Origin of the sequence: Pseudomonas soli (assembly GCF_900110655.1) — a bacterium.
GTDB lineage: Bacteria > Pseudomonadota > Gammaproteobacteria > Pseudomonadales > Pseudomonadaceae > Aquipseudomonas > Aquipseudomonas soli.
Map to the genome: position 1 here is coordinate 224444 of NZ_FOEQ01000004.1, position 57671 is coordinate 282114.

Here is a 57671-nt window from a genome sequence, read left to right on the forward strand (position 1 = left end):
GAATCGACAGGGCAGACAAGCATGCCAGACAGGCCAGAGGGTGGCTTGAACGATCTTGCTTTGTTGTCGCCTTTGCTGGCCGCGTCAATAGGGCAAGCCCGCTCGCTCAGGCTTGAGCAGCGGGCTTGCCCTTTACTTCAACGCAACTCGACCTGGGCGCACAGCCCACCTTCGGCGCGGTTGCGCAAGGTCAGGCTGCCGCCCATGGCCTGGGTCAGCTGCTGGGCGATGGCCAGCCCCAGCCCGGTGCCGCCGGTACTGCGGTTGCGCGAGCTTTCGACCCGGTAGAACGGCTTGAGCACGTCGTCGAGCTCCGCCTCGGGGATCCCGGGGCCATCGTCGAGCACGCGGATCAGCGTCACGCCGTTCTCGCAGCCGACTTCCAGCTTCGCGGCACCGGAGAACTTCAGCGCATTGTCCACCAGGTTCACCAGTACCCGGCGCAAGGCGTGGGGGCGGGTTTCCAGGGTGGCCTGGGCGCTGCCGCTGCGATTCACCTGCGCGCCGCTGTCCTGGTAGTCGAACACCAGGCTGTCGAGGAAGGCGTCGAGGTTGACCCGGCACGGCGCCTCGGTGCCGCTGTCCATGCTGCGGGCATAGGCCACGCCCTCGCGCACCAGGTGCTCCATGGCGTCGAGGTCGTGCCACAGCTTGTCCTTCTCCAGCCCGTCGTCCATCTGCTCGACGCGCAGCTTCATGCGCGTGATCGGCGTCTGCAGGTCGTGGGAGATGGCAGCCAGCAATTGCATGCGTTCCTTGAGGTAGGCAGCGATACGCGCCTGCAGCGCATTGAAGGCCACGGCGGCGTAGCGCACCTCGCGTGGGCCGCTTTCGTCGAGCAGCGGGCCGGGGCTGTTCGGGTCAAGGTTGTCCACGGCCTGGACCAGCCGGGTCAGCGGGCCGATGGCCAGGCGCACGGCGAGCCAGGTGCAGGCCAGCAGCACCGCCAGCTGGATCAGCAGCACTACTGGCAGCCAGGTGGCCACCGGCACCGGGGCCGGGGTGACGTCGATGGTCAACGGCGCGCCGTCGGCCAGGCGCAGGTGGGCCTGGAAATGCGCATTGGGGCCGGGGATTTCCTGGAAGGTCAGGCGGTAGCGGTCGCCGATGGCCTTGACGATGGAGTCGGCGGCCATCGGCGGGTTCTCGCTGGGCATGGCTTCGCCGGACAGCCCCTCGTCCAGCTGGTAGCGGTAGGTGCGCCGTTCCAGGCGTGGCAGCCAGGCCGGGCGCTCTGCGGCGGGCAGTCGGTCGAGGATGGCGACAGAGGTCGAGACGTCCAGCTCCAGGTTGCTGAGCATCATCGAGCGGCTGCTGACATAGCGCTCATACGCCTGCAGGCTGAACGACAGGCCGTAGGCCAGCACCAATCCTGTGAAGAAGATCAGCGCCAGGCGCGAGGCCAGGGTCCGCGGCCACTTCACGCCGGCGACTCCAGCAATTGCACCGGCAGCGAGAATACATAGCCTTCGCTGCGCACGGTCTTGATGCAGGTGGGTTCGCGGGCGTCGTCGCCCAGGCGCTGGCGCAGGCGGCTGACCAGCAGATCGATGGAGCGGTCGAAGATGTCCGCCTCGCGGCCCTGGGTGAGGTTGAGCAGTTGTTCACGGCTGAGCACCCGCTGCGGGTGGTCGAGGAATACCCGCAGCAGGCGGTACTCGGCGCCGGACAGCGCCACCAGGGTGCCCTCGCTGTCGAGGAGGTGGCGCGCGGTGGTGTCCAGGCGCCAGGGGCCGAAGGCGATCAGGCGCCCGCTTTCGCTGATGGTCAGGTTGGGCGGCAGCATGCGCGTGCGGCGCAGCACGGCGTTGATCCGCGCCAGCAGCTCGCGGGCCGAGAACGGCTTGGTCAGGTAGTCGTCGGCGCCCATTTCCAGGCCAATGATGCGGTCGGTCTCGTCGTTGCGCGCGGTCAGCATCAGCACCGGCGTGTTGCGGTGCTTGCCGGCGCGCAGTTCGCGGCACAGCAGCAGGCCGTCGTCGCCGGGCATCATGATGTCGAGGACGATCAGGTCGACCGCGTTGTTTTCCAGGAAGGCGCGCATCTGTCGGCCATCGGCGACGATGCTCGTGCGCAGGCCGTTCTTCTTCAGGTAGTTGCCGACCAGTTCGCGGATTTCGCGGTCGTCGTCGACGACCAGGATGTGATCGACATGCTCCATCGGGGTGTCCTTGTAGGTGAGGGTTGGGCGCAGTGTACCGAGCGAATCCGGGCTTGCCTGCCACGCTTTGTATTGCAGTGTATCTGGCACTGCCGTGGATACAGGAGGAAGCACGTCACAGCCTGGGTGGACACAAGCGGGATACCTGGCGGGAGTGAAATGGCTCTACCGGGGAGCGACGTCTCCCCAATGCCAAGACCTCGCATCAGGAGAACCACCATGACTATCAAGACCCTCGCCAGCGCCGCCTTGTTCGCCGTCCTCGGCCTCGGCGCCATCACCGCCCAGGCCAGCAGCACCTCGCTCAACGAGGCCAGCGTGATGCAGTACCGCTACGGCGACAAGCTGGATGTGAAGAAGGTGCTGTCGGTGAAGGATGACCGCAGCAACACCTGCGGCGTGGTCAACACCCGCATGGACTACCTCGACTCCCAGGGCAAGCCGCAGAGCGTCGAGTACCGTTCCTACGCCACCAGTGGCTGTCATGACAACTGAGGCACGCGGCAAGCGCCGCCTGCTCAAGGCCGGCGGCGTGGCCCTGGCCCTGCTCGGGTTGGGCCTGGCCGGCCACCTGCTGGCCCGCGACAGCTATGGCCCCATGCCTTCGCTGGCCGGCGCCGAGCAGTGGCTCAACTCGCCGCCGCTGGCCGGCCCGGCCCTCAAGGGCAAGGTAGTGCTGGTGGACTTCTGGACCTACGGCTGCATCAACTGCCGGCGCAGCCTGCCGCATGTCAACGACTGGGCGCGGCGCTATGGCGAGCAGGGGTTGGTGGTGGTCGGGGTGCATACGCCGGAGTACGACTACGAGCATGACATCGGCAGTGTCCGGGCGCAGGTGCAGCAGTTGGGCATTGCCTATCCGGTGGCGGTCGATAACGGCTACCGGATCTGGAACGCCTGGGGCAACCAGTTCTGGCCTGCGCACTACTTCGTCGACCGCAAGGGGCAGGTGCGCCATGTGCACTTTGGCGAAGGCGATTATGCGGGGCAGGAGCGGGTGATCCAGGCATTGCTCGATGAGCAGGGCTGATCCGTTGACAGTTCCGGCCCTATCGCGGGGCAACCCCAGGCGACATCATTCGCCGAGCCGCTGCTCCCGCGACGGCGGATAACCGAAGTACGCCGCATAGCACTTGCTGAAATGCGATACCGAAACGAAGCCGCAGGCCACCGCGACCTCCATCACCGACAGGTCCGAATACTGCAACAGCCGCCGACTCTTGGTGATGCGCAGCTCCATGTAGTAGCGCCTGGGCGAGGTGCCCAGCTGGGCCTGGAACAAGCGGTCGATCTGTCGGCGCGAGCGCCCGGAGTAGGCGGCCAGCTGGTCGAGGCTGAGGGTTTCTTCGAGGTTGTTTTCCATCAGCTCGACGATGGTGCGCAGGTGCAGGCTCATGGACTTCTTCGCTCCGGGCCCGACCTGGCGATAGCGTGCGCCGGAGAACGACAGGATCTCTTCCACGCCTTCGGCCAGGGCATCGCCGTACAGGCGCCGTACCAGGCCGAGCATCAGCTCCATGGCGCCATTGGGGCTGGCGGCGCTGAGGCGGTCACGGTCCAGGGTGAAGCTGGCCGGGGTGATGCGCGTCTGCGGGCTGATCTCGGCCAGGCTGGCGCGCTGCTCGGGGTGCACGCTGCAGCCGTAGTCGTCGAGCACCCCGGCGCGGCCGAGGAACCAGGCGCCGTTCCATAGCCCGCCGAGGGTCATGCCGTGGCTGGCGCAGCCGTCCAGCAGGCGGTCGAGGTCAGGGTATTTCAATGGCGTGCGCAGGCCGCCGCACACCACCAGCAGGTCGAGGTCGTGCAGGCTGCGGGGATCGAGTGGGCTGGCGATCAGTTCCAGGCCCAGGTCGCTGAGCACGCGATCGCCGCCCAGTGACAGCGGGGTGGAGGTGAAACTGTCGGCGCGCAGCAGGTTGGCGGTGACCAGCACGTCCATCGCCACGGTGAAGCTGGCCATGGAGAAGTGCTCGAGCAGGACGAAGTCGACGCGATAGGGGCGCTGGTTGCCGGCGTCGCCGGACTTGAGCCGCAGCATGTTGCTGGTGCTGGTCTTCTTGCTGAATTGGCGTGGCGTGGGCACTGCGGACTCCGCTTCCTGGCTGGCGGGGTCGAGTGTGCGGTGGGGCGGGGGGAAAGACAACAGGCCGTTGGATGCCGCTGAAAACACAGCGCCCCCTCGAGAGGGGGCGCCGGTTGTTGCCGTGCGGGGTCTAGAAGTCGCCGCGCAGGGTGAACATGTAGCTACGCGGAGTACCGTAGGTGGTGCCACGGGTCCAGTAGCCCATCGAGTCGAAGTACTTGCGGTCGAACAGGTTCTCGACGTCCACGCCCACGGTCCAGTGCTCGTCGAGCTTGTAGGCGGCACGCGCGTCGAAGATAGCCCGGCCGCTGTTGTACGCCTCGTTGTAGGCATCGACGTAGGAGTTCTGCGCCGAAACGCCACCACCGACGCTCAGGCGGTTCCACTCGCCCGGGAAGGTGTAGTTGGTGTTCACGCGCACCATGTGTTTCGGGGTCTGCGCCGAGATCGGGCCACCTTCGGAGGAGCTGGTGGTGTTGTAGGTGTAGCCAGCCGCCACTTGCAGGCCCGGCAGCAGTTCGCCAGTGGCCTCGGCTTCGAAGCCCTTGCTGCGGTTGATGCCGCCGCCGTTGACCCAGCAGCGGCCGGCCGGATCGCTCGGGCAATTGCCACGGTTGGCTGCATCTTGCTGGGCGACGTCTTCCTGCTCGATGTAGAACACGGCGAAGGACACGTTCAAGCGTTTGTCGAACAGCTCACCCTTGATCCCGGTCTCGTAGTTCGAACCGACCGACGGGTCGAGCACGCTGCCGCTGACGGTGCGGTAGTTGGACTGCGGCAGGAAGATGTCGGCGTAGCTGGCGTACCAGGACCACTGGTCGTTCAGGTCGTAGATCGCACCGACGAAGGGTGTGAATTCCTCGTCCTGCCGGCTGGTGGTCACCTTCGGGCCGTTCCAGGCTTCGTTCTTGTACCAGCTCAGGCGACCACCGAGGACGAAGCTCAGGTCTTCGGTGGCGTGCAGGCGGGCGCTCAGGTAGGTGCCGTAGCGGGTGTCGATGGTGTCATCCATGGACTTCCAGCCATTGCGCTGCAATTCGGGGATATTGCTATGGTCGGGATCAAAGACATTGAGCGGGATAGGGCTGGGCAGCGCTATGGTGTTGTCCTTGTCGTTCATCTTGCGCTTGGACCAGTTGGCACCGAGCGTCAGCTGGTGGGTCAGGCCAAAGGCCTCGAACGTGCCGTCCAGGTGGCCGTCGACGGCATTGGAGGTCACATCGAACTTGTGGTAGCTGACGGTGTTGACCGTCGGTCCACCTGGGGCGTTGTACTCCAGCGTCTCGCGCGCGCCCCACTCGATGGCGCTACGGTTGTAGCCGCCTTCGGAGTGAGACAGCGCCAGCTTGCCGGTCCAGTTGTCGTTGAATCGGTGGGTGAGGTCGGCGAACACCTCGTCCATGTTGGTCTGCAGATTGGTCCAGTCCTGCCCGAGGTAGGTCGAGCGCTTCAGGTGCGGGTTGCTGCCGTCGGGGTTGTTGGGGATACCCAGCACGCTGTAGCCGTCGATGCGCGAGGTCTGGCGGCGCAGGCCGACAGCGACCGTGGTGGCATCGTTGAGGTCGGCCTCGACGATGCCGTACAGCAGCGGCCGCTTGGACTTGGTGACGTCGGTGAAGTAGCCACGGTCTTCATAGGAGGCAACCATGCGTCCGCGCAGGGTGCCCTGGGGGTTGAGGCGGCCGCTGGCATCCAGGTCCAGGCGGTAGTTGTCCCAGGAGCCGGCGCGGGTGATGACGGAGAAACGCGGGTCGGCGGTCGGGCGCTTGCGCACCAGGTTCACCGCGCCGCCCGGATTGCCCGCGCCCACCAGCAGGCCGGAGGCGCCGCGCAGCACTTCGACGCGGTCGAAGATCGCCATGTCCGGGGTCATCCAGCCGGTGTAGGCGTAGGCCTGGCCTGGCACGCCGTCGACCATGTAGCTTTCGTCGGTGAGGTCGAAGCCACGGGAACTGAAGTGGTGGTTGCCATAGCCGCGGTTGGCGCGGGTGATACCGGTGGTCTGGGCCATCACCTGGTCCAGCGAGACCAGGTTCTTGTCGTCCATCAGCTTGCGGGTGACCACGGTGACCGACTGTGGGGTCTCACGCAGCGATTGCGCGGTCTTGCCGATGGTCACCGCGCCAGTGGTGTAGGAGTTGCTGCCCTCGGTGGTGGCACCCAGCACCTGGCCATTGATGGTGGTGGCGTCCAGGGTCATGGCCGAACCGGATTCAGCCGCGCCGCTGATGATCAGGGTGTTGTCCTGCACGCTGTAGCGAATCCCGCTGTTCTTCAGCAGCTCCCCAGCTGCCTGGGTTGGCGAGAAACGACCCTTGACCGGGCTGCTGCGCAGGCCCTGTACGGTCTCGGGGCTGAACAGCACCTGCAGGTTGCCCTGGCGACCCAGCTCTTGCAGCGCGCTGCTCAGCGATTGCGCCGGGATGTCGTAATCCTGCTCCTGGGCCTGCACTTGCGCTGCCAGCGGCAGGGCCAGGGCGAGTCCGAGGGTGGCCATGGCCGGCGAGGAACGCAGCATCCGGCGCAGCATCAGCGCCTTGCTCAAAGGGGTCAGTGTGTTGGCTGGTATTGGCATTTTTATGCTCTGGCTCAAGGTACGCAAAGTAAATGAAAATTATTCCGTTGCGAGTAGGACGCATGCGCATGCCAAAACCGGAAAAATATTTACGGTTGGCAGAGGCCTGACCTGCGACTTCCCTGTGGGCAGGGTTGATTCAGCGTGCGGCAATAGGGGAACGAGCGATGCGGCGGGGAATTTACAAAGTGCGGGCGGTGGCGAGGATCCACCGCCCGTGAGGCGGAGTCAGGCGGGCAGGGCGGGTTCCTGGTTGCGCTCGACGACGATCTGGCCGCCGTGCATGCGTACCAGTTGGTCGGCAACCGGGAAGTAGCGGTCGTCGTGGGAGATGACGATGATGGTCTTGCCCTGCTGTTTCAGCTCCGGCAGCAGCTCGGTGTAGAACACGCGGCGGAAGGCCGGGTCCTGGTCGGCGGCCCATTCGTCGAACACCAGCACCGGGCGCTGGTCGAGCCAGGCATTGATCAGCGCCAGGCGCTTGCGCTGGCCGGTGGACAGGTCGGTGGTGGTGAAGCTGCCGTCGCGGATGCTCACCTTGTGGGCGATATCAAGGCGTTCCAGATACTTGCCGGCCTCGGGCGGCAGTTCGGCCTGGCCGGGCAGCGGCTCGTCGAACAGGTAGTAGTCGGCGAAGATGGTAGTGAACAGCTGGCGGTAGTCGTCCAGGCGCTGCGGGGTGACCGTTTCGCCATTGAGCCGAACTTCGCCCTGTTGCGGGCTGTACAGGCCCAGCAGCAGCTTGATCAGGGTGGTCTTGCCGCAGCCGTTCTCGCCGACGATGAAGACGATGTCGCCCTGGCGGATGCTCAGGTTCACCGGCCCCAGGTGGAACGGCTGGCTGCCCTCGACCTGCGGGTAGTCATAGCGCAGCTGGCGCAGCTCGATGGACTCGACGCTGGACACGGCGGGTGCGCGGTCGCTCACCAGCAGGTGCGGCTCGGGCGACGAGAAGCGCGCCGACAGCTCGGCGATGCGGCGCAGGGCGATCTGCGCGCGGCTGATGCTCGGCAGGTTGGTGATCAACTGCTCCAGCGGCCCCTTCATGTACAGCATCACCAGCACGAAACCACCAAGCACGGTGCGCTCGGTGCTCGGCCAAAGCGCCTGGAAGGCGATGGCCACGCCGATGACGGCGAAGAACAGCATCGAACCGAAGGTTTCGGCGCTGACGAAGATGTTCGCCGCGCGGATGTTGGCCTTGCAGATGCGCTCGGTGGCGCCGTGGATCAGCTGGTCATGCATGTACTGGCGGCGCTTGCGCTGGATACGCAGTTCCTTGGCGCCGCCGGAGAGGGCCTGGTAGTGCTTCTGCAGCTCGTCCTCGCCGTTGCGCGCGGTGAGGATGTTCTTCATGCCGAAGCGGTGGGCGAGGAACTGCGCGCCAGTGCCGATCACCACGGTCAGGGCGGTGATCAGCAGGATCTGCCAGGACAGCAGCGCCAGGTAGGCGAGGCAGCCCAAGGTGACGGTAAAGGCAATGACCATGGGTGCCACGGACAGGGCGAAGGCGCTGATGGTGCTGACATCGTTGAGCAGCACCGGGATCAGGCGGTGGGCACGGTAGCGCTCCAGTTGCGCGATCGGCGCCACCAGCACCTTGGCGGACAATTCGCGGCGCAGCCGCGCCACCACCTTCTGGCCCACGTAGTTGGTCAGAAGGTTCGAGCCGGTGGAGCAGGCCAGGGTCAGCACGCACAGGCCGCCGAACAGCAGGGCGGTATGGGTGTCCGGCCCGCCGGCGGCATTCATCGCGCTGTTGATGGTGGCCAGCAGGGCGGTGACGCTCAGGCCGCTGACCACGCCAAGGGCCGCCGAAAGCGCGACCAGCATCCAGAACGGCTTGAGTATGCGCAGGGTTTCCTGGGCGAGGCTGGGTGTCTTGAGCGTCATGGGGGCATCTCGTGAGTATTCGTTGGCGCCGGGCAGGAGCAGGTCCTGATCTTGGTAGACGAGAGGGTTTTGCGCGGATTTAGTCGCCCGGCGCCGAGAGCGCCGGGGCGGGGCAGGGCTTACAGCTCGCGGGCGACGCGGAAGCCGATCCAGTCGCCGCGCAGGGTGGAGCTGCGCTCGTTGCGGTTGCCCGAGCGCGAGAAGATCGGCGCCTCGGTGTAGTCGTTGCCGCGGATCACCCGGCGATCCTCGCATTCGCTGCTGTTGGTCTGCGGGCTGCCGTCGGTGGGGGCGCTGGCGTAGCTGTCGACGTAGCAGTCGCGGGTCCATTCGTAGACATTGCCGTGGCCGTCGTAGACGCCAAAGGCATTGGGCGGGAAGCTGCCGACCGGCGAGGTGAAGGAGAAGCCGTCGGTAGGGCCGTAGGTATTGGCGTGCTTGGAGATCTGGTACTTCTGCTCGTCGTTGTCATCGAGCGGGAAGGGGAACGGCCCGGTGCTGCCGCCACGCACGGCGTACTCGCGCTGGGATTCGCTGAGGACCTTGTAGACCTTGCCGGTCTTCTTCGACAGCCAACTGGCATAGGCCTCGGCTTCGTGGAAGTTCAGGCACACGGCGGGCTGGCGGTCGCCTTGCTGGTAGCGCGGCACGCCGGCGATGCACTCGCGGCCCGGACGGGTATCGCCGTTGGGCACCTTGTAGCCGGTGGCCTTGAGGTAGGCCTTCCACTCCCCGTTGGTGATCTGATATTGGCTCACGGCAAAGGCTTTTTTGAACGTGACCTGGTGCAACGGGCCTTCGTCGTCCTGGCGGCCCTTTTCGTCATCCGGGGTGCCCATCATGAAGCTGCCGGCGGGCAGCACCACCATTTCCGGGCAGGTCTTGGCGCAGTCGCGGAACACGCTGCCAGGTTTGTGCGCGGGCGCCGCGGCCAGGGCCGGCAGGCTGCAGGCGACCAGCAGGGCGGCCAGGGTGAGGCGGTTCAGGGGTGCGGTCATGGGGAAGCCTTGTTCAGGGTTGCTGGGCAGACAGCGGGAGTTCGTGCTGTTGGACGAACTGAACGAGGCGATGTTTAAGGGGGATTTGTATCCAGGTGTGGTAGGGCTGCGCCTGTGAGCGCGCAGCCCGTACGCAATCAACTCAGTTCAAGCCAGATCGGTGCATGATCCGAAGGCTTTTCCATCCCGCGCAGCTCATAGTCGACCCCGGCGGCCCTGACCCGCGGCAGCAGCCCATGGGAGGCCATGATCAGGTCGATGCGCAGGCCGCGCTTGGGCTCGTCCTCGAAACCGCGGCTGCGGTAGTCGAACCAGCTGAAACGGTCGGCCACGTCAGGGTACAGGTGGCGGAAGCTGTCGACCAGGCCCCAGCCCTTGAGACGCTCCATCCACTCGCGCTCTTCGGGCAGGAAGCTGCACTTGCCGGTCTTCAGCCAGCGCTTGGCGTTGTCCGGGCCAATGCCGATATCACAGTCCTGGGGCGAGATGTTCAGGTCACCCATCACCACCACAGGCTGGTCGTTCTTGAACTGCCCTTCGAGCAGGGCCTGCAGGTCGCTGTAGAAGCGCTGCTTGGCCGGGAACTTGGTGGGGTGGTCGCGGCTTTCGCCTTGGGGGAAGTAGCCGTTCATGATGGTGATCGGCGTACCGTCGGCATCGGCGAAGGTGCCCCAGATGAAGCGGCGCTGGGCGTCCTCCTCGTCACTGGCGAAGCCCTTGGACAGCGACAGCGGTTTTTCCCGCGAGAGCAGGGCGACGCCATAGTGGCCCTTCTGGCCGTGGTAGTGCACGTGGTAGCCGAGTGCCTCGACGTCGGCCAACGGGAACTGATCGTCGCTGACCTTGGTTTCCTGCAGGCCGATCACGTCCGGCTGGTGTTTGTCGATCAGCGCCGCCAGCTGGTGCGGGCGGGCGCGCAGGCCGTTGATGTTGAACGAGACGATCTTCATGGAAAGACGATCCTGGTAAAAGCCACGGATGCTAGCCGACATCGCCGGCCACGGCCAGCATGGCGCCGCGCGGCGGGCGCTGCTAACGTGCTGGAGGAGGTGAACCCAGCGCCGGAATCTGGTTCCAAGGCCCTGTACGCCCATTCCAGGAGGACTGCCCGCAATGCCCGACGACATCGCCGCCCCGGCCCGGATCTGCCTGCTAGACGCCGGCTACGCCCGCGAGGCGCGTTCGCTGCTCTACCATGCCTACCGCCACGAACCGACCTTCGCCTGGCTGTTCGAGGCCCAGCGCCCCGGGTACGAGCGCCGCCTGCGGGTGATGGTGCGCGAGTGGGTGCGCCAGCACTTTTACCTGCAATTGCCGGCGATCGGCCTGTTGCTGGAGGATCGCCTGATCGGCCTGGCGCTGATCGTGCCGCCGTTGCGCCGGCTGGGCGTGGCCGACAGCTGGGCCTGGCGCCTGCGCATGATCCTCGGCACCGGCCTGCGCTGCACCCGCCGCTACCTGGATTACCAGGCCGCGCTGGCCGGGTGCCTGCCGGGGCACAAGGTGCATGTGCTGCCGCTGTTGGGCGTGCACCCGCAGTTCCAGGGCCAGCACTACGGCGAGCAACTGCTGCAGGCCGTGCATGACTGGTGCGCGGAAGACGCCGGTACCGACGGCGTGGTGCTGGACACCGGCAATGCGCATTACCTGGCGTTCTACCAGCGCCAGGGTTATGAAGAGATCGGCGAGATCGCCGTGGGGCCAATCCGTGAGCGGGTGTTCTTCCACCCCAACCCGCGCTCGTCGAGGGTAGCGAACCTGTGACAGGCGTTTTCTGAAAGCCCCTTGGCCGTTGCGCTCTGGTAGCATGCCGCGCATGACGTATTCAGGAAGACTTGGCTGGGGCCTGCTGTTGCTGGCCGCCAGCTCCATGGCATGGGCGCAGAGCGAATTGCTGGTACGGGTCAAACCCGCCAACAAGGCGCTCAAGTCCAATATCGAAGGGTATATCGGCAGCCTGGGTGACCGCGACGAAGAGGCCTTGCAGCGCTTCAGCCGGGGCGCCGAGGAGCAGGCGCGCAAAGCGGCCCAGGCCCTGGGCTATTACCAGGCGCGGGTCGAGACCGAGGTCAAGGCGCCGGCCGAAAAAGACAAACCACCACAACTGATCATCCAGGTCGAGCCCGGCGAGCCGATTCGGCTGCGCAATGTGACCGTGCGCATCGAAGGGCCGGCCAGCGAACTCAGGGTGTTCCGCATTCCCGACAGCAAGGCGTTGCGCCCAGGCGAGCAGCTCAACCATGGCACCTACGAGGATGCCAAGCGGCTGATCCAGAACCAGGCCTCGCGCTACGGCTTCTTCGCCGGGCGCTTCGAGCGCCAGCGCCTGGCGGTCGATCCGCAGGCCGGTGTGGCCGATATCGAGCTGGTCTACCAGAGCGGCCCGCGCTACCGCCTTGGCGCGGTGAGCTTTGGCGGCGATGCGCCGTTGGACAACGACCTGCTGCAGCGCATGGTGGGGTTCAAGCCCGGTACCCCGTACGACTCGGAACTGATCGCCGAGCTCAACAACGACCTGCAGTCCAGTGGCTACTTCGACAGCGTTCGGGTGGACGCAGCGCCCACCGCCGCAGTGGGCGAGGATATCCCCGTGGACGTCCACCTCGACACCCGCAAGCCACGCACCCTCGGCCTGGGCCTGGGTTTCTCCACCGACGTCGGGCCACGCGGCAAGGCCAACTGGACCCGCCACTGGGTCAACCCGCAAGGGCACAGCTACGGTTGGGAAACCGAGCTGTCGGCGCCCCGGCAGAACGTTGGCTTGTGGTACGACATCCCGCTGGATCCGCCGCTCACCGACAAGCTGCGCTTCGCCGGCGGCTACCAGAACGAAGAGATTTCCGGCACCGACACCCTTAGCAAGCTGCTGACGGTCGGCCCGGAGTGGCACAGCAAGCTGCCCAGCGGCTGGCAGCGGGTGATTTCGCTCAAGTACCAGCGCGAGGAATATCGCCTGGGCGACGACTCGGGGCTGAGCAACCTGCTGATGCCGGGCGTCAGCTTTTCCTACCTGCGCAGCGACAACCGCATCGACCCGCACAATGGCTACCGCCTGCAGTTCGACCTGCAGGCGGCCAAGGAAGGCCTGGGCTCGGACACCAACCTGATCCACGGCAACGTGCTGCTCAAGGGCTTGACCACCCTGGGCCAGAACCATCGTTTCCTTGGCCGCGTGCAGTTCGGCGGCAGTGCCACCAATGGCTACCAGCAGAACATCCCGCCGTCACTGCGCTTCTTCGCCGGTGGCGACCAAAGCGTGCGCGGCTACGACTACCAGTCGCTGTCGCCGAAGAACAACCAGGGCGACCGCATCGGTGGGCGCTACCTGGTGGCCGGCAGCGCCGAGTACCAGTACTCGATTGCCGAGAAATGGCGCCTGGCGACCTTCATCGACCAGGGCAATTCGTTCAACTCGCTGGAACTGCCCAGCCTCAAGACCGGCGTCGGCATCGGCGTGCGCTGGGTGTCGCCGGTGGGGCCGCTGCGCCTGGACCTGGCCCGCGCCCTGGATGACGACGGTGGTTTTCGTTTGCACTTCTCCATGGGGCCTGAGCTGTGACGCGTGTAGTCAAACCCATCCTGCTGGCATTGCTGGGCCTGCTGTTGCTGATCGTCCTGGCGTTGGGCCTGGTGCTGGGCACCCAGGGCGGCAGTCGTTGGGTGCTGAGCCTGGTGCCGGGGCTGCAAGTCAGCGATTTCTCCGGACGCCTCGGCGGCAGCTGGCAGGCCAGCCAACTGCGCTGGACGGCGGGCGAAGACCGTGTCGAGGTGCAGGCCCCGCAACTGGACTGGTCGCCAACCTGCCTGCTGCGCGCCACCTTGTGCGTCGAGCGTCTGCAGGCCGAGCGTATCGACATGGCCTTCGCCCCGGGCGAGGACAAGCCCGATGGCGGCCCGCTGCAACTGCCGGCGCTGAATCTGCCGTTGGCCATCGAGCTGGGCGAGGTCAAGCTGGGCCAACTGCGCCTGGATGGCAGCGACCTGCTGGGCGACCTCAGCCTGGCCGCGCACTGGACCGCGAGCGGGCTGCGCGTGGATAGCCTGCAACTGCGCCGCGACGACCTGCGCCTGGACGTGCAGGGCGACCTGGTACCCCAGGGCGACTGGCCGCTGCAGCTGCAAGGCACGCTGCAACTGCCGGCGGTCGATGGCAAACCCTGGCAACTGGCCTTGAGCGCCAAGGGCGAGTTGCAGAAATCCCTTGCCATCGATGCCACCAGCAGTGGCTACCTGGACGCACGCCTGAGCGGTGAGCTGCAGGCCCTGGCTGAGCACCTGCCGGCCCACCTGAGCATTCGCGCGGACAGTTTCAAGCCCGCAGCCGAGCTGCCCGACACCCTGCAACTCGACCAGCTGCGGCTCGATGCCCAGGGTGATTTGCTCAAGGGTTATCAGCTGTCCGGCTCGGCCACGCTGCCCGCCGAGCAAGGGCCGATCGGCCTGGTGCTGGCCGGCAAGGTCGATGCCAAGGGCGCCCGGCTCGACGCTCTGGACCTGAACGCCAGCGACCAGCAGCGCCTCAAGCTGCAGGCCAGCGCCGACTGGCAGCAGGGCCTGAGCGCCGATGCCAGCCTCGACTGGCTGGACTTCCCCTGGTTGCGCTTGTACCCGCTGGAGACGGCGCCCCAGGTCACGCTCAAGCGCTTGAACGCCCAGGTGCAGTACCGCGACGGCAGCTACAAGGGGGTGTTCAACGGCGACCTGGATGGCCCGGCCGGCGCCTTCAGCCTGGCCAGCCCGTTCGACGGCGACCTGGGCCAGGTACGCCTGCCGCAGCTGGTGCTCAATGCCGGGCAGGGCAAGGCCGCCGGCAGTGTCGCCCTGCGTTTTGCCGACACCCTGGCCTGGGATGTCGACCTGCAACTGTCGGCCCTGGACCCGGCCTACTGGCTGGCGAAGCTGCCCGGCACCCTGGCCGGCCCGCTGCGCAGCCAGGGCGAATTGAAGCACGAGCAACTGACGCTCAAGGCTCAGTTGGACCTCAAAGGGCGCCTGCGCGGCCAGCCGGCGCTGGTCAAGGTCGACGCCGAAGGCGCGGGCGAGCGTTGGACCCTGGGCAGCCTGGCGGTGCAGCTGGGCGACAACCGCATCAATGGCAGCGCCAGCGTACAGCAACGCCTTGCCGGACGTGTCGACCTCGACCTGCCGCGCCTGGGCCAGCTCTGGCCGCAACTGCAAGGGCAGGCCAAGGGGCGCCTGGACCTGGCCGGCACCCTGGCCGCGCCGCAAGGCACCCTGACTCTGCAGGGGCAACAGCTGGGCCAGGCGGACAACCGCGTGCAGCGGCTGGACCTGGATGCCCGGCTGGACAATGCCCAGCGCGGCCAGGTGACGCTCAAGGCCGGCGGTATCCGGGTGGGTGATACCTCCCTGGGCAGCCTTGATGTGCAAGGCAAGGGCGATCTTCGCCAGCAGGCCGCCACCCTGGCCCTCGACGGCCCGCAACTCAAGCTTGACCTGGCGCTGGATGGCGCCCTGGCCAAGGGCGACTGGCGCGGTCGCCTGGCGAGCGGGCGCATCCAGGCCGGAGGCCAGGACTGGCAGTTGCAGGCGCCGGCGCGCCTGCAGCGTCTGGCCAGCGGCCAGCTCGATTTCGGCGCCCATTGCTGGCGCTCCGGCCAGGCCAGCCTGTGCGGCGAGGACCAGCGCTTGGCGCCGGAGCCGCGCCTGCGCTACCACCTCAAGCAGTTCCCGCTGGACAGTCTGGCGCAGTGGTTGCCCAAGGACTTTGCCTGGCAGGGCCTGCTCAACGCCGACATCAACCTCGACATCCCGGCCAGCGGGCCCAAGGGCAGCATCCGCGTCGATGCCGGCGGCGGCACCTTGCGGGTACGCGACAAGGACCGCTGGGTCGACTTCCCCTATCAGGTGCTGCGCCTGGACAGCACCCTGGCGCCACGCCGGGTCGACACCCGCCTGGACTTCCGTGGCGAGCGCCTGGGTGAGCTGAATGTCAACACCCGCCTTGATCCGCTGGGCCGCAACAAGCCGTTGTCCGGTGATTTCCGCCTGGCCGGGCTTGAGCTGTCGGTCATTCGGCCGTTCCTGCCGATGGTCGAGCGCCTGACTGGCCAGCTCAACGGCAGCGGGCGTCTGTCCGGCAGCCTGATTGCGCCCCAGGTCAATGGCAGCCTGGCCTTGAGCGGTGGCGAGGTCAGCGGCGCGGAGTTGCCGGTGAGCCTGGAGGGCCTGTCGCTGCAGGCGCTGATCGCCGGTGAGCAGGTGCAATTGAACGGCAACTGGCGCAGTGGCGCGGCAGGGCGTGGGCAACTGACCGGACACCTGACCTGGGGGCAGGCGCTGGGCATGGACCTGCGCCTGCAAGGCCAGCAGCTGCCGGTCAGCGTCGAGCCCTACGCGGCGCTGGAAATGGCGCCCGACCTGAGCATTCGCCTGCTGGACGACAAACTGGCGGTGACCGGCAAGGTGCAGGTGCCCAAGGGCAAGATCACCGTGCGCGAGCTGCCGCCGTCGACGGTCAAGGTCTCGGACGACACGGTGATCGTTGGCCACCAGACCGAACAGGGCAAGCCGCCGGTGGCGGTGGCGGTGGCGATGGACATCGATGTCGATGTCGGCAGCGAAAAACTGTCGTTCAAGGGCTTCGGCCTGACCGCCAACCTGCTGGGGCACGTGCATATCGGCGACAACCTCGACACCCGGGGCGAGCTCAGCCTGGCCGATGGGCGTTACCGCGCTTACGGGCAGAAGCTGACCATTCGCCGCGCGCGGCTGCTTTTCGCCGGTCCCATCGACCAGCCGTACCTGGATATCGAGGCGATCCGAAAGGTCGACGACGTGATCGCCGGTATTCGCCTGAGTGGCAGCGCCGAGCAGCCGACCACCAAGGTGTTCTCGGAGCCGGCGATGAGCCAGGAGCAGGCGTTGTCCTACCTGGTGCTGGGCCGGCCGCTGAACAGCTCCGGCGAGGACAGCAACATGCTTGCCGAAGCGGCGCTGGGGCTGGGCTTGATGGGCAGCGCCGGCCTGACCGGCGGCTTGGCTTCGAACCTGGGCATCGACGACTTCCAGCTTGACACCCAAGGTACGGGCAACAAGACCAGCGTGGTGGCCAGCGGCAACCTCACCGAGCGCCTGAGCCTGCGCTACGGCGTAGGCGTGTTCGAGCCGGCCAACACCATCGCCTTGCGCTACAAGCTCAGCAAGAAGGTGTACCTGGAAGCCGCCAGCGGCCTGGCCAGCTCGCTGGATATCTTCTACAAGCGCGATTTCTGATCTGTCCTTTATCCGCCCCGGCCAGCGCTGGCCGGTGGCAGATGGCACGGCTCAACGCGCAGCCCGCAGGCGCCGCCACAAGGTGGTGCGGCTGATGCCGAGGCGGCGCGCGGCTTCGTCGAGGTCGCCCTGGCAACTGTCCAGGGTTTCGCGTACATGGCGCAGCTGCGCGGCCTTGCCCACTGTTTGCAGATCGGACGCTTGCGGCGCCTTGGCGCGCCGGGATGGCAACTGGCCTTGGCACAGCTCGGGCAGCACCCGCGCCAGGTACTGCTCGTCCACCCCTTCGTCGCGCAGCAGTTCGCGGGCCGACAGCATCGCCCGCTCGATCACGTTCTCCAGTTCACGGACATTGCCCGGCCAGGCATGGCGCACCAGGTAGGGCAATAGCGCCGTCATTACCTGTGCAGCGCCTGTTGGCTGCCCCTGGACCAGCAGGCGCTGGCCGATGCTCTGGCAGATCAGGGCGATGTCCTCGGGGCGTTCGCGCAGGGGCGTGGTCTGCAGCCGCAGGATGTTCAGTCGGTAGTACAAGTCGGTGCGGAAACTGCCCTGGTCGATGGCCGTGCCCAGGTCCTGGTGGGTGGCGGCGATGATCCGCACGTCGATGGCAATCGGCTCGGTACTGCCCAGGCGCAGCACTTCGCGCTCCTGCAGCACCCGCAGCAGGCGGGTCTGCAACGACACCGGCATGTCACCAATTTCGTCGAGGAACAGCGTGCCGCGGTGCGCGGCCTCGAACAGACCGGGCTTGCCGCCCTTGCGCGAACCGCTGAAGGCGCCTTCCTCGTAGCCGAACAGTTCGCTCTCCAGCAGTGTTTCGGGAAATGCCGCGCAGTTGATGGCGACGAAAGGGCCCTGCCGGCGCGGGCTTGCATTGTGGATGCCCTGGGCCAGCAGTTCCTTGCCGGTGCCGCTCTCGCCGGTGATCAGGATGGTCGAGTGGCTGGCGGCGAAGCGCTCGGCCAACTGCAGCATCTCGCGGTTGGCCCTGCTGTTGCCGCTCAGTTGTTCCAGCCGGTAGCGCGCGGTGAAGGCGCCGGGGCGACGGCTGGCGCGGATGCGCTGGTCGGCTCGCTGCACGGCGCTGATATCCTGGCAGGTCAGCACCAGGCCGGTGCGCTCGCCGTTCTCCAGGATCGGCAGCAGGTTGCTGACCACGGCTTGCGCGCCCAGGCGGATGACACGGTTGTCCTCGCCCGTGCCGTCCTGCAAGGCCTGCTGCAGGTCCAGCTCGGGGCAAAGGGCTTGCAATGGGCGGCCGAGCGCCGCGCTGGCCGGCAATCCCAGCAACTGTGCCAGTGCCGGGTTGAGCGACTGCACCAGGCCTTGGTTGTCGACGGCCGCGACCCCGGTGGGGATATGTTGCAGCACGGCATCGAGGTGGCGGCGCTTGGCGATTTCGATGCGCTGGCTGTCGAGGATGCCAAGGGCCTCTTCGAGCGCCTTGCGCACGGTGTCCTCGCTCAGCGACAGCACGCCCTGCAGCCCGGCCTGCTCGGCCAGCTCCACCACGGTAGACGAGCCGATGATGCTGCCACAGCCCAGCCGGGCGGCGTAATCGACGGCGTGGCGGGCTTGCTCAAGCGAGGTATAGGCGGCCTGGTGCACCTGCACGGTGAACAGCGCCGCCAATGCCTGCAGGTCCTGGTTGATGTGGTCGTAGCTGAGCACGGCCACTTGCGTGCCGTGGGCCTTGGCCTGCCCCAGGGCGCGCAGCAAGTCGCCGCCGCCGACGCGCATTGCCAGTACTGGCCGGGCCAGGTGCTTGCGCAGGTAGGCGGCGGTGGCCCCTGCGCAGACGAACACATCGACTTCGCCGCGCTGCTCCAGCTCGCGGGCGGTCTGCAGCGCTTCGGCTACCGAGGTGTCGAGCACTTCGATACGGGTGTCGGGGTAATCCGCCGTGAGCCCGCTCACGACCTGGGCGAGACGGCTGCGCTGCCGAGGGCGTTGCAGGTGGCTGATCAGCACGACGACCTTGGAGGCGGGGGAGTGCATGGCGGACCCTGTTCATGGTTGCAATGTTTCAATAGTGAATGAATGCCTTGCACAAGTGAAATGAAGATTGTCCAGCCGGGCACTGCCAGGACATGCCCAAACCCAGGCGTCACGGGGCTCGCAGGTGGATGGTCGACAGTTGGCCCAGGCTTTGCTCTGGCCCTGTTGCCAATTCACCAGCGAAGGCAGGGCCCATCGACCCATGAGCAGTTCCTCCACGACGTCCCTGGCCAGCGATCCGATCGCGGCCAGCGACAACGACCAGCAGTTGGTCGACTTCATTCGCGAACGCGCCGCCGCCGAGCGGGTGCTCATCACCGCGCGCAAGCGCTTGAGCGGTGGTGCCATCCAGGAAAACTGGCGGCTCGACCTGTTGATCGAGGGTGGTCCCTGGGCCGGTAACCGGCGCTGGGTCCTGCGCAGTGACGCACTGTCGGCGCTGCCGGCCAGCCTCGGCCGCGAACAGGAGTTCGCCGTGCTGCAGGTGGTCTACCAGGCCGGGGTCAAGGTACCGCGACCGCTCTGGCTGTGCCGTGACACGCGGGTGCATGGGCGGGTGTTCTTCCTCATGGAATACGTGCCGGGCATCGCCGCCGGGCGCCTGCTCAGCGCCCAGGCCGGTGCGCAAGGGCAGGGCGGGCTGGCGGCGCAGTTGGGCGCCAACCTGGCGCGCCTGCATCAGGTGCGCCCCCCGTGTGCGGCGCTGGACTTTTTGCCAATACCTCAGGGCTCACCCGCCCTGGCCACCCTCACGGCCTACCGGCGCTACCTCGACACCCTCGACCAGGCCTACCCGGCCCTGGAGTGGGGCCTGCGCTGGTGCGAGCTGCATGTGCCGCGCAGTCAGGCCCTGTGCCTGCTGCACCGCGACTACCGCACCGGCAACTACCTGGCCAGCGAACAGGGGCTGGAGGCGGTGCTCGACTGGGAATTCAGTGGCTGGGGCGACCCCTGCGAGGACCTGGGTTGGTTCAGCGCCCGTTGCTGGCGTTTCACCCGCCCCGACCTGGAGGCGGGCGGCATCGGCCTGCTCGAGGACTTCCTGCGCGGCTATCACGAAGTGTCCAGCCTGGCCATCGAACCTAGCCAACTGCACTACTGGCAGGTCATGGCCACCCTGCGCTGGGCGGTTATCGCCCTGCAGCAAGGACAACGCCACCTGTCCGGCGAAGAACCTTCCCTCGAACTGGCTCTGACCGCGCGCCTGCTGCCGGAGCTGGAGCTCGACATCTTGAACATGACCGGAGCCGAGGCGCCATGACCCAACCGAATGCCGCGCAACTGCTCGATATCGCTCGCCAGACCTTGCTGGAGCAGGTGTTGCCCGAGCTGTCCGGCGAGCTGCGCTACCCGGCGCTGATGATCGCCAACGCCATGGCCATCGCTGCGCGTGAAAGCCGCCTGCAAGGCGAGCTGGAGGTCCAGGAGCACGCACGTCTGGGCGCCGTGCTCGAGGCGCCGCCAGCGACCCTGGCCGGCACGAGACAGCATTTGGCCCAGACCATCCGCGAAGGTCGCCACGACGCGCCGCAGGCACGTCGCGCCCTGGTCGAGGCGCTGCGCCAGACGACGCTTGACCGTCTGGCGATCAGCAACCCCAAGGCCATGCCCTGAACGCCGGTGGCCACTGCCCGATTTCCAAGACTGAAAACGCATAGAAGGACAACCATGAACTTCACCCTGTCGGACGACCTGCTGACCTTGCAGGCGAAAACGCGCGACTTCATTGCCAATCACGTGATTCCGTTTGAGAAAGACCCGCGCCAGGACCGCCACGGCCCCAGCGACGACTTGCGTCAGGACCTGCTGGAAAAGGCCCGCATCGCCGGGTTGCTGACCCCGCATGCCAGCCCCGAGATGGGCGGCATGGGCCTGAGCCATGTGGCCAAGGCGATCGTCTTCGAAGAGGCCGGTTATTCACCCCTGGGGCCGGTGGCGCTGAACATCCACGCACCCGACGAAGGCAATATCCACCTGATGGACGTGGTCGCCACCGAGGCGCAGAAGGACCGCTGGCTGCGCCCGCTGGTCCAGGGTCGGGCGCGCTCGTGCTTCGCCATGACCGAGCCTGCGCCGGGCTCGGGCTCGGATCCGTCGATGCTGCGCACCACGGCCACCCGCGATGGCGACGATTACCTGATCAACGGCCGCAAGTGGTTGATCACCGGCGCTGACGGCGCCGATTTCGCGATCATCATGGCGCGCATGGAGGACGGCACGGCGACCATGTTCCTCAGCGACATGCGGCGTGAGGGCATCGTCCACGAACGGCAGCTGGACTCGCTGGACAGCTGCTTCACCGGTGGCCACGGGCAACTGCGTTTCGACAACCTGCGCATCCCGGCGAGCGATGTGCTCGGCGAGATCGGCAAGGGCTTCCGCTACGCCCAGGTGCGTCTGGCGCCGGCACGGCTGACCCACTGCATGCGCTGGCTCGGCGCCGCGCGTCGTGCCCACGACATCGCCTGCGATCATGCGCGCACCCGCGACGCCTTCGGCAAATCGCTGGGCGAGCACCAAGGTGTCGGCTTCATGCTCGCCGACAACCAGATGGACCTGCATGTGGTGCGTCTGGCGGTATGGCACTGCGCCTGGGTACTCGACCAGGGCGAGCGGGGCAATGTCGACTCGAGCATGGCCAAGGTGATCAGCTCCGAGGCGCTGTGGCGGGTGGTTGATCGCTCGATGCAGGTGCTGGGCGGGCGCGGGGTGACCGGGGACACGGTGGTGGAGCGGATCTTCCGCGATATCCGGCCGTTCCGCATCTATGACGGTCCGAGCGAAGTGCACCGCATGAGCCTGGCGAAGAAACTCCTCGACCAGCGCCCGGGAGGTCACTGATGCAGCCGCAACTTGCTCGACTGTTCTCTCTTGATGGCCGTCGCGCCCTGGTGACCGGGGCCTCCAGTGGCCTGGGCCGGCACTTTGCCCAAACCCTGGCGGCCGCCGGCGCCGAGGTGCTGGTCACCGCCCGGCGCGAGGCGCCGTTGCAGGCCCTGGTCGAGACCATCCAGGCCAGCGGCGGCCGGGCCCGCGCCTTTGCCCTCGATGTGACCCGCCGGGACGATGTCTGCCGGGTGCTCGATGCCGCCGGCCCCCTGGATGTGCTGGTCAACAACGCCGGGGTGAGCGGCAGCCAGGCGCTGCTCGACTGCGATGATGGCAGTTGGGACCGCGTACTCGACACCAACCTCAAGGGCGCCTGGACGGTGGCCCAGGAAAGCGCGCGGCGCATGGTTGCCGCAGGGCAGGGCGGCAGCCTGATCAACGTCACCTCGATCCTCGCCAGCCGGGTGGCCGGCGCCGTCGGCCCTTATCTGGCGGCCAAGGCCGGCCTGGCGCACCTGACCCGCGCCATGGCCCTGGAGCTGGCGCGCCATGGCATTCGCGTGAACGCCCTGGCGCCGGGATACGTGATGACCGACCTGAACGAGACGTTCCTGGCCAGTGACGCGGGGCAGAGATTGCGTTCGCGTATTCCGAGCCGGCGCTACAGCCAGCCGGCGGACCTGGACGGCGCCTTGCTGCTGCTCGCCAGTGACGCCGGCCGCGGCATGAGCGGCAGCGAGATCGTGGTCGATGGCGGCCACCTGTGCAGCAGCCTGTAGATACACCCCCAGCCTTGCAACCCCCGTGATGAATGGCACCGGCCGTGCCGGTCAAGAACAACAAGAAACAGAGGTAGTTATGTGCGTGCAACCGTTGAACTGCCCATGGACGAAGGACCCGTCATGATGAACCCGAGCCTGGAACACGAACTGGCCCCGAATGCGGCCAACCACGTGCCGCTGTCACCACTGTCGTTCCTCAAGCGCGCCGCGCAGGTCTATCCCCAGCGCGACGCGGTGGTGTACGGCGACCGTCGCTACACCTACCAGCAGTTGCACCAGCGCAGCCGGGCCCTGGCCAGCGCCCTGGAGCGGGTCGGCGTGCAGCCGGGCGAGCGTGTGGCGATCCTGGCGCCGAACATCCCCGAGATGCTCGAGGCGCACTATGGCGTGCCCGGCGCGGGTGCCGTGCTGGTGTGCATCAATATCCGCCTGGAGGCGCGCAGCATCGCCTTCATCCTGCGCCATTGCGCGGCCAGGGTACTGTTGTGCGATCGCGAGTTCGGCGCGGTGGTCCACAAGGCGCTGGCGATGCTGGACACGCCACCGCTGCTGGTGGGCATCGATGATGCCCAGGCCGAGGGCGCCGACCTGGCGCCGGACCTGGACTACGAAAGCTTCCTGGCCCAGGGCGATGGCAACCGGCCGTTGAGCGCGCCGCACAACGAATGGCAGTCGATCGCCATCAACTACACCTCCGGCACCACCGGCGATCCCAAGGGCGTGGTGCTGCATCACCGTGGCGCCTACCTCAATGCCTGCGCCGGGGCGCTGATCTTCCAGCTCGGCCCGCGCAGCGTCTACTTGTGGACCCTGCCGATGTTCCACTGCAACGGCTGGAGCCATACCTGGGCAGTGACCCTGTCGGGGGGGAGCCACGTGTGCCTGCGCAAGGTGCAGCCCGAGGCGATTCACGCCGCCATCGCCGCGCATGGCGTGACCCACCTGAGCGCCGCGCCGGTGGTGATGTCGATGCTGATCCATGCTCCGGCAGGCGCCGCGCCGTCCCAGGCGGTGTCGGTGATCACCGGTGGCGCCGCACCGCCCAGCGCGGTGATCGCCGCCATGGAGGCGCGCGGTTTCAGCATCACCCATGCCTATGGCATGACCGAAAGCTATGGCCCTAGTACCTTGTGCCTGTGGCAGCCAGGCGTCGACGAGCTGCCGCTGGAGGCTCGCGCGCGGTTCATGAGCCGCCAGGGCGTGGCCCATCCGATGCTCGAGGAAGCCACGGTGCTGGATACCGATAGCGGCCAGCCAGTGCCCGCCGACGGTGCGACCCTGGGCGAGCTGGTGGTGCGCGGCAACACGGTGATGAAAGGCTACCTGCACAACCCCGAAGCCACCCGCAGCGCCCTGGCTGGCGGCTGGCTGCACACCGGCGACCTGGCCGTGCTGCACCCTGATGGCTATGTGGAGATCAAGGACCGGGCCAAGGACATCATCATTTCCGGCGGCGAGAACATCAGTTCGCTGGAGATCGAGGAGGTGCTCTACCAGCATCCCGAGGTGCTCGAGGCTGCCGTGGTGGCGCGGCCCGATTCGCGCTGGGGCGAAACCCCGCATGCCTTCGTCACCCTGTGTGCCGAGGCCCAGGTGGGCATCACCGGCGAAGAGCTGATCCGCTGGTGTCGCGAGCGCCTGGCGCACTTCAAGGCGCCGCGGCATGTGTCGTTGGTGGCGCTGCCGAAGACGGCCACCGGCAAGATCCAGAAATTCGTCCTGCGCGAATGGGCTCGCCAGGCGGCTGCAGCCAGTGACCGGCCGGAAGGGTGATGCGTGGTCACTCTCCCGATCGGCCGCCGGCTCGCTCAAGTCTGCTATATCGAACGGAGGAAAAGCTTCACACTATCCGCCAAAATACAGGTAGGCATCTACCTGCCTGTGAACCGACATTCATGAGCCGGATCTTCTCTGATGACGTCCTATATCCTGGGGACCGCGTTACTTGGATTCGACGACTTCGCTCTGGCCCAGAGGCTCGAGCCTCATGCGCTGCTTGCAGAGGTTTCGCTTGCCCTTGGCGAGCCCGATGGCGCAATCGAAACCCGCCCGTTCAACGCGCTACTGGCGTTGGCTGCGCACCGTTCGGGCAATCGCCTGTTCGCTCTGCAGTTCGGGCTTGAACATGGCATGCGAGGGATGGGGACCCTGCTGCATGTCATTCAGAGCGCGGACACAGTCGGTGAGGTGCTGAGGGCATTGGTCCGGTACGCCCATGTGCTCGGCACGGCAGTGGAGTTTCGCCTGGAGCGGCATCTCGGCAATGCACGCTTGAGCTGTCAGGTCACCGATGCGGATCTGCCCTGTGTAAGACAGACCGTGGAGTGGGCGATGGGAATGAGCGCGCAGCTCATGCACAGTTTGCTCAAGCACCTCTGGCGCCCGCAGGCCCTGCTGCTGTGCCATGGCGCGGGGGCGGAGCCTTCGGCATACCGGCGTCTGCTGGGGGTGGCGCCGCGTTTTTCCAGCACGGAAAACGCCTGGGTGTTCGACCCTGCGCTGCTGGACGCACAGCTTGGCGCAAAGGATCAACGCATCCTGCAACTGACCCGGCAGTTCCAGGACGAGCTGGCGGATATCACGCTGGAGTCGTTGCCCATGCACGTACAAAAGCTTATGCGCAATCACATGCCCCAGGGGCGTGTCACGGTCGAACAGATTGCCATGGATCTTAAGATCAGCTCGCGCAGCCTGCAGCGCTACCTGCTGACCCAAGGCACGAGTTTCCAGGCATTGCTGGACGGGACCCGCCAGGCGATGGCCACCCGGTTGCTACGAGATGCGACGATCAACCTGACGCAGGTGGCAGAGTTGCTGGGATACACCCAGCTTGCCGCGTTTTCCAGGGCGTTCAGCCGCTGGCATGGCCTCAGCCCGCAACAATGGAAGCGCCAGCTACGCCAGGCGCCTGATGCCGAAAGCGGGCGTGGTCGACATGGCTGACGTTCCCTTTGTCCGGGCAATCAGCCTCACCGGGTTTCATGCCTTCGCCGCCGGGCAGGGGCTTGATCCCGAGCAGATGCTCAAGCACGTCGGCCTGCCGGGCCAGGGCCTTCAAGACGAGGACGATCTGCTCCCCTACCAGCAATACTGTGCTTTGCTCGAGGCCTGCAGTCGGCATTCGGGCAATGCGCTGTTCGGCCTGGAATATGGTCTGTTCCAGGCCTCCGATGTGTTGGGTGACTTGCTCCACCTGCTGCGCAATGCGCGCACGGTCGGTGATGCGCTGGTGGAATTGCGCAACCATTACGCCCTGTACAATGGTGCGGCCGAAGTCGGGCTGGACAGCGAAAACGGCCTGACCATCCTCAGCTATCATGTTCGCCCCTCCCACGCGCCCGGCGTGGGCCAGGCAGAGGAGCTGGCCGGTGCCGTGGGCATCGCACTGATGCGCGCACTGGCAGGCCCGCACTGGCTACCTAGCGCCCTCTGGCTCAACCATTCGCCCAGTACCGATGTCGCCTTGTATGCCCAGGCGCTCGGCATGCCGCCCACCTTCAATGCGCGTTGTGTCGCCCTGGTGTTCGAATCATCGCTGTTGGCGCAGCCCTGTGTCCTGTGTGATGAGGCGTTGCACCAACTGGTGGTCAGGAGGATGCAGCGCCTGGAGCGGCTGTCCGGCGACGAGCTGGCCATCCAGATCAAGCAGTTGCTGCATCACCTGCTGCCCAGTGGGCGGGCCACGGCGCAGAAAGTGGCCAGCATCATGGCGCTGACGCCGAACGAGTTGCGTCAGGCCATGACGCAGGAAGGGCTGACGTTCCAGCAATTGCTCGAGGAGGTACGTCAGTCCATGGCCCAGGCCTACCTTGCCAGGCCTTCGGCCAACATCGGCGAGCTGGCCGCGCTGCTCGGCTATTCCGACACCAGTGGATTTTGCCGAGCCTTTCATCGCTGGTTTCAGATGAGCCCGTTGAGCTGGCAGAAGGCCCACGGCATCAAGCGCCAGCCGCGTCTGCTGGGGCGCGGACGTACGCGCCCCTAGAGGGTGTCGGCCCTTCGCTAGTAACCCCGGAATATATCGCCAATGCTCGCGATAGGGTGCGCCGCGTGCGCCGTTTGTGCCACGGATCGACTGGCTATGGAAGACTGAGGGGCGTAGACCGCCGTCAGGAACAGGGCAAGTGTCACGCTGGCCACCAGAAAAGCAAAGATACGCATGGGAACCTCCAGCTTTTGTTTTTGTAGTTATCTTCGAGTCTGGCCCGTGGCGTTGGCTAAAGCTTGATAAAGTGCGCCATTAAATGGGCCTTTGTGCGGCTGTTTCGGGAGGGTTGGCCGCTGCGAATACCTGGGTGGCCGCCACGATGTCCTGATCGCCATGGCCCATGGATTCAGCCCTTTGCACGACCCCGCATACGGCGTCGAAGACCGGCGTCCAGGCCCCTTGCGCGTGCAGCGCCTGGGCGATGTGAGCGAAGGCGCCGGCATGCACATCGAGCCTGGCCTGATCGCCTGCGAAATCCTGCGCTTCCAGCCGGCGTACCGCTTCTTCGAGCGCGTCGCTGATGAAAAACCGTGACGTGTCGAGCAGCAGCCTGGCCGTCTCCGCCACCGGCAGGCCGAAACGCTCGCTCGCGCCCACGGCCTCGAAGAACGCCATCATCGTGGCGAATGCCTGGGCGTGGAGCACGGTGGCAAAGGCCAGTGCTTCGTCCCAAGGCAGGAACATCGTTTGACCGGCCAGCGCTTCGAGCAGCGCCCGATGCTGCTCGAAACCCTCACGATCGCCGGTATGCAGGGTGTGGCTCTGGCGATGACCGACGTTGCGCGGGTAGGCCACTATCATCCCTTTGACGTACAGGCCACCAGCGGCGTTGACCAGCGCCTGAAGCGCCAGGCCCTCGTCGCGGCCGTTGGTGGTGTAATCGATCACTGTGCGACCTGCGAGTGCCGCCATCACCCCCGGCCTGCCAAGCACGCCATGGGTCGCCTGGTCGTCCAGCAGCACGAAGACCGTGACCGGGCTTGCGCTGAGCGCGGCGTGAGCCGAGTCGCACAGCTGAGCACCAGCGGCGACCAGCGCCGCCGCTTTGCCAGGCGAACGGTTCCACACCGCCACGCGTTTGCCTTGCTTGAGAAATGCATGGGCCATGATCGTGCCCATGGCGCCGAGCCCGACTACCGATACATCGACGTCGAGGCGCTGCTCATTTTGCGTGCTCACATTCCAACCCTCATGATTTTTGTTTTAGGTATCCAGGACGCGGGCGCAGTCTTTCGCCTACAACAGGTTCTGTGCGCGGGCCCAGTCAGTCGCGTCGACCAGCGTGCGTTCGAAGGCGCTGAAGATCGCCTCGATATCGGCCTGGGTGCAGATCAACGGCGGACAGAAGGCGATCGTGTCGTAGATGGCGCGAATGATCAGCCCGTGCTTGTGCGCCTGTCTGAACACATAGCCACCCAAGGTGCCGGGCTGGGCGAAGGGTTGGCCGGTGGCCTTGTTCGCCACCAGTTCGATGGCGCCCACCAGCCCGATACCGCGCACATCGCCCACCAGCGGATGGTCGGCGAATTCGCGCAGACGGCGCTGGAATTCAGGGGCCAGGCGCTGGACCTGGCCCACCAGGTCGCGCTCTTCGATGATGCGGATATTTTCCAGCGCCACCGCAGTGGCGACGGGATGACCCGTGCAGGTCAGGCCATGGGCGAAGGCTCCCAAACGCTGGCTCTGGCTGAGCAGGACGTCATGAATGGCATCGGACACCAGCACGGCGGCCAGGGGCTGATAGGACGAGGTGAGCTGCTTGGACAGCACCATGATATCGGGCTGGATCCCGTACAGCTCGGCGCCGAACATCGTGCCAAGCCTGCCGAAGCCGGTGATGATCTCGTCGATCACCACAAGGATGTCGTAGCGTCTGCACACCGCCTGGATCGCTGCCCAGTAGCCTTGGGGAGGCGGAATCACGCCGCCTGCGGCCATCACCGGTTCGCCGATGAACGCGGCGATGGTTTCCGGGCCCTCGTCGAGGATGTAATGCTCCAGCTCGTCCGCCAGGCGCGCCGAAAAGGCTTCCTCGGTCTCGCCAGGCCGGCCGAATCGATAGAAGTTCGGGCAGGTCAGGTGATGCACCGGGATGGCCGGCAGATCGAAATCACGGTGCATCGACGGGATGCCGCTCAAGCTGGCGCAGGCGACGGTGGCGCCGTGATAGGCCTGCTGGCGGGAGATGAACTTCTTCTTGGCGGGCTTGCCCAGTGCGTTGTTCACGTACCAGACCATCTTCACCACCGAGTCGTTGGCCTCGGACCCTGAGTTGGTGAAGAACACATGGTTCAGATCGCCGGGCGCAAGCTCCGCCAGCTTGGCGGCGAGCGCCGCGGCCGGGGCGTTGGTCTTGTGGCTGAAGCTGTGGTAGTAGGGCAGTTGCCTGAGCTGCTCGACGGCGGCGTCGACCAGGCGCTGTTCGCTGAAACCCAGGGCAACGCTCCACAGGCCCGACATGGCTTCGATATAGGCATTGCCCTGTTCGTCGAAGACCCGCACACCGTCGCCTGCGGTGATGACCAACGGCCCGATTTCCTGATGCTGGGCCAGGTTGGTGTTGGGGTGAATGAGTGCTGCCAGATCGTTGCGCGCGGTCGCAGTGAGCGTGTTCATTGGTTCATGTTCCTGTCGCAGGCTTCGATCGCCCGCAAGTGAGCAGGTTGCCTGCGCCCCGTGGATCGTCACGGGACGCACGGCAGGATCCTGCGGTTACTGACCAAGCGCTGCCGCGACCGCTTCGCCGAACGCCTTGAGACCCTGTTCGAGCTGCTCGGTCGGGGTGTTCACCGGTGGCATCAGCTTGATGATCTCGCCGTTCGGCCCGCAGCGATCGACCAGCACGCCCGCCTGCAGCACGCGCTGCTGGGCATCCTTGGCCAAGGCTACGTTGCCGCGGCCGAAATCGATGCCGGCGATCATGCCGCGGCAGCGCGCCGAGGCGACCCCTGGAATCTCGGCGTAGCCGGCGACCGCGCGTTCCATGGCCGCGCAGTTGGCGGCCAGCAACTTCAGGAACTGCTCGTCGCGCCAATAGCCGAGGGCAATCTGGGCGGTAAGGAACGCCAACTGGTTGCCGCGGAAGGTGCCGATATGATCGCCCGGCTCCCAGACATCCAGCCCGGCGCCGATCAACACGATGGCCATGGGCAGGCCGTAGCCACCGATCGATTTGGCGCAGGTGATCAGGTCAGGGACCACCCCGGAGCGCTCGAAGCCGAAGAAGTCACCGGTGCGGCCGCAGCCAGCCTGGATCTCGTCGCAGATGAGCAACACCCCGTGTGCACGGGTCCATTGGCGCAAGGCTTGCAGCCACTGATTGGAGGCGGGGTAGACGCCGGCCTGGATCTGCACCGATTCGACGATCACCGCCGCTGGCAGCTCCGAGCCGCTGCCCTGGTCGTTGGCCAGGCGCTCGAGGAAGCCGATGCTGTCGAAGGCGCCGTAAGGGCTGTCTTCGTAGGGCACGAACACCACGTCGGTGGACAGCCCCGGACCGCGCCGGGTGCGGTTGCCAGTGACCGCCAGCGCACCAGCCGTCATGCCGTGGTAGGCACCATAGAACGACACGATCTTGCTCCGCCCGGTCGCCTTGCGCGCCAGCTTCAATGCCGCCTCGACGGCATCGGCGCCGGTCGGGCCGGTGAACTGCACCTTGTAGTCCCAGCCGCGCGGCTTGAACAGGTCGCGTTCCAGCGACTCGAGGAACTGCCGCTTGGTGGTGGTGTGCAGGTCCAGGGCATGGGTCACGCCGTTGGCCGACAGGTACGCGATCAACGCATCGCGCATGCGCGGGTCGTTGTGGCCGTAGTTCAGGGCACCGGCGCCGGCAAAGAAGTCCAGGTACTCGCGGCCATCTTCGCCGCGGATCTTGCTGCCCTGGGCAGTATCGAAGACCAGCGGCAGATCGCGGCAATACATCCGCACGTTGGACTCGAGCCGTTCGAATGTCTCGATGTTGTTCATGCATAACCTCTTGAAGTGATCGGGCAACATTTGCTTGGCGCTATCAGTGCTTGAACATCACGTGGCGCACCACGGTGTAGTCTTCCAGGCCATACATGGACAGGTCCTTGCCGTAGCCGGACAGCTTCACGCCGCCATGGGGCATCTCGCTCACCAGCATGAAATGGGTATTGACCCAGGTGCAGCCGTATTGCAGGCGCGCGGCCAGGCGATGGGCTCGGCCGACATCGGCGGTCCACACCGAAGAGGCCAGGCCGTAGTCGGAGTCATTGGCCCAGGCCAGCGCCTGGGCTTCGTCCTCGAACGACGAGACTGTCACCACCGGGCCGAAGATCTCCCGGCACACCACCTCGTCATCCTGGCGGGCGCCGGCCAGGACCGTCGGTTCGAAGAAGAACCCGCTACCTGCGGCGCGCTTGCCACCAGTGACGACCTCGATATGAGGCACTTCCCGGGCACGCTTGACGAAGCCTTCGACGCGACCCAGGTGCTCTTCGGTGATCAATGGCCCCATCTCGGTCGAGGGATCATCCTGCAGCCCGCACTTGATGCTGGCCACGGCCTCACCGAGCTTGCGCACGAACTCGGGGTAGACCGACTTCTGCACATACAGGCGGCAGGCGGCGGTACAGTCCTGGCCTGCGTTGTAGAAGCCAAAGGCACGAATGCCTTCGACGGCCGCGTCGATATCGGCATCGTCGAAGATCAGCACGGGGGCCTTGCCACCCAATTCCATGTGCATGCGTTTGACGCTGTCGGCGGTGCCCTCGATGATCCGGCTGCCGGTACGTACGGAGCCGGTCAGCGACACCATGCGCACCTTGGCATGGCTGGTCAGCGGCTCACCGACCGTGGCCCCCCGACCATGGACGATGTTGACCACGCCGGCAGGGAAGATCTCGGCCAGCAGTTCGCCGAGTTTCAAAGTGGTCATCGGCGTGTGCTCCGAGGGTTTCAGCACCACGGTGTTGCCGCCGGCCAAGGCCGGGCCGAGTTTCCAGGCCGCCATCAGCAAGGGATAGTTCCACGGCGCGATGGAGGCGACCACGCCGACCGCATCGCGACGAATCATCGAGGTGTGCCCCGGGATGTACTCGCCCCCGGCCGAACCTTGCAGGCAGCGCACGGCGCCGGCGAAGAAGCGGAACACGTCCGACACCGCCGGCAGCTCGTCCTGCAGCACGGCGGTGTAAGGCTTGCCGCAGTTGTCGGCTTCCAGGCGCGCGAACTCCGGTGCCTGGGCATCGATGCTGTCGGCGAGCTTGAGCAGCAGGGCTGCGCGGTCCTTGGGCGGGGTTTGCGACCAGGCTTCGAAGGCCGCATCGGCGCTGTGCACCGCGGCATCGACCTGGGCTTGGCTGGCCTCGTTGGTTTGCACCAGGACGCTGCCCAGGGAGGGGTTGTACACGGCCAGCTCGTCGCCTTCGCCGGCTACCAGGGCACCATTGATCAGAAGTTTGCTTTGCATGTCGATTCTCGCCATTTAACGGCGCGGCCAAAGGCCAGCCTTGTGATTGTCGTCAGAGCACTCGATTGGAACGGCGTCGCTACACCAATGCCTCAGGTACCGGGCTGCGGAAGAAGCTGGTGCGGCAGGCGAGGTAGATCAACCCCAGGCCAAGCCAGCAACTGCCCATGATCAGCGCGTCTTTATCCAGGCTGATCAGCATCCACCCGGCCGTGACCAAGCCGATGAGCGGGAACAGCACGCCCCGCAGCAGGCCGGCGCCATCCTTGACCCGGGCATCGAAGGTGAGCCGCAATGCACACAGATTGACGGCGGTGAAAGCGACAAACGCGCCGAAGTTGACCAGCGACGTCGCGGTGGCGATCGTCAAGGCAAAACCCGCCGTGCCGAAAACGCCGCAGAGCAGGATGTTGAAGGCCGGGGTCTTGAAGCGCGGATGCAGGACACCGAACACCTTGCGCGGCAGCTGGTTGTCCCGGCCGAGGGCATAGAGCAGCCGTCCCACGCTGGCCTGGAACGACATGCCCGCGGCAAAGTGGGCGATGATGATCCCCGCCAGCACCACGGCGAAGAACACATCGCCGCCGATCATCCGGGCGATCTCGAAGGCGGCTCCGTCCACCTGCTCGAAGCTGGGGGAGGGATGGGCCAGGTACATGAAGTACGAGGAGCCCACGTACACCGAGCCGCCGATCAACGCGACCAGCAGGATGGCGCGTGGCAGCGTCCGGCCCGGCTCTCGGGTCTCCTCGCTCAGCGTGGACAGCGCGTCGAAGCCCAGGAACGAGTAGGCGGCAATGGCGGCGCCGGCCATGCTGGTGGCGAAGGGCACGTCCTGATTGAAGAACGGCTTGGCCGACAGCAGCCCGCCAGGGCCGTTCGCCGCCACGATGTAGTGCATGCACAGGCCCAGGAACACGACGATGATCGCCAGTTGCGCCGCCATCAACAGCACGTTGAAGCGGTTGGCGACCTGGATGCCAAGGACATTGAGCAGTGAAGTGGAAACGATGAAGCCGCTGATCCACACCCACTGCGGGACCTCTGGAAAGGCCATGTTGAGGTAGCTGGCACCGAGCAGCCAGATCAGCATCGGGATGAAGAAGTAATCGAGCAGGGCGGCCCAGCCCACCATGAACCCGAGATTGGCATTGAGCATCTTGCGGGTGTAGGTATAGGCCGAACCGGCTACCGGGAATACCCTGACCAGCCGCCCGTAGCTCAACGCGGTGAACACCACCCCGGTCGCCGCGATCAGGTAGGCCATCGCCGTGGTGTTGCCGCTGGCCTGGGTGATCACGCCGTAGGTGCCGAAGACGATCAGCGGGGCAAGGAACGCCAGGCCGAACAGCAGCACCGAGAACGGCCCCAAGGTGCGCCTCAACGAGGCGCTGGAGGTTGAATGACTCATGACGCAGCCCTCCTACGCGACGAAGTGGTAAGCGGTGGTGATGATGTCGTGATAAGCCTCGACGGACATCGCCTTGGCATTGCTGGCGTCCGAGAAGTTCTGCTTGGATTTTTCGGCGATGGCCTGGAAGTCCTCCTCGCGCACGCCCTTGACCTCGGCGAAGGAGGGGATGCCCAGGTCCTTGCTCATCTGGAACAGATGATCCACGGCGGCCTCGGCGGCGGCGGCCGGCGCCAGCGTCGGGTCGATCCCCAGGGCGTAGGCCACCTGGGCGTGGCGCAGGATGTCGGCATCGCGGTTGTGGCCAAAGACGAAGGGCAGGAAGATCGCGTTGCCGACGCCGTGCGGGGTGTCGTACATGCCGCCAATTGACTCGGAGATGCAGTGCACGCTGCCGACGTCAGCGTTGCCGAATGCCATGCCGGCGATCAGGCTGGCCACCAACATCTGCTCGCGCGCCTCTTGATTGTCTGGCTCCAGTACGACCGCCTTGAGGTGCTGGCTGATCAGGCGGATGGCATGCAATGCCAGGCCATCACTGATCGGGTTCGAAACGCGGCAGGTGTACGCCTCGATGGCATGGGTCAGGGCATCCATGCCGGTGGCGGCGGCAATCGACGCGGGCAGGGTGTCGAGGATACGGGAGTCGAGCAGCGCCAACACGGGGCCGACGCGGTAATCATGGACGCTCATCTTGAAATGGCGGGCAGTGTCGGTGATCACCGAGAAGCACGTCACTTCGCTGCCGGTACCTGCGGTGGTCGGGATGGCGATGATCGGCGGTATGGCGTGCTTGAGGGTGAACGACCCTTCGTAGTCCTCGATCCGCCCGTCGTGGGTAAGCAGCAGGCTGATGGCCTTGGCCGCGTCCATCGCGCTGCCGCCACCCACCGCCAGCAGGCCGTCGATGCCTTTGCCCCGATATTGCTGCGCCGTCCGGTTGATGTCTTCGCTGCGTGGATTGGCCTTGATGTCCGCGACTTCTTCGTAAGCAATTTCTGCCCTGTCCAGGCTGGCATAGATGCTGTCCAGCAGCCCCGCAGCCTTGACCCCGGCATCAGTCACGATCAGCACCCGCGCCAGGCCAAGGCCCTGGAGATGTTCACCGGTGCGCTCGCGCAGGCCAGGTTCCATCACGATCTTGCTGGGGAGTAAGAATTTGAATTCCATACGTACCTCTTGCTCAATTGTTGTCATTGTCGAAAGGGCAGTGGAGGAGCACCCGCGCCTGGTCGCGGTCGGCCGCTCAGGCGTGTGATGTGTGGCCTGGCGCTTTGGCGCAAGCCGGTATGTTGTTGTTTTGGGTGGTGTTGCAACGTGTCGCTAAAGGCCTCCAGCGGAATAAAAAGAGGGGCGGCCAAGCTGCACGCCCCTAAAGAAAATTGTTGTTAACGCAAGTGCCCCGTCAGCAGGGACAGCAGCGTGGTGGACAGGCAAGCCGGAAAGTCATGCCCCATCCCGGGCAGCAACACCAGGCTGGAGCCACGGATCGCCGCCGCCGTGGCGTAGCCACCGCTGGTGGCGACCATGAGGTCTTTTTCCCCATGGATGACCAAGGTGCGGCAACGAATCCGCTGCAGCTCCTCGGTACGGTCGGCGGAGTTGATGATTGCGCCGATCTGCCTGGCGGTACCGAGGTTGCTCGCCTCGCCACCGCCTCGCTCCCAGGCCAGCTGGGCATACTCACGCAAGGCCGGCTCGTTCCACTCGAGGGTGGAGCCGATCACGCGCATGATGTCCACGTAGTCGCGAACGCTTTCCTTCTCGCTGCGCGGCGGGCGGCGCAGCAACTGCAGAAGGGCCTTGAGCGCCGGCTGGCCGACGCGCAGGGAACCCGTGGTGGAAAAGATCGATGTGAGGGTCCTGACCCGCTGCGGATAACGTGCCGCGAGGGTCTGCGCGATCATGCCGCCCATCGACATTCCCACGACATGCGCTGTTTGCAGCTGCAAGCCGTCCATCAAGCCGATGACGTCGTTGGCCATGTCGGCCAGGTCATAGCCGGCGGTGCGCTTGCGCAGGAATTGCTGCAGGGTCGTGGGGGGCGTCACGTCGGTGAAGAACGACCTGCCCGAGTCACGGTTGTCCAGCGTGATGACCTGCAGCCCTTGCTCGACCAGCCCGGCGATCAGCGCTTGCGGCCAGTAGGTAAGCTGCAGCCCGAGGCCGACGATGAGCAGGACCGCCGGGGCACCCTCGACACCGTAGCTGCGATAGCAGAGCTTGCCTTTGCCCGGTAGCTCGCAGAAGCGATCACGGCTCATCGGCGGCTACCTGGCTGTTGCAGTTCGACGCCGGCATGCACCGGCACGTTCGGTACGCTGCTGAAGCTGAGGCACTTTTCCGCCACTGTGCCGCGGCGCAGCAGTTTGATATCGCGGAAGTAGTCCATCGACATCACCCAGGGCTCACACGGCCCCTGCCGCGGCACGCTGTCGAGCGCGCGCTGCACATAGCCGGCACCAAAGTCCAGCAGAGGGCGGGTTTCGATCCCGGCCGGCGCCTTTGGCTCGCAGACGTTGTAGCCTTCGCGCGCCATGAAACCGAGCAGGCGGCAGAAGTGGTCGCACAGCAGGCAGACCTTCAAGGTCCAGGACGAGTTGGTGTAGCCCACCGCGAAAGCGAAGTTGGGCACGCCGGAGAGCATCATGCCTTTGTAGGCCAGGGTCTCGTTGAGCACCACCGGCTTGCCGTCCTTGTGCAGGGTGATGCCACCGAACATTTGTACGTTGAGCCCGGTGGCCGTGACGATGATGTCGGCCTCCAGCGTCCTGCCCGATTTGAGCAATACGCCGGACTCGGTGAAGCGCTCGATATGGTCGGTGACGATGTCGGCCTTGCCGGTACTGATGGCTTTGAACAGGTCGCCCTCGGGCACCGAGCACAGACGCTGGTCCCACGGGTTGTAGGGTGGGTTGAAGTGCACGTCGACCGGGTAGTCCTTCGGCAACTCCTTGCGGGTCAGCCACAGCAGCAGTTTTTTCGAGAGCTTGGGGAAACGCTGGCAGAAGCCCCAGAACGCCAAGGTGATCTTGGCGTTCTTGTAGCGCGTCAGGGAATAGGCGGTTTGCGCCGGCAGGACCTTGCGCAGGAACGCGGCAACCCCGTCGGTGGCCGGCTGATTGATGATGTAGGAAGGCGTGCGCTGCAGCATGGTGATGCTGGCGACCTTGTCTGCCATGGCCGGAATCAGCGTTACCGCGGTCGCGCCACTGCCGATGACGACCACGCGCTTGCCCGCATAGTCGAGGTTCTCCGGCCAGTGTTGCGGGTGAACGATCTGGCCCTTGAACTGCTCGGTGCCCTCGAAGCGGGGGGTGAAGCCCTGATCATAGCGATAGTAGCCACCGGCACTGAATAGCCAGCGGCATTCGACCGTACGCACCTGAGCCGTCTGGCCTTCCTCGATGCGCACTGCCCACAGGCCTCTGTCGCTTTGCCAGTTGGCCGAGACGACTTTCTGCTGGTACTGGATGAACGGCTCCAGCTGGTACTCGTCGATGGCTTCGCGCAGGTACTCGAGAATGTCCGCGGCATCCGCCAGGGATTTCGCCTTGGTCCAGGGCTTGAAGTCGAAACCGAAGGTGTAGAGGTCCGAGTCGGAGCGGATGCCGGGATAACGGAACAGGTCCCAGGTGCCGCCCATGCGTTCGCGGGACTCGAGAATTGCGAACGTCCTGTCGGGTTGCTGGCGTCGCAGATAGGCCGCCGCGCCGATGCCAGACACACCGGCTCCAATGATCAAAATGTCGAGCGGCTCAACCGGAAGAGCAGTGTGCGAGGACATGTCGCCTCCTATTCTAGTGTTGTAGAGACTGATCTTTTGACTTGATCATTTGACCATGATGAGGTGGCCGATTGCCCGGTACAAGGTGCAAAATGCACCGCGAAGTCTTTTTTTTGGGATGATTTGAACTTTGAGTGACTGCGAGGGCGCCGGCCAACGCGTGGGGGGAGTCGTTCTGGGAGAAGGGGACTGCTAATGCTGCAAGAAGCCCCTGTGGTTCTATCTATCGGGCCCTATGTATCCAGGATTGCCGCGTCGCACCGGAGCACGGCATCTCTGGATGGCCTCTCAGTAGCTTTCCACCAGCAGCCTGACCGCCTTGCAGGCCGTTTCTGTCTCCGCTTCCAGGCGTTCGGGGTCGCCGTGGGCGGTCCAGGAGAGCAGTAAGCCATCGAAGAGGTTGATCAGTAGCCGACTGACAGTGGTCCGTGCGGCATGGTCCAGCGCATCGCCGGTTGCCTTCTGGATGGCCTGCTGAGTCGCTTCGAGGGAAACGATATAGATCTTGGCTGCCATCTGCGGATCGTTACGCAGGTTCCAGAAGAAGAGCTCGAATTGTGTGATGGCCCGTTCGGGGTGCGCGATGAACCACTTGACCAGTTGGCGCAGCATATCTCCCACCGAGTCGGCGGGGAGGGCGTCTGCCGGCGCCTGCAGCGATTGCTGTGGCATGTTGATCAAAGACTCGTAGACCGAATAGAACAACTCCTCCTTGGTGTGAAAAACATAATGCAGCGATGCCAGCGGTGAATCCGCAGCTGCCGCGATGCGCCGCGTCGTGGCGTTGGCTATGCCATGTTCCGCGATCACCTTGATGGTCGCTTCAATGAAATCCTGTCTGCGTTCTTCTGCGCCTATCCGAGCCATTCAGCGTTCTCCCTTGTCGGCATTGCGCCAACCGCCGGTGCCGGCGTCGGCGGTGACGAATGCTATCGCAAAGTCATTGCCTGTTCCATGAGATGGGTGGATGGAGCCGTTTGTGTCCGCACCTTGGCGGCCGGTATGTGGTCATTGCCAGTAACGAATGCCGAGCGCTGGATTTCACTGAGGTCGAGGCGGCCGCGGGAGGGTTACAAAAAACCTAGATCAAATGACTTGATCAAATGAATATATTAAATAATCATGGCAACGCCGAGCAGGTGATCAAGGGCTTCGGTAGTGGCGCAAGAGGTGACTGTGCTGGCGGCTCCGGTGAGACGACGCCGTTGCCCGGGCTCGCTGGACAGAACAATGACAAAACCGGACAGGTAGAAGGCAGATGGATACACGAAAACTCTCGACGGTCAGTGGTGACTCGTCGGTTGAACAGGTGGTGGAAATCATCCGGCGTGACGGCGGGGTCATCATTTCCGATTTCGTCTCGCCAGAGACGCTCAAGTGCCTCGCCGAGGAGCTGGACACCTACTTGAATGTCACGCCCTGCGGAGAAGACCCCTATTTCGCCGGTACGCAGACGCGCCGTGTCGGTCGCATCATCGGTCGAAGCGACATCGCGGTGGAGGTTGCACTAAACCCATTGTTCATCGGCGCGGCCAGGCAGATTCTTCAGACACCAACCCATGTATGGGTGGGCAGCGACCGCATCGAAATGGCGCCTGACATTCAACTCAGCATTACCCAGGCCATTCAAATCGGGCCAGGCCAAGGCCTGCAGCCCTTGCATCGAGACGACGCCACTTCGCTGTGGCGACATCCCCAGTTCGGACGCGAGGCCCGCCTGCAGATGATGCTGGCCATCTCGGATTTCAGCGAAGAAAACGGGGCGACGCGAGTGATTCCGGGTAGTCATCAATGGGATGACGAGCGCATGCCGACCCAGGAAGAAACCATCGCCGCTGAGATGAAGGCAGGCTCTGCGCTGCTGTGGCTGGGCTCGGTCTATCACGGCGGTGGCGCCAATACCACGTCGTCTCCTCGGACTGGCCTGACCATGGCCTACGACTTGGCCATCCTGCGCCTTGAAGAGAATCACTTCCTTTCCATCCCCATTGAACGGATTCGCCAACTTCCTGCAGAAATGCAGCGCCTTCTGGGTTGGAGTGTGAGCTCTACGCTGCTGGGCTGGGTGGAAATCGATGGTCAGATGCGTGACCCGCAGGAGCTCCTGGGCATGCCTGCCTTTTCCGAACCAGGGAAAGACTTCTGAGTGCTTGGGCTTGCACGGCTGGCTGCGTATTGAATTTCTGCCCGACAGGGCGCAACCAAGGAGATAAGACCATGGCGTTTTCAATCGACTCGAAAGTAGGCGAATTGCTGGATAACAACAATACGAGCCAGGTACTTGAAAAGCACGTGCCCGGTATCAGTAAGCATCCGCAAATTGGCATGGCCCGCGGCTTTGCCTTGGTGACAGCGGCGAAATACTCTGGCGGATTGATTTCGCCAGAAGTGCTAAAGGAAATTGATAGTGACCTGAGGGCCCTGGTCAACTAACGGTTGGCTGACCTGCCCCTATAAATGCAGTTGCTGGAGCAGGTCAGTAACTTAGCCAGCATTTTCCAGGTGGCCCATGGTGTCCATTGACCTACGGAACTCTGTCGAATGACAATATGGTGTCGCCCTCCAGATTAAGAGGTTGTTTTCGTGCAACTGATAGAAGTGGGCATCCTGGTCTCATGTGTACTGCTAATTATCTGCGGTCTGTTCTATGGGGTGGCATTTTTCGGGAGAGGAAACTATCTAATCGGTGGAGAGTTTTTGATTGTAGGAATATCGGCGACAAATTTCGCGGTCTTTATCGTTACCGGTTGGCAGGCTAATTATAACGTCGCCATGTTTCTTGATGCCTTTTCTCGAGGTGTTGGGATTCCTGTGATTGCAACGCTCGGTTTGATGTCGGTTACGCATGACTACAAGCCGTCTCCGGTGAGTGACATTTTGCTATTCCTGGCTGGCTTCGTGGTCGCGGCCATTTACTTTATGTCGGCCTCGTTCAAGGCCTTCCTCCCTTATTTTTATGTAGGGATGTGGTTGGTCTACACGACCTACCTGGCCTATTTTGTCTGGCGGCTGTGTCGTGCCGGTGAGCTTCTGCATGCGCTGGCCACCACTTTGAGTGGTGTGGCGGGATTGACGATAGCATTGCGCTATGATTTCTTCCCGATTGCGGGCGATGACACAAAGATGGTTTTCATGACGCTGGCTTTTCTGACGTGGTCGTACTCGATCGTGCAGTCATTCTATGCCTATGGTGCGCTTGAGCGCGCCAGTAAAATCCAACTAAGGCGGCATCTTGCGCGCTTTGAGTAGACCGTGTTTATTCGGCTGTTTCAGTCTATGAAGTTACTCCATGGCGGGCCAGGAGCCTGCCGTTTCAACCGCCTCTAGGGGCGGTTTTTTTTGGCGTAAATTTATGTTTAGGGCGCGCTTGGACATAGGGCTGGTGGCTGCAAGCGGTGCCTTATATGCGCCAGGAATGGGCGTGCACTGGTAACACTTGTTCCTTTATTTCCCATTAAAGGGCAGGTGTTCGTAGCTTATCTAAAGCGTGTTGTGACTAACTGGCTGATTTATATCAACTAATGATGGCGTGAAGAGTTCTGGCATATGCTTTGCTTCATGATCAACCGACATGGTCATATGATCATGTCAGTTGATCAGCTTGCGATAGGTGCCGAATTCCTTGTCAAAGGTTGGGTTGCCGGTGCAGGCCCTTTTCCGAGGAGCCTATTATGAAAAAAGTATCCACAGTGCGTGAACGCGATGTTTCTACCCGCCGAATGTTCAGGCAGTTGCTGATTACCCTTGCTGTATCGGGCGCGATTTGCTCGGTGCAGGCCGCGTCTCAGGGCGCCCAGAAGCTGGGTTCCGAACTGACGCCACTGGGCGGTGAGGTGGCCGCCAATTCAAGCGGGGATATTCCGGCGTGGTCCACGCCGGGGCCACAAGGGGAGGGCTGGAGTTACGGCCAGATGCGCGCCGAGCACTGGAAGTTCAGGAGCGATAAGCCCCTTTACAGCATCGATGCGAGCAACGTGGCGCAGTACGCGAGCAAGCTGTCCCCGGGTCAGCTTGAACTGTTCAAGAAGATTCCGGGCTACCGCATGGAGGTCTATCCGACCCGACGCAGCTGCGGCGTGCCGGACTTCGTGGCGGATAACACACGGCAGAACCTTGGCTTCGCCAAGCTCGACCCTTCAGGGGTTGCCCTCGTAGAGGCTCACGTACCCGGCATCCCGTTCCCTCTGCCCAGCACTGGTGCTGAGGTGATGTGGAACATGAAGATGCGCTATCGCGGCCTTGGTGTAGAAATTCCAAAAAGCATTTCAGGCATCTCGCCGCGCAAGGGCGGGGAGTGGTTACGCCAGTCGTCGGATACCTTCTTCTTCACGCCGTGGGGAAAGAAAGGCAGTGAACTCTTTTCCGCAACTGGCCGTTTGGAAAATGCCACGTTCTCCAGTTATCGGGAGCCAGCGGCGCTGGCTGGGCAGGCAGGGGTGCAGACGGCTGTCGCCGGCGAGCAGGCCACGACGTTCTACTACTTCCCTGGCCAGCGTCGCGTGCGGCGCATGCCGTCGTATTCCTACGACGCGCCGCAGATCGGGTTGGACAACCAGTACAACGTCGATGAGGCGAACGTCTTCTTCGGCACCATGGACCGCTTTGACTGGAAACTGGTCGGTAAACAGGAGCTTTTGGTGCCTTACAACGCCTTCGGTGCCTATGACACCGCCGCCAAGGTGGAGGCGTTCGCCGGCAACGATTCAATCGCGCCGCAGGCGCGCCGCTACGAGTTGCATCGGGTCTGGGTGGTCGAAGCCAATGTGCGCCAGGGCATGCGCCACCAGGCGCCAAAACGCATGTTCTACATCGACGAGGATAGCTGGAACCCGCTGCTGGCTGTCGATTACGACAAGCAAGGACAGATCTGGAAAGTGCGTGAAGGCTTCTCGATCCCCGTGTACGAAACCGGCACTTGCGATGTGCAGGCCCAGGTCCAGTACAACCTGGTCGATGGCCGCTACCTGTTCGACATGACCTCGGTCGGAGCTGGCAAGAACGATATCCGCTGGCTCACCGATGAAGGTAGCAGCCCACGCCTGAAACGCGATTTCTACACCTCCGATAACCTGCGAGCCATCAGCGAACGCTAAAGAACGACGTCAGATCGAGAGCCAGAATGAAAAGAATAATTAGCAAAGCATCAGGCCTTGTCATCGTGTGCACCACCCCACTGGCAATGGGGTTCACCTTCGAAACCGAAACCCTCAATGGTTCGTTCGACTCCACCATCACCGCCGGCATGGGCGTACGTACGGAGTCGCGCGGCTGCAACCTGATCAACCAGGGGGCCACCGGGCACAATGTGCCGTCCGGCTGCCTGGCGCAGAGCTCGGGCGTTGCGGATCAGGGCGACCTGAACTACGACCGCGGCGACATGTTCACCAACTATCTCAAGGGTACCCACGAGCTGTTGCTGAAGATGCCCGAGGACGTCACCTTCATGGCGCGCGGTACCTGGATCCGTGACTTCGCGGCCACCGATACCACTGGCACGCGCTCGTTCAACACCCCTGAAAGCATCGGCAGCAGCGGCCTTGGCAAAGATGCTCGCGACGATCTCGCCTTCAAGGCTCGCCTGCTCGATCTGTGGGTGAGCAAAGGCTTTGACGTGGGCGAGCAGCGTGTCCGGGCGCGCCTGGGTAACCAGGTGATCAACTGGGGCGAGAGCCTGTTCGTGGCTGGGGGTATCAACAATACCAACGCCTACGACTATCAAGCCCTGGCCCGTCCGGGGGTGCAGCTCAAGGAGGCCGTGCTGCCGGCGCCGATGCTCAGTGTCGCCTCCGGACTGGGCTCGGGGGTCAACGTCGAGGCCTACTATCAATTCCGCTGGAACAAGAGCGAGCTGCCGCCGGTGGGCAGCTACTGGTCCACCACCAACGCGCTCGGCGAGGGCAGGGGCGAGTACGGGTTCTCCGAGAACAAAGCCCGGGACAGCGGCCAGTGGGGCCTTTCGCTGCGCTGGCAACCGGAGGACAGCGACGTCAACTATGGCTTCTACGTGATGCGCTACCACGACAAGACGCCGTCGTTGCGCGTGGATATTCTCGACCCGGACACCTTTGCCGCCGCACCCTCCTGGCGCTACCAGGAAGACCGGATGATGTATGGCGTCAGCGCCAACATGCCGATCGGCGACTGGGCCGTCGGTACCGAGCTGTCCTACCGGCCTAAGGATTCGGTGATGCTCAACCCGGTCGTCGACCTGTGTTCGAGCAATGGCGGCAAATGCTGGAAGGACGAGAAGAAGTTCCAGTGGCACCTGACCGGCCTTTACAGCTTCACGCCGTCCAACTCGCCGACGCTGCTGGATTTCACTGGCGCAAGCACTGGTACCTTGCTCACCGAACTTGTGGTCATCAAGTACCCGGGGCTACATGACCAGGTCAACGGCGAGCCGCTCGCCGCCGGCCTCAATGCCTGGCAGCTGGACCCTGCGACCGCGCCGAAGTCGCGTGGCGACAAGACCTCGTCGGGCATCAACCTGGACTTCAGCATGACCTATGACGGCACCTTGCTGCCGGGCTGGCAGGTCACCCCGGGGGTGTTCTACGCACGCTCGCTGAGCGGGCGTACACCGAACCTCACGGCCACCTTTACCAAGGACGCTAGCAGCATGAACTTCTACCTGAATTTCGTGCGCAACCCGGCCAGCTGGCAGGTGTCCCTGAACTACGCCAAGTTCATGGGCGGGGATACCCCTTACGACCAGCTGTATCGTGACCGCGATTATGTCGGCATCGCGATCTCCCGTACCTTGTGAGGCCTCCTGTGAACGGTTCTGTAAAACTGACAGGGATCCAGGCGCGTGGCGTGTTGCCACGCGTCGAGCGGGTCTTGTTCGGACATCGGCGGCTGGTGCTGGCGGGCCTGGCCGTGTTCACCCTGGTCATGGCCTGGTTCGCGGTGCAGTTGCGTATGGACGCCGGCTTCGAAAAACAGTTGCCGGTCGGCCATGAATACATCCAGACCTTCGAGACGTACCGCAACGACCTGATGGGCGCCAATCGCCTGACCATCGTGGTCAAGGCTCGCAAAGGTGATATCTGGAGCGCCCCTGGGCTGAAGCGACTGTATGAGGTGACCCAGGCGATCAGCTTCCTGCCGGGGATCTCGCGCAGCAGCGTGCGCTCGTTGTGGACGCCCAATGCCTTCGTCAACGAGATTACCGAAGAAGGCTTTCGCGCCGATCCGCTGGTGCCGGGCACGGTTTCGCCCGAGCACCTGAACGACCAGGTCATCGCCTCGATCGCCAACTCCACCGCGCAAGGGGGCTTCATCGGCACCCTGGTGTCGCGTGACCAGAGCAGCGCGATGATCACCGCGGAGCTCAACGAGTACGAGGCCGATGGGACGCATCTGGACTATGTCGCGTTCAATCACCGCCTGGAAAAAGAGCTACGCCAGCAGTTCGAAGATGGCGATTTCGAAGTGCAGATCATCGGCTTCGCCAAGCAGATCGGCGACATCGCCGACGGCGCTTCGGCGGTGCTGGAGTTCTGCTTGCTGGCGCTGCTGCTGACCGCGGCGGCGGTGTACTGGTATTGCCATTCACTGCGCTTCACCTTGCTGGCGCTGGTGTGTTCTCTGGCCTCGTTGGTCTGGCAATTCGGCAGTCTGCGCTTGCTGGGCTATGGCCTCGACCCGCTGGCGGTGCTGGTGCCGTTCCTGGTGTTTGCCATCGGGGTGTCCCATGGCGTGCAGCAGATCAACTTCATTGTCCGCGAGATCGCCACCGGCAAGAGCGCCGAAGCGGCGGCACGCTCGAGCTTCACCGGCTTGCTGATCCCGGGAACGCTGGCACTGGTGACTGCACTGGTGTCTTTCGTGACGCTGCTGCTGATCCCGATCCCGATGGTGCGGGAACTGGCGATCACCGCATCGCTCGGAGTGGCCTACAAGATCATCACCAACCTGCTGATGCTGCCTTTGCTGGCGTCCATGCTGCGGGTCGACGACGAGTACGCGGCGGCCCAGGAAATTTCCCGGCAGCGCCGTACCCGCTGGCTGCGTGGCCTGTCGCGGCTGGCCGAGTGGCGCAACGCGCAGTGGGTCCTGGGCGTGGCGCTGGTGATCTTTCTGGTGGCGATCTGGCAAAGCCATGACCGTGTCGTCGGCTCGTTGCAGGCCGGGGCCCCGGAGTTGCGCGAGGATTCGCGCTTCAACCGCGACGCCGTGTCCATCGCCAACAACTATGACATCGGGCTGGATTGGCTCAGCGTGGTGTTCGAAGCCAAACCGGGGGAGGCTGGCGAAGGCGTGCCGGCGACGTGCGAGGATGTCGCTGCGGGCCAGTACCAGGACCGTTTCGTCTGGGCCATGCAGGGCGTGCCTGGCGTGCTGTCGGTAGCGTCGTTCTCCAGCAACCTGCGCCAGTTCAACGAGGGCTACAACGAAGGCAACCCGAAGATGGCCGTGGTGCCCATCGACCCGATGAACTACGCGGCGCTGGCTACCGAGGTGGCGCGCACCCCTGGACTGGTGCGTACCGATTGCAGCATGTCCGCCGTGCACCTGTACCTGGCTGATCACAAGGCCACGACGATCAACCGGGTGGTGGAGGCGGTCAAGGCGTTTCGTAGCGAGTATTCGCAACCGGGCCTGGCGATCCGCCTCGCCTCGGGTAACGCCGGTGTCCTGGCGGCCATCAACGAGGAGGTGGAGAAGAGCGAGACGCCCATGCTGCTGTATGTCTATGCCGCGATCGCGTTGCTGGTATTCGCGGTCTACCGCGACCTGCGCGCGGTGCTGGTGTGCTGCCTGCCGTTGACCATCGGTACATTCATTGGCTACTGGTTCATGAAGGAGCTGCAGATCGGCCTGACCATCGCCACCTTGCCGGTGATGGTGTTGGCCGTGGGCATCGGCGTCGACTACGCCTTCTACATCTACAACCGCCTGCAGTTGCACCTGGCCCATGGCCAGTCGATCACCAAAGCGGTCGAGCACGCGTTGCTCGAAGTGGGCGTGGCCACCATCTTCACCGCGATCACCCTGGCGGTGGGCGTGGCCACCTGGGCGTTCTCCGACCTGAAGTTCCAGGCGGACATGGGCAAGCTGCTGGCCTTCATGTTCATCGTCAACATGGTCATGGCCATGACCGTACTGCCGGCATTCGCGGTCTGGCTGGAGCGGGTATTCCCGCGCAAGCGCCCCGTGCGCATGATCGGCGCGCTGCTGCACTGAGGAGAGAAACATGCGATTCAGGGGTTCATTGATCGCGGCGGTGCTCGCCGCGACATTGCCGTTGCTGTCTGCTCGGGCCGAGCCCTTGCAGACAGTGCCTGCCGTGCAGGCGAGCAATGCCACGCAAGCGACCATGCTGGATGCCGTGTGGGCCGGGGAGCGCGTGGTCGCGGTCGGCGACCACGGCGTGGTCTTGCTGTCGGACGATCAGGGCAAGCGCTTTCGCCAGGCACGTTCGGTACCGGTGTCGACCCAACTGACAGGTGTGTCTTTCGTCGACGCCCAGCGTGGCTGGGCGGTTGGCCATTGGGGGGCGATCCTGGCCACCGCCGACGGTGGCGAGTCGTGGCAAATCCAGCGCTTGTCCAGCGACGTAGATCGACCGCTGTTCGACGTGCATTTCTTCAACGCCCAACAGGGCGTTGCCGTGGGGCTGTGGTCGTTGCTGCTGATCACCGAAGATGGTGGCAAGACCTGGACCGAGCAATCGTTGCCGCCGCCCCCGGGTGCCAGGAAGGCCGATCTCAACCTGATGGGGCTGTTTGCCGGCAGCCACGGCACGCTGTACGCCACCGCCGAGCATGGGCAGCTACTGCACTCCGAGGACCAAGGCAAAAGCTGGGGTTACCTGGATACCGGCTACGCAGGCAGCTTGTGGTCGGGGGCTGTCCTGGATGACGGCAGCCTCTTGCTCGGCGGTCAGCGAGGCACGTTGCTGCAGGGTACAAAGGAAGGGAAGGGATGGCGCAGATTGCCTACCCACGGTAAAGGTTCCGTCACCGCAATGGCGGTAGCGGGTTCCCGAGTGCTGGTGGTCGGGCTGGATGGGCTGATGATGCTGAGCGAGGATGGCGGGCGGCATTTCCAGGAAAAGCAGTCGGCGGATGACTTGTCGCTGACGGCGGTGCTGCTCGATGCACAGGGTACGCCTGTGCTGTTCTCGCGCCGTGGCGTGATGCCGTACCAGAAGTGAGGCGTTAACCGACGAACTGATCATGGCTTGGGTCGCAGAACGACCCAGGCCGAATGCCAATCATCAACCACTTGAGAGAGGGTAGGACGCGGTCGAGCAGTGGGCAGGGCATTACTGACCAAGCAGGCATATCCGGGGGCAGGTGGTCCGTCCCCCGAATCGATCAATCGCGTTACAGCTGCAGATGGTCCGCCAGGTCAGCGTAGTTATGCTGCCACAGGCCTGGGCTGCCCGCAGGATACTGTGAGCGGAAGCCGATGATCTTCTGCACGCGCGCAGAAAGCGTCCTGACCACCTCCAGCGGCACGATCAACGGATAAGCCTCTTCCGGGGTGAGGATCGAAGCCTGCAGTGGAATGGTCAGGCCCCGGCGGAACTCACCGGCGGTCACGTTGGCGCCACCACCATGGACGACCTTGCCGCCGAACAGTACCGCATCGCCTGCGTTCAACACCGCAGGGATGGTCATTTCCGGGGTGCCGACGTTTCCGAAATCATCCCAATCCTGGCTCCCGGGGATGAGACGCGTAGCGCCGTTTTCTTCGGTGAAGTCGGTCAGTGCCAGCATCAGGTTGGCGATGGCCCGCGGCGCATGCTTGTTCATGGCAACGTAGGGGTAGTACTGGGCCATGTCACGGTGCAGCATCTGTGCTTTGTTGCCCGGGCCGATTTCAATCAGTTGCGCGGTGGTCAGCCACCAGTCGCCAGCGTCCGACTGATAGAGCACGCGCCCTAATTCGTGGAACAGGTCGTCATCGAGGATTTCCTCGCGGAAGGTCTTGCTGTGGGTTACCAGGTTGGTCAGCCGTTTGGTCTGTCGGCCATGGAACTCGACGATCAGCTCGTGTTCGTGCTTGGAACCTGCGTCCAAGGCCTTGAGTGGGGCGTCGACCTCCTGGTTGATCCGCTTTACCTGTTCGGGGGTCATGAAGTTGCGGATGATGACCGCGCCGACCTGATCGCTGAGTTGCACGATCTCTTCAGGCGAAGTCGAGCGGGTTACGCTGGGTAGTAGTGGAGGATTCTTTTCGGGGACTGACATGTTGACACTCCGATTCAAAGGCATTGTCGCGCTGGCCGGTTGGCAGGGCGCCCAACCCGAACAAGGGACATGGCGTGGCAGATGCCTTCCTTGTGCTTTTTGCTCAGGCAGTGGCTTCATGCTATGTTTCCACCGACCTGTGGCCAAGGTACAAAAAGCACCATTTTCCCTCATTTTTTTGAGCATTTTGCACTCTCTATGAGCCTTCCTCCCTCCCCTTGGCCACGCCCGTCCGAAGCGGTGCGTGAACTGATCCGCAAAGGCGCCGAACGTGCCCAGGCCCTGCCGCCGGAGTGGGTCGAGCGGCTCAACCAGGCGCTTTTCGCGTCTCCGGAAGACGCAAGGTTGCTGGAGGACCCGGTTATCCTGGCCGCGTGTCGGCGCGCCAATCGAGCAGAGTTGTTGCATTGGGCCAACGCCAACATGCAGCGCCCAGGCGAGCCGGTGGAACCCTATGTATCGGCTGACATGGTGGATACGGCACGGGAGCTCGCCCATCGCGGGCTGTCTGAACTGCTGATGAATGTCGCCAGGTCGACACAGAACACCGCCTGGGAACTATGGATGAAGATGGCGTTCGGCCTGACCCAGGACCCGGCGCTGCTCGAGGAGTTACTGGACGTCTCCTCGCGCTCGATCTCGGAGTTCATCGACAGCAACATGCGAGTGATCACCCGGATCATCCTCGAGGAAAAGCACGCCCAGGCTCATGATGAGCACATCGACAAACGCAGCCTGGTCAGTCGCCTGCTCGACGGCCGCGATGTCGACGCCGAGCAGTTCGCCAGGCGCCTGGGCTACGGCCTTGCGCAGAAGCACCAGGCCTTTCTGGTGTGGAGCGAGACGCCCGAAGCACACATTCGTCCGCTAGAGGACATGGCGCGCGCGCTGGCAAGCCTCACGGGGGCGGGGGCGCCGCTGGTGGTGTTCGCCGGGCCTGCGACCTTATGGGGCTGGAGTGCTGCGACAAGGCCTCTGGACCTCAATGCGCTGCAAGGCGTGGTTCGTCAGTACCCAGGCGTTCGTGCGGCACTGGGCGCCCCTGCGGCGGGGCTCAACGGTTTCCGTCGCTCCCACCTGGAAGCCTTGACCACCCAGGGGCTGATGGGGCGCCTGGCGGGCGCGCCGCCTGTGGCCAGTATCGATCAGGTGAGGATGGTGTCGCTGATGACACAGGACGCCCGGGCGGCCAGGCAGTTTGTCTTGAGTACCTTGGGGCGCCTGGCTTCAGAGCCGGTGGTGCTGCAGTATTCGTTGCGGGCATTCCTGGCCCATGGCTGCAATATCACCCAGACCGCCGAAGTATTGGGTACGCATCGCAATACCTTGCTGCGGCGCCTGGAACGCGCCCAGGACCTGCTGCCCATTCCATTTGCCGACCACCGTATCCAGATCGCCGCGGCGCTTGAGCTGGTGCTGTGGAGCACACCGCTCGAGGAAGGCGAAAAGTAGACCGAGGTCGCTGTTGCATCGACTTGATCCGTGTCTGATCTTCAGACGGTCGATTGCGACAAATTGGTCCAGCGCCTCCTCAGCGCCACTGGCAGGTTCCGGCGTCACCCGCTTCGGCCAAGTCCAGGGCGGTGCTGGCTACGCCTGTCTACGGATGTTGCCAATCTGTCGCAGGCTCAATCCATACTTGTCGGCGAGCAGGCTGCGTGACAGCCCGCTGGCGCTCTCCCGCTGGATCTGCTGGTTGCGCAGCTGGCGCTGGAAGTGGTCGGACTTGGGAATCTCCAGGGCAAGGCCGGCGAAGCGCTGGATCAGCGCGTCCAGCGCTTCTGGCGGCAGCACATCGGCCAATTTGGTGCGTCGGCGATGTTTGGGGATGTACTTCGGGCGCCCGCCAAAGGCATGCGTCAGCCGGTAGGCGCTGTCCAGACCGATGCATTCGATCAGCGCCTGCAGCGAATGAGGCAGTTGGGTGAGGTCGATGTTGCTCAGGTCTGGCATTTCCACGTAATGGTTCCTTCCGTCATTGGGTTTGGCCGACGCCGAGGCTCGGACCGGCTGCGGCGAGGGTTGCCACGGGATGGCCCGCGTGGCGTAGGCGGATTTTCGAACAGCGACGGAAAGGGTCGCTAGGCGCGAAGCGGACCGGGGCTTGTAGTCGTCCTTGTCTGTCATTTGCGGGCAATCGGGTGTCTTGAAGTGGGAAATGCCTTCACCCTTGCGCTACAGGCCCTAAACCATCTAGAGAAAGGGTTCCATGATGGCGAATTGGGTAGCTTACCTAGACATGCAACCACGGGCGTATCTCGATGCGCTCGCCAGGCTGTGACCGAACTGGGAGATTGTCGTGTGAGGATCAGGCAGGAACTGCAGCGAGGGGAAAGCAGCCGAGGTATCATGGCGGCGGCTCCGTTGGAGCCTCATGTCCCCGATGTCGCAAGGAACCTCCGATGACACATGTGCAGCGCCTGAAATATTCGATCCTGATCATCCTGGCGGTGCTGGGGATCATGCTCGGTCTGAGTTACCTGCAGAAGCAGGGCACTATCAGCGAGCAGACATTCCAGTACGTCGCCATCGCCATTGCGGTGGTCGTGGTGGTGATCAACGGGATCCTGCGGCGCAAGGTGAAACCCTGAAGCAGGCGGGCCGGCATATCCTTGCCGGCCATGCGCTCAGCGCGAGGCGGGTTGCTCGAGCACGGCTCGGGCCTGGGGGTTGAGGCTGTAGCATTTGTCACTGCCCAGGCTGATCACGCCTTCGCTGCACAAGCGCTTGAGCACCTCTCGCACGCTCAGGAACGACAGCGGGATGTCCAGTTGCTCCAGTTGCGCATGCACGCCACGCACACCAATGCTGCGGCCACTGCGGCCGGCGGTGTGCAGGGCGTCGATGACCTTAAGGCGGATCAGGCTGGTGCGCAGGCCGTAGGCGCGCAGCAGCTCGCGGATTTGCTCGTTGCCCACGCGTTCTTCCTGGGGGGCGGCGGCCTGACTGGGCGCAGGCTGCGCCGCTAGCGATTGTTGCGGGTTGTACATGTGAATGCTCCTTTTCGTGGACTGTCCCGAAATCATGGGTGCCTCACATCTAAAGACGTTTGAGCTCGACAAAACTGCAACCCCCGGTGAAAAAAATCTGACATGTTCTGTTGAGAACGTTGCAGCACCGCGTTGAACGTAAAATTTTCATCTGGCCATTCGTCTGTTCGGGATGACCCCGATAAGCACGAGGAGTGCCTGTGATCCCTCTTCCCCTGTTTCGCCTGGGCCTTGCCGCCGCCCTGGTCGCTGCCAGCCTGACCCTGCAGGCGCGCGAGGCCGATGGCGAGGCGTCCGCGCAGATCCGTCGCACCAGTTTCGGCGTGCCACACATCCTGGCCAAGGACGAGCGCGGCCTGGGCTACGGCATCGGCTACGCCTACGCCCAGGACAACCTGTGCCTGCTGGCCGGCGAGGTGCTGACGGTCAATGGCGAGCGCTCCCGGTATTTCGGTGCCGACGGCAAGACGGTCGAGCAGCGTGACAACCTCTCCAGTGACCTGTTCTTTACCTGGCTCAACGAACCTGCGGCGGTAGACAGTTTCCTCACGGCGCAGCCGGTGGCGGTGCGTGATCTGCTTGATGGGTATGCCAACGGCTACAACCGTGCCCTGGGTGAACGACGGATCGAGGGGCTACCGGCCGAGTGCGGGGCAGGGGAGTGGCTACGACCGATCACCAGCCGCGATCTGGTCAAGCTGACCCGGCGCTTGCTGGCCGAGGGCGGCGTAGGGCAATTCGTCGAGGCCGTGGTCGCCGCGACGCCTCCCGAGCTGGCGGCGCAACGCCCGGAGGTCGACTACAGCGTGGCCTTGGCGCGACAGGCGCAGTTCGCCGCCGAGCGTGGCAGCAATGCCGTGGCCGTGGGCGCCGAGCGTTCGGCCAATGGCCGTGGGCTGCTGCTGGCCAACCCGCATTTCCCGTGGATTGGCGGGATGCGTTTTTACCAGATGCAGTTGACCATCCCCGGGCAACTGGATGTGATGGGAGCGGCGTTGCCGGGCCTGCCAGTGGTAAATATCGGTTTCAACCGGCAACTGGCCTGGACCCACACGGTCGACACCTCCAAGCACTTCACCCTCTATCGCCTGCAACTGGATCCCAGGGACGCCACCCGCTATCTGTATGACGGCCAGTCGCTGCCGCTGGAGCGCAAGCTGCTCAAGGTCACGGTGAAGGGGGAGGACGGTACGCTCAGCCAGGTCGAACGCACGATTCACCTGTCGAAGTTCGGCCCTGTGGTGCAATGGCCCGGCCGTCTGGATTGGGACAAGCACGCCGCCTACAGTCTGCGCGATGCAAACCTGGACAATACCCGGGTATTGCAGCAGTGGTACCGGATCAACCGTGCCGACAGCCTGCAAGCGCTGAAGGCGTCGGTGGGTGAGCTGCAGGGCATCCCCTGGGTCAATACCTTGGCAGTGGACGCTGCTGGCCAGGCCTTGTACCTCAATCAGTCGGTGGTGCCCTATGTCGACCAGGGGATGCTGGAGCAGTGCAGCAACCCCGCCGCGTCTGGCCCGCTGGTGGTGCTCGACGGCTCGCGCAGTGCCTGTCAATGGAAGGTGGATGCGCAGGCGGCCCAGTCAGGGATCTTCCCGGCCAACCTGCTGCCGAGCCTGGAGCGGCGCGATTATGTACAGCACGCCAACGACTCGGCGTGGATGGTCAACCCGGCCCAGCCGTTGACCGGCTTCTCGCCCCTGGTCAGCCGTGCCGACCAGCCCCTGGGCCTGCGCAGCCGCTTTGCCCTGCAGCGCCTGCAGGGCAAGGGCAAGCTGGGCAGCGCCGAGCTCCAGCACATGGTCTTCGATGACGAGGTGTACCAGGCCAGCCTGCTGATGCCGGACCTGCTGCAATGGTGCAAGGGCGTGGAGGCGGACATTCAGTCGGTATGTGCCAGCCTGCAGGCATGGAACGGCAAAGCCGATCAGGACAGCGGTATCGGCCTGGTTCATTTCATGAACATCGCCGCCACGCTGGCCGAGCATCCGCAAAGCTGGCGCGTGCCGTTCGATCTGGCCGACCCGTTGCACACACCTCGTGGCCTGGCGGTGGAGCAGGCCGCCGTGCGCAAGCTGCTGCACGAGGCGGCGCTGGGCTCGCTTGCGCAGGTGAACGAGGCCGGTATCGCCGCCGACCAGCGGTGGGGGCAGATCCAGCAGGCCGCCGATGGTACGCCGGTGCCCGGCGGGCCGCAGGCCTTGGGCGTCTACAACGCGATGGTCAGTGTGCCGGTAGGGCCGGGCAAGCGCCTGGTGGTCAGTGGTTCGAGCTATCTGCAGGTGGTCAGCTTCACCGAGCAGGGCCCGCAAGCCCAAGGGCTGTTGGCGTTCTCGCTGTCGAGCGAGCGGGCGTCAGCGTATGCCGCCGACCAGACGCGGGCCTTCGCGGCCAAGCAACTGGCGCCGATTCCGTTCACCGAGGCGCAGATCAAGGCTGATCCGCAGTATCAGCAGTATGTGATCAGCGAGCGGGACAAGGGTCAGGTGGTCAGCGCCAAATAGCACCGTCGGTGGCAGCGCGGGGCAAGCCCGCTCCTACGTGAATCGTGGGAGCGGGCTTGCCCCGCGCAGTTTCAGGAGAAGTCGAACGGGGCCAGTTGGAAACCCTGTTCATCCACCTGCAAGGCCCAGCCACGCCGATCCCAGTCGCCCAGCACGATGCGCCGTGCCGGCTGGCCGTCGACCACCAGCTTGTGCAGCGCCGGTCGATGGGTGTGGCCGTGGACCAGGGTACGTACGCCGTGGGCGGCCATCACCTTGGGCACTTCCTCGGGGGTGACATCGACGATTTCGGTGCTCTTCATGCGTGTCTGCGAGCGGCTTTCGCTACGCAGCTTGCGTGCCAGCTTGTGCCGCGTGCCCAGCGGCAGGTGCCGCAGGATCCACAGGCTAAGCGGGTTGCGCAGGTAGCGGCGCAGCTTCATGTAGGCCACGTCGCGGGTACACAGGGTGTCGCCATGCATCAGCAGCACCGCCTCGCCACCGAGCTCGACCACGCTGGGGTCGGCCAGCAGGGTGCAGCCGGCGGCGTCGCAGAACGCCTGGCCAATGAGAAAGTCACGGTTGCCGTGCATCAGGTACACGGCCGTGCCGCTGTCGCTCAACCGGCGCAGAGCCTGGCAGATCGACTGCTGGAAGGGTGTCATGGCATCGTCGCCGATCCAGGCCTCGAAGAAATCGCCGAGGATGTACAGCGCCTTGGCGTGGCGGGCGCGGCCGTCGAGCAGATCAAGAAACGCCCGGGTAATGTCCGGGCGTTCTTCTTGCAGGTGCAGATCGGAGATCAGCAGTATCACTCAATGATCTCGGCTTTCTCGATGATCACGTCGTCTTTCGGCACGTCCTGGTGGCCGGCTTTGGAGCCGGTGGCGACTTTTTCGATGGCGTCGACGATTTCCTGGCCTTCGATCACTTCACCGAACACCGCGTAGCCCCAGCCCTGGACGTTCTTGCCGCTGTGGTTGAGGAAGTCGTTGTCGGAGGCGTTGATGAAGAACTGCGCGGAGGCCGAGTGCGGCTCCATGGTACGGGCCATGGCGATGCTGTACTTGGTGTTCTTCAGGCCGTTGTCGGCTTCGTTCTGGATGCTGGCGCGGGTTTTCTTCTGGCTCATGCCAGCCTCGAAACCACCACCCTGGATCATGAAGCCCTTGATCACGCGGTGGAACACGGTGCCGTCGTAGTGGCCTTCCTTGACGTACTGAACGAAGTTCTCGGTGGTCAGCGGGGCTTTCTCGGCGTTCAGTTGCAGGACGATATCGCCGTGGTTGGTGCTCAGTTTGACTTTGGACATGCTGAAATTCGCTCTTTCAAGGCATTCGGGAAATAGGGTGCGCGCTGCGCTCGGACAACCTGACGCAGGATCAGGCAGCCGCGGCACAGGCCACTGGGGCGTCATTGTGCCGGATTGTAGACCGCTGCGGCGACAAAACGCGCCACTTTGTCGGTGCTCCGGCTGTCAGCAGCTTGACTGCTTCGGCTATGATAGGCCCTTTGATTCAATCGGCCTACCCGGCCGGCTACCTGCATTCAAGGACACTATGAGCAAGCCCACTGCCGACAACGCGCCAAACGCCGCTGCCAAAGGCGCCCCCGCCGTCCCTGTGAACTTCCTGCGGCCGATCGTCCAGGCCGACCTGGACGCGGGCAAGCACCAGAGCATCGTCACCCGTTTCCCGCCGGAGCCCAACGGCTATCTGCACATCGGCCACGCCAAGTCGATCTGCGTCAACTTCGGCCTGGCCAAGGAATTCGGCGGCGTCTGCCACCTGCGTTTCGACGACACCAACCCGGCCAAGGAAGACCAGGAGTACATCGACTCCATCCAGCGTGACGTCAAGTGGCTGGGCTTCGAATGGGCAGGCCCGGTGCGCTACGCCTCGGACTACTTCGACCAGTTGCACGCCTGGGCCGTGGAGCTGATCAAGTCGGGCAACGCCTACGTCTGCGACCTGACCCCCGAGCAGGCCAAGGAATACCGCGGCAGCCTGACCGAGCCAGGCAAGAACAGCCCGTTCCGCGAGCGCAGCGTCGAGGACAACCTGGACCTGTTCGCCCGCATGAAGGCCGGCGAATTCAAGGACGGCGAGCGCGTGCTGCGCGCCAAGATCGACATGGCCTCGCCGAACATGAACCTGCGCGACCCGATCCTGTACCGCATCCGCCATGCCCATCACCATCAGACCGGTGACAAGTGGTGCATCTACCCCAACTATGACTTCACCCACGGTCAGTCGGACGCCATCGAAGGCATCACCCACTCGATCTGCACCCTGGAGTTCGAGAGCCACCGCCCGCTGTACGACTGGTTCCTCGACAAGCTGCCGGTGCCGGCGCACCCGCGCCAGTACGAGTTCAGCCGTCTGAACCTGAACTACACCATCACCTCCAAGCGCAAGCTCAAGCAGTTGGTGGACGAAGGCCACGTTGAGGCCTGGGACGATCCGCGCATGTCGACCCTGTCGGGCTACCGCCGCCGCGGTTACACCCCGGCCTCGATCCGCAACTTCTGCGAGATGATCGGCACCAACCGTTCCGACGGCGTGGTCGACATGGCGATGCTCGAGTTCAGCATCCGTGACGACCTGGACCGCACCGCGCCACGCGCCATGTGCGTGCTGCGCCCGCTCAAGGTGGTCATCACCAACTATCCCGAGGGTCAGGTCGAGCAGCTCGAACTGCCGCGCCACCCGAAGGAAGACATGGGCGTGCGCGTGCTGCCGTTCGCCCGCGAGCTGTACATCGACCGCGACGACTTCATGGAAGAGCCGCCCAAGGGCTACAAACGCCTGGAGCCGGCCGGTGAAGTGCGCCTGCGCGGCAGCTACGTGATCCGTGCCTACGAGGCGATCAAGGACGCAGACGGCAACATCGTCGAGCTGCGCTGCTCGTACGACCCGGACACCCTGGGCAAGAACCCCGAGGGCCGCAAGGTCAAGGGCGTGATCCACTGGGTGCCGGCCGAGGGCAGCATCGAGTGCGAAGTGCGCCTGTACGACCGCCTGTTCCGCTCGGCCAACCCGGAGAAGACCGAAGACGGCGGCACGTTCCTCGACAACATCAATCCCGATTCGCTGCAGGTGCTCAGTGGTTGTCGCGCGGAACCTTCCCTGGGCCAGGCCCAACCGGAAGACCGCTTCCAGTTCGAGCGCGAAGGTTACTTCTGCGCCGACCTGAAAGACTCCCAGCCGGGTCGCCCGGTGTTCAACCGCACCGTGACCCTGCGCGATTCGTGGGGCAGCTGAGGAACCTTCGTGCTTACCATCTACAACACGCTGAGCAAGACCAAGGAAGTTTTCAAGCCGCTGGACGGCAACAAGGTGCGCATGTACGTGTGCGGCATGACCGTGTACGACTACTGCCACCTGGGCCACGGTCGCAGCATGGTGGCCTTCGACCTGGTCACCCGCTGGCTGCGCAAGAGCGGCTATGAGCTGACCTATGTGCGCAACATCACCGACATCGACGACAAGATCATCAACCGGGCCAACGAGAACGGCGAGTCGTTCGACGCGCTGACCGCCCGCATGATCGACGCGATGCACGAGGACGAGCGCCGCCTGAGCATCCTCAAGCCGGACCTGGAGCCGCGTGCCACCGACCATATCCCCGGCATGCACGCGATGATCCAGACCCTGATCGACAAGGGCTACGCCTACGCGCCGGGCAATGGCGACGTGTACTACCGGGTCGGCAAGTTCGTCGGCTACGGCAAGCTGTCGCGCAAGAAGATCGAAGACCTGCGCATCGGCGCGCGCATCGAAGTCGACGAGGCCAAGCAGGACCCGCTCGACT

At 64.3% G+C, this 57671-nt stretch carries 46 protein-coding genes (1 of these 46 cut by a window edge); 24 read left to right on the forward strand and 22 right to left on the reverse strand.

Features of this window, described 5'->3' with window-relative positions:
* Nucleotides 1-137 precede the first annotated feature (137 nt).
* Nucleotides 138-1424 (reverse strand): sensor histidine kinase, encoded by a 1287-nt coding sequence (locus tag BMY03_RS12075; protein ID WP_094011185.1) that lies wholly within the window; start codon nt 1422-1424, stop codon nt 138-140.
* The gene (locus tag BMY03_RS12080; protein ID WP_038705977.1) at nt 1421-2161 is read right to left on the reverse strand and encodes a response regulator; all 741 of its coding nucleotides are present in this window, start codon (nt 2159-2161) and stop codon (nt 1421-1423) included. Before BMY03_RS12080 ends, BMY03_RS12075 begins: the two co-directional genes overlap by 4 nt.
* Nucleotides 2162-2380: 219 nt before the next feature.
* Here BMY03_RS12080 and BMY03_RS12085 point away from each other — a divergent pair, with 219 nt between their 5' ends.
* Nucleotides 2381-2656, forward strand: coding sequence for a DUF2790 domain-containing protein (locus BMY03_RS12085; protein WP_023632725.1), 276 nt, complete (start codon nt 2381-2383; stop codon nt 2654-2656).
* A 19-nt stretch (nt 2657-2675) separates the two neighbouring features.
* A complete protein-coding gene (locus tag BMY03_RS12090; RefSeq protein ID WP_094011253.1) occupies nt 2676-3191 on the forward strand; it encodes a thioredoxin family protein in 516 nt (171 codons plus the stop codon).
* A 45-nt stretch (nt 3192-3236) separates the two neighbouring features.
* Here BMY03_RS12090 and BMY03_RS12095 read toward each other — a convergent pair whose 3' ends face one another.
* From BMY03_RS12095 to xthA, 5 genes are all read right to left on the reverse strand, one after another.
* Nucleotides 3237-4244 carry a GlxA family transcriptional regulator gene (locus tag BMY03_RS12095; protein ID WP_038705978.1) on the reverse strand — a complete coding sequence of 336 codons (1008 nt, stop codon included), beginning with the start codon at nt 4242-4244 and terminating at the stop codon, nt 3237-3239.
* Between the two features lie 130 nt (nt 4245-4374).
* Entirely contained in the window at nt 4375-6819 is a 2445-nt protein-coding gene (locus tag BMY03_RS12100; RefSeq protein WP_094011186.1) for a TonB-dependent siderophore receptor, read from the reverse strand.
* 228 nt (nt 6820-7047) lie between these two features.
* Nucleotides 7048-8712 carry a cyclic peptide export ABC transporter gene (locus tag BMY03_RS12105; protein ID WP_038705980.1) on the reverse strand — a complete coding sequence of 555 codons (1665 nt, stop codon included), beginning with the start codon at nt 8710-8712 and terminating at the stop codon, nt 7048-7050.
* A 119-nt stretch (nt 8713-8831) separates the two neighbouring features.
* Nucleotides 8832-9710: a formylglycine-generating enzyme family protein gene (locus BMY03_RS12110; RefSeq protein ID WP_094011187.1), complete on the reverse strand. Its 879-nt coding sequence runs from the start codon at nt 9708-9710 to the stop codon at nt 8832-8834.
* Nucleotides 9711-9847: 137 nt separating this feature from the next.
* Nucleotides 9848-10660: an exodeoxyribonuclease III gene (xthA, locus tag BMY03_RS12115; protein WP_023631818.1), complete on the reverse strand. Its 813-nt coding sequence runs from the start codon at nt 10658-10660 to the stop codon at nt 9848-9850.
* Nucleotides 10661-10823: 163 nt separating this feature from the next.
* On the opposite strand from xthA, the gene BMY03_RS12120 reads away from it, so the two are divergent.
* From BMY03_RS12120 to BMY03_RS12130, 3 genes are read left to right on the forward strand one after another with little or no spacing between them, the layout of a single operon-like run.
* On the forward strand, nt 10824-11474 hold the full coding sequence (locus BMY03_RS12120; RefSeq protein ID WP_094011188.1) for a GNAT family N-acetyltransferase: 651 nt from the start codon (nt 10824-10826) through the stop codon (nt 11472-11474).
* 52 nt (nt 11475-11526) lie between these two features.
* A complete protein-coding gene (locus BMY03_RS12125) occupies nt 11527-13269 on the forward strand; it encodes an autotransporter assembly complex protein TamA (RefSeq protein WP_094011189.1) in 1743 nt (580 codons plus the stop codon).
* The gene (locus tag BMY03_RS12130; protein WP_094011190.1) at nt 13266-16946 is read left to right on the forward strand and encodes a translocation/assembly module TamB domain-containing protein; all 3681 of its coding nucleotides are present in this window, start codon (nt 13266-13268) and stop codon (nt 16944-16946) included. Before BMY03_RS12125 ends, BMY03_RS12130 begins: the two co-directional genes overlap by 4 nt.
* 51 nt (nt 16947-16997) lie before the next feature.
* On the opposite strand, the gene prpR is transcribed toward BMY03_RS12130, so the two are convergent.
* Nucleotides 16998-18947 (reverse strand): propionate catabolism operon regulatory protein PrpR, encoded by a 1950-nt coding sequence (gene prpR / locus BMY03_RS12135; RefSeq protein ID WP_094011191.1) that lies wholly within the window; start codon nt 18945-18947, stop codon nt 16998-17000.
* Between the two features lie 202 nt (nt 18948-19149).
* On the opposite strand from prpR, the gene BMY03_RS12140 reads away from it, so the two are divergent.
* From BMY03_RS12140 to BMY03_RS12170, 7 genes are all read left to right on the forward strand, one after another.
* Nucleotides 19150-20208, forward strand: a complete 1059-nt coding sequence (locus BMY03_RS12140) for a phosphotransferase family protein (RefSeq protein ID WP_038705986.1) — start codon at nt 19150-19152, stop codon at nt 20206-20208.
* Nucleotides 20205-20561 (forward strand): DUF6285 domain-containing protein, encoded by a 357-nt coding sequence (locus BMY03_RS12145; protein ID WP_094011192.1) that lies wholly within the window; start codon nt 20205-20207, stop codon nt 20559-20561. The genes BMY03_RS12140 and BMY03_RS12145 overlap by 4 nt, the downstream gene beginning before the upstream one ends.
* A 54-nt stretch (nt 20562-20615) precedes the next feature.
* Complete coding sequence (locus tag BMY03_RS12150) at nt 20616-21788, forward strand: acyl-CoA dehydrogenase family protein (RefSeq protein WP_038705988.1); 1173 nt, start codon at nt 20616-20618, stop codon at nt 21786-21788.
* Nucleotides 21788-22555, forward strand: coding sequence for an SDR family NAD(P)-dependent oxidoreductase (locus tag BMY03_RS12155; protein ID WP_094011193.1), 768 nt, complete (start codon nt 21788-21790; stop codon nt 22553-22555). Before BMY03_RS12150 ends, BMY03_RS12155 begins: the two co-directional genes overlap by 1 nt.
* Nucleotides 22556-22660: 105 nt before the next feature.
* Entirely contained in the window at nt 22661-24331 is a 1671-nt protein-coding gene (locus BMY03_RS12160) for a long-chain-fatty-acid--CoA ligase (RefSeq protein ID WP_425311894.1), read from the forward strand.
* Nucleotides 24332-24472: 141 nt separating this feature from the next.
* Nucleotides 24473-25501, forward strand: a complete 1029-nt coding sequence (locus BMY03_RS12165) for an AraC family transcriptional regulator (protein ID WP_094011194.1) — start codon at nt 24473-24475, stop codon at nt 25499-25501.
* A complete protein-coding gene (locus BMY03_RS12170; RefSeq protein WP_094011254.1) occupies nt 25494-26543 on the forward strand; it encodes an AraC family transcriptional regulator in 1050 nt (349 codons plus the stop codon). Before BMY03_RS12165 ends, BMY03_RS12170 begins: the two co-directional genes overlap by 8 nt.
* Before the next feature lie 255 nt (nt 26544-26798).
* Here the strand turns inward: BMY03_RS12170 and BMY03_RS12180 are convergent, their stop codons facing one another.
* From BMY03_RS12180 to BMY03_RS12220, 9 genes are all read right to left on the reverse strand, one after another.
* Nucleotides 26799-27725 carry an NAD(P)-dependent oxidoreductase gene (locus tag BMY03_RS12180; protein WP_094011196.1) on the reverse strand — a complete coding sequence of 309 codons (927 nt, stop codon included), beginning with the start codon at nt 27723-27725 and terminating at the stop codon, nt 26799-26801.
* Nucleotides 27726-27782: 57 nt separating this feature from the next.
* The gene (locus BMY03_RS12185; protein ID WP_094011197.1) at nt 27783-29162 is read right to left on the reverse strand and encodes an aspartate aminotransferase family protein; all 1380 of its coding nucleotides are present in this window, start codon (nt 29160-29162) and stop codon (nt 27783-27785) included.
* A 96-nt stretch (nt 29163-29258) separates the two neighbouring features.
* Complete coding sequence (locus tag BMY03_RS12190) at nt 29259-30512, reverse strand: aspartate aminotransferase family protein (RefSeq protein ID WP_038705991.1); 1254 nt, start codon at nt 30510-30512, stop codon at nt 29259-29261.
* A gap of 43 nt (nt 30513-30555) precedes the next feature.
* Nucleotides 30556-31980 (reverse strand): gamma-aminobutyraldehyde dehydrogenase, encoded by a 1425-nt coding sequence (locus tag BMY03_RS12195; protein ID WP_094011198.1) that lies wholly within the window; start codon nt 31978-31980, stop codon nt 30556-30558.
* A gap of 79 nt (nt 31981-32059) precedes the next feature.
* A complete protein-coding gene (locus tag BMY03_RS12200; protein WP_023631752.1) occupies nt 32060-33391 on the reverse strand; it encodes an APC family permease in 1332 nt (443 codons plus the stop codon).
* A 12-nt stretch (nt 33392-33403) separates the two neighbouring features.
* Complete coding sequence (locus BMY03_RS12205; RefSeq protein ID WP_094011199.1) at nt 33404-34561, reverse strand: iron-containing alcohol dehydrogenase; 1158 nt, start codon at nt 34559-34561, stop codon at nt 33404-33406.
* Nucleotides 34562-34779: 218 nt separating this feature from the next.
* Complete coding sequence (locus BMY03_RS12210; RefSeq protein ID WP_023628927.1) at nt 34780-35655, reverse strand: alpha/beta fold hydrolase; 876 nt, start codon at nt 35653-35655, stop codon at nt 34780-34782.
* Nucleotides 35652-37178 (reverse strand): flavin-containing monooxygenase, encoded by a 1527-nt coding sequence (locus BMY03_RS12215; protein ID WP_023628926.1) that lies wholly within the window; start codon nt 37176-37178, stop codon nt 35652-35654. The genes BMY03_RS12210 and BMY03_RS12215 overlap by 4 nt, the downstream gene beginning before the upstream one ends.
* A gap of 288 nt (nt 37179-37466) precedes the next feature.
* Nucleotides 37467-38045 (reverse strand): TetR/AcrR family transcriptional regulator, encoded by a 579-nt coding sequence (locus tag BMY03_RS12220; RefSeq protein ID WP_023628925.1) that lies wholly within the window; start codon nt 38043-38045, stop codon nt 37467-37469.
* Between the two features lie 391 nt (nt 38046-38436).
* On the opposite strand from BMY03_RS12220, the gene BMY03_RS12225 reads away from it, so the two are divergent.
* From BMY03_RS12225 to BMY03_RS12255, 7 genes are all read left to right on the forward strand, one after another.
* A complete protein-coding gene (locus BMY03_RS12225) occupies nt 38437-39324 on the forward strand; it encodes a phytanoyl-CoA dioxygenase family protein (protein WP_023628924.1) in 888 nt (295 codons plus the stop codon).
* 71 nt (nt 39325-39395) lie between these two features.
* Nucleotides 39396-39611, forward strand: a complete 216-nt coding sequence (locus tag BMY03_RS12230) for a hypothetical protein (RefSeq protein WP_023628923.1) — start codon at nt 39396-39398, stop codon at nt 39609-39611.
* A 165-nt stretch (nt 39612-39776) separates the two neighbouring features.
* The gene (locus BMY03_RS12235; RefSeq protein ID WP_094011255.1) at nt 39777-40427 is read left to right on the forward strand and encodes a hypothetical protein; all 651 of its coding nucleotides are present in this window, start codon (nt 39777-39779) and stop codon (nt 40425-40427) included.
* A gap of 422 nt (nt 40428-40849) precedes the next feature.
* The gene (locus tag BMY03_RS12240) at nt 40850-42271 is read left to right on the forward strand and encodes a DUF1329 domain-containing protein (RefSeq protein ID WP_094011200.1); all 1422 of its coding nucleotides are present in this window, start codon (nt 40850-40852) and stop codon (nt 42269-42271) included.
* Nucleotides 42272-42297: 26 nt separating this feature from the next.
* Nucleotides 42298-43944, forward strand: coding sequence for a DUF1302 domain-containing protein (locus tag BMY03_RS12245; RefSeq protein ID WP_312025792.1), 1647 nt, complete (start codon nt 42298-42300; stop codon nt 43942-43944).
* Between the two features lie 8 nt (nt 43945-43952).
* Nucleotides 43953-46367 carry an efflux RND transporter permease subunit gene (locus BMY03_RS12250; protein ID WP_094011202.1) on the forward strand — a complete coding sequence of 805 codons (2415 nt, stop codon included), beginning with the start codon at nt 43953-43955 and terminating at the stop codon, nt 46365-46367.
* Nucleotides 46368-46377: 10 nt separating this feature from the next.
* Nucleotides 46378-47340 carry a WD40/YVTN/BNR-like repeat-containing protein gene (locus tag BMY03_RS12255; protein ID WP_094011203.1) on the forward strand — a complete coding sequence of 321 codons (963 nt, stop codon included), beginning with the start codon at nt 46378-46380 and terminating at the stop codon, nt 47338-47340.
* A gap of 172 nt (nt 47341-47512) precedes the next feature.
* Here the strand turns inward: BMY03_RS12255 and BMY03_RS12260 are convergent, their stop codons facing one another.
* The gene (locus BMY03_RS12260) at nt 47513-48382 is read right to left on the reverse strand and encodes a phytanoyl-CoA dioxygenase family protein (protein ID WP_031314477.1); all 870 of its coding nucleotides are present in this window, start codon (nt 48380-48382) and stop codon (nt 47513-47515) included.
* Nucleotides 48383-48580: 198 nt separating this feature from the next.
* Between BMY03_RS12260 and BMY03_RS12265 the strand changes: the two genes are divergently transcribed.
* Complete coding sequence (locus BMY03_RS12265) at nt 48581-49834, forward strand: PucR family transcriptional regulator (protein WP_094011204.1); 1254 nt, start codon at nt 48581-48583, stop codon at nt 49832-49834.
* A gap of 138 nt (nt 49835-49972) precedes the next feature.
* Here the strand turns inward: BMY03_RS12265 and BMY03_RS12270 are convergent, their stop codons facing one another.
* Complete coding sequence (locus BMY03_RS12270; protein ID WP_038705996.1) at nt 49973-50341, reverse strand: Mor transcription activator family protein; 369 nt, start codon at nt 50339-50341, stop codon at nt 49973-49975.
* A 443-nt stretch (nt 50342-50784) separates the two neighbouring features.
* On the opposite strand from BMY03_RS12270, the gene BMY03_RS12275 reads away from it, so the two are divergent.
* Entirely contained in the window at nt 50785-50973 is a 189-nt protein-coding gene (locus BMY03_RS12275; protein WP_094011205.1) for a hypothetical protein, read from the forward strand.
* A gap of 36 nt (nt 50974-51009) precedes the next feature.
* On the opposite strand, the gene BMY03_RS12280 is transcribed toward BMY03_RS12275, so the two are convergent.
* Complete coding sequence (locus BMY03_RS12280; RefSeq protein WP_038705997.1) at nt 51010-51372, reverse strand: fe2+ zn2+ uptake regulation protein; 363 nt, start codon at nt 51370-51372, stop codon at nt 51010-51012.
* 200 nt (nt 51373-51572) lie between these two features.
* On the opposite strand from BMY03_RS12280, the gene pvdQ reads away from it, so the two are divergent.
* The gene (gene pvdQ, locus BMY03_RS12285) at nt 51573-53879 is read left to right on the forward strand and encodes a bifunctional acylase PvdQ (RefSeq protein WP_371041461.1); all 2307 of its coding nucleotides are present in this window, start codon (nt 51573-51575) and stop codon (nt 53877-53879) included.
* A 71-nt stretch (nt 53880-53950) separates the two neighbouring features.
* On the opposite strand, the gene BMY03_RS12290 is transcribed toward pvdQ, so the two are convergent.
* Together BMY03_RS12290 and BMY03_RS12295 are read right to left on the reverse strand one after the other, a co-directional pair.
* On the reverse strand, nt 53951-54673 hold the full coding sequence (locus BMY03_RS12290; protein WP_094011206.1) for a UDP-2,3-diacylglucosamine diphosphatase: 723 nt from the start codon (nt 54671-54673) through the stop codon (nt 53951-53953).
* On the reverse strand, nt 54670-55170 hold the full coding sequence (locus BMY03_RS12295; protein ID WP_023630093.1) for a peptidylprolyl isomerase: 501 nt from the start codon (nt 55168-55170) through the stop codon (nt 54670-54672). Before BMY03_RS12295 ends, BMY03_RS12290 begins: the two co-directional genes overlap by 4 nt.
* 247 nt (nt 55171-55417) lie before the next feature.
* Between BMY03_RS12295 and BMY03_RS12300 the strand changes: the two genes are divergently transcribed.
* Nucleotides 55418-57121, forward strand: coding sequence for a glutamine--tRNA ligase/YqeY domain fusion protein (locus BMY03_RS12300; protein ID WP_094011207.1), 1704 nt, complete (start codon nt 55418-55420; stop codon nt 57119-57121).
* 9 nt (nt 57122-57130) lie between these two features.
* Nucleotides 57131-57671, forward strand: partial view of a cysteine--tRNA ligase gene (gene cysS, locus BMY03_RS12305; RefSeq protein ID WP_038705999.1) — the 5' portion only. Its footprint extends 842 nt past the window's final position; the window shows 541 of its 1383 coding nt (coding positions 1-541); its start codon is at nt 57131-57133; its stop codon lies beyond the right edge, outside the window.

Coding starts and splice junctions, on each gene's coding strand:
- BMY03_RS12190 (WP_038705991.1), bottom strand. CDS start 30,512: ATGAACAACATCGAGACATTCGAACGGCTCGAGTCCAACGTGCGGATG.
- BMY03_RS12195 (WP_094011198.1), bottom strand. CDS start 31,980: ATGCAAAGCAAACTTCTGATCAATGGTGCCCTGGTAGCCGGCGAAGGC.
- BMY03_RS12185 (WP_094011197.1), bottom strand. CDS start 29,162: ATGAACACGCTCACTGCGACCGCGCGCAACGATCTGGCAGCACTCATT.
- prpR (WP_094011191.1), bottom strand. CDS start 18,947: ATGCACTCCCCCGCCTCCAAGGTCGTCGTGCTGATCAGCCACCTGCAA.
- BMY03_RS12105 (WP_038705980.1), bottom strand. CDS start 8,712: ATGACGCTCAAGACACCCAGCCTCGCCCAGGAAACCCTGCGCATACTC.
- BMY03_RS12225 (WP_023628924.1), top strand. CDS start 38,437: ATGGATACACGAAAACTCTCGACGGTCAGTGGTGACTCGTCGGTTGAA.
- BMY03_RS12100 (WP_094011186.1), bottom strand. CDS start 6,819: ATGCCAATACCAGCCAACACACTGACCCCTTTGAGCAAGGCGCTGATG.
- BMY03_RS12210 (WP_023628927.1), bottom strand. CDS start 35,655: ATGAGCCGTGATCGCTTCTGCGAGCTACCGGGCAAAGGCAAGCTCTGC.
- BMY03_RS12085 (WP_023632725.1), top strand. CDS start 2,381: ATGACTATCAAGACCCTCGCCAGCGCCGCCTTGTTCGCCGTCCTCGGC.
- BMY03_RS12260 (WP_031314477.1), bottom strand. CDS start 48,382: ATGTCAGTCCCCGAAAAGAATCCTCCACTACTACCCAGCGTAACCCGC.
- BMY03_RS12215 (WP_023628926.1), bottom strand. CDS start 37,178: ATGTCCTCGCACACTGCTCTTCCGGTTGAGCCGCTCGACATTTTGATC.
- BMY03_RS12275 (WP_094011205.1), top strand. CDS start 50,785: ATGACACATGTGCAGCGCCTGAAATATTCGATCCTGATCATCCTGGCG.
- BMY03_RS12300 (WP_094011207.1), top strand. CDS start 55,418: ATGAGCAAGCCCACTGCCGACAACGCGCCAAACGCCGCTGCCAAAGGC.
- BMY03_RS12245 (WP_312025792.1), top strand. CDS start 42,298: ATGAAAAGAATAATTAGCAAAGCATCAGGCCTTGTCATCGTGTGCACC.
- BMY03_RS12265 (WP_094011204.1), top strand. CDS start 48,581: ATGAGCCTTCCTCCCTCCCCTTGGCCACGCCCGTCCGAAGCGGTGCGT.
- BMY03_RS12280 (WP_038705997.1), bottom strand. CDS start 51,372: ATGTACAACCCGCAACAATCGCTAGCGGCGCAGCCTGCGCCCAGTCAG.
- BMY03_RS12155 (WP_094011193.1), top strand. CDS start 21,788: ATGCAGCCGCAACTTGCTCGACTGTTCTCTCTTGATGGCCGTCGCGCC.
- BMY03_RS12140 (WP_038705986.1), top strand. CDS start 19,150: ATGAGCAGTTCCTCCACGACGTCCCTGGCCAGCGATCCGATCGCGGCC.
- BMY03_RS12220 (WP_023628925.1), bottom strand. CDS start 38,045: ATGGCTCGGATAGGCGCAGAAGAACGCAGACAGGATTTCATTGAAGCG.
- BMY03_RS12295 (WP_023630093.1), bottom strand. CDS start 55,170: ATGTCCAAAGTCAAACTGAGCACCAACCACGGCGATATCGTCCTGCAA.
- BMY03_RS12170 (WP_094011254.1), top strand. CDS start 25,494: ATGGCTGACGTTCCCTTTGTCCGGGCAATCAGCCTCACCGGGTTTCAT.
- BMY03_RS12160 (WP_425311894.1), top strand. CDS start 22,661: ATGGACGAAGGACCCGTCATGATGAACCCGAGCCTGGAACACGAACTG.
- BMY03_RS12110 (WP_094011187.1), bottom strand. CDS start 9,710: ATGACCGCACCCCTGAACCGCCTCACCCTGGCCGCCCTGCTGGTCGCC.
- BMY03_RS12080 (WP_038705977.1), bottom strand. CDS start 2,161: ATGGAGCATGTCGATCACATCCTGGTCGTCGACGACGACCGCGAAATC.
- BMY03_RS12255 (WP_094011203.1), top strand. CDS start 46,378: ATGCGATTCAGGGGTTCATTGATCGCGGCGGTGCTCGCCGCGACATTG.
- BMY03_RS12145 (WP_094011192.1), top strand. CDS start 20,205: ATGACCCAACCGAATGCCGCGCAACTGCTCGATATCGCTCGCCAGACC.
- xthA (WP_023631818.1), bottom strand. CDS start 10,660: ATGAAGATCGTCTCGTTCAACATCAACGGCCTGCGCGCCCGCCCGCAC.
- BMY03_RS12230 (WP_023628923.1), top strand. CDS start 39,396: ATGGCGTTTTCAATCGACTCGAAAGTAGGCGAATTGCTGGATAACAAC.
- BMY03_RS12120 (WP_094011188.1), top strand. CDS start 10,824: ATGCCCGACGACATCGCCGCCCCGGCCCGGATCTGCCTGCTAGACGCC.
- BMY03_RS12205 (WP_094011199.1), bottom strand. CDS start 34,561: ATGGAATTCAAATTCTTACTCCCCAGCAAGATCGTGATGGAACCTGGC.
- BMY03_RS12240 (WP_094011200.1), top strand. CDS start 40,850: ATGAAAAAAGTATCCACAGTGCGTGAACGCGATGTTTCTACCCGCCGA.
- BMY03_RS12200 (WP_023631752.1), bottom strand. CDS start 33,391: ATGAGTCATTCAACCTCCAGCGCCTCGTTGAGGCGCACCTTGGGGCCG.
- BMY03_RS12150 (WP_038705988.1), top strand. CDS start 20,616: ATGAACTTCACCCTGTCGGACGACCTGCTGACCTTGCAGGCGAAAACG.
- BMY03_RS12125 (WP_094011189.1), top strand. CDS start 11,527: ATGACGTATTCAGGAAGACTTGGCTGGGGCCTGCTGTTGCTGGCCGCC.
- BMY03_RS12165 (WP_094011194.1), top strand. CDS start 24,473: ATGACGTCCTATATCCTGGGGACCGCGTTACTTGGATTCGACGACTTC.